This is a genomic window from Novosphingobium sp. BL-A-28-Hi1-0D (genome assembly GCF_055521755.1).
The window spans coordinates 1,613,837-1,668,675 of sequence record NZ_CM145502.1 but is presented as its reverse complement, the minus strand read 5'-3'; the positions used below and the strand labels follow the sequence as shown (position 1 = coordinate 1,668,675).

The 54,839-nt window shown below is 65.3% G+C and carries 55 protein-coding genes and 1 tRNA gene (2 of these 56 running past the window's edge); 22 read left to right on the top strand and 34 right to left on the bottom strand.

Annotated elements, in window-relative coordinates:
- The 9 genes from ACZ1JW_RS08280 to ACZ1JW_RS08240 all read right to left on the bottom strand — a co-directional run.
- Window positions 1-1,978, bottom strand: the 5' portion of a protein-coding gene (locus ACZ1JW_RS08280) for a glycosyltransferase family 4 protein (RefSeq protein ID WP_465142633.1). The gene continues 386 nt to the left of window position 1, outside the view; only the first 1,978 of its 2,364 coding nucleotides appear in the window; its start codon is at window positions 1,976-1,978; its stop codon lies off the left edge, out of view.
- A 210-nt stretch (window positions 1,979-2,188) separates the two neighbouring features.
- Window positions 2,189-2,932: a TonB family protein gene (locus ACZ1JW_RS08275; RefSeq protein ID WP_465142632.1), complete on the bottom strand. Its 744-nt coding sequence runs from the start codon at window positions 2,930-2,932 to the stop codon at window positions 2,189-2,191.
- Window positions 2,933-3,016: 84 nt separating this feature from the next.
- Complete coding sequence (gene fdhD / locus ACZ1JW_RS08270) at window positions 3,017-3,802, bottom strand: formate dehydrogenase accessory sulfurtransferase FdhD (RefSeq protein ID WP_465142631.1); 786 nt, start codon at window positions 3,800-3,802, stop codon at window positions 3,017-3,019.
- Complete coding sequence (locus ACZ1JW_RS08265) at window positions 3,792-4,016, bottom strand: formate dehydrogenase subunit delta (RefSeq protein WP_465142630.1); 225 nt, start codon at window positions 4,014-4,016, stop codon at window positions 3,792-3,794. The genes fdhD and ACZ1JW_RS08265 overlap by 11 nt, the downstream gene beginning before the upstream one ends.
- Window positions 4,013-6,871: a formate dehydrogenase subunit alpha gene (gene fdhF, locus ACZ1JW_RS08260; protein ID WP_465142629.1), complete on the bottom strand. Its 2,859-nt coding sequence runs from the start codon at window positions 6,869-6,871 to the stop codon at window positions 4,013-4,015. Before fdhF ends, ACZ1JW_RS08265 begins: the two co-directional genes overlap by 4 nt.
- Window positions 6,861-7,394, bottom strand: a complete 534-nt coding sequence (locus ACZ1JW_RS08255; RefSeq protein WP_465142628.1) for a molybdenum cofactor guanylyltransferase — start codon at window positions 7,392-7,394, stop codon at window positions 6,861-6,863. Before ACZ1JW_RS08255 ends, fdhF begins: the two co-directional genes overlap by 11 nt.
- A gap of 115 nt (window positions 7,395-7,509) precedes the next feature.
- Window positions 7,510-9,048 (bottom strand): NADH-ubiquinone oxidoreductase-F iron-sulfur binding region domain-containing protein, encoded by a 1,539-nt coding sequence (locus tag ACZ1JW_RS08250; RefSeq protein WP_465124018.1) that lies wholly within the window; start codon window positions 9,046-9,048, stop codon window positions 7,510-7,512.
- Window positions 9,045-9,458 carry an NAD(P)H-dependent oxidoreductase subunit E gene (locus ACZ1JW_RS08245; RefSeq protein ID WP_465142627.1) on the bottom strand — a complete coding sequence of 138 codons (414 nt, stop codon included), beginning with the start codon at window positions 9,456-9,458 and terminating at the stop codon, window positions 9,045-9,047. Before ACZ1JW_RS08245 ends, ACZ1JW_RS08250 begins: the two co-directional genes overlap by 4 nt.
- A gap of 72 nt (window positions 9,459-9,530) precedes the next feature.
- Window positions 9,531-10,418 carry a LysR family transcriptional regulator gene (locus ACZ1JW_RS08240; RefSeq protein WP_465142626.1) on the bottom strand — a complete coding sequence of 296 codons (888 nt, stop codon included), beginning with the start codon at window positions 10,416-10,418 and terminating at the stop codon, window positions 9,531-9,533.
- 238 nt (window positions 10,419-10,656) lie between these two features.
- On the opposite strand from ACZ1JW_RS08240, the gene bioB reads away from it, so the two are divergent.
- From bioB to bioD, 3 genes are read left to right on the top strand one after another with little or no spacing between them, the layout of a single operon-like run.
- Window positions 10,657-11,739 (top strand): biotin synthase BioB, encoded by a 1,083-nt coding sequence (gene bioB, locus ACZ1JW_RS08235; RefSeq protein WP_465142625.1) that lies wholly within the window; start codon window positions 10,657-10,659, stop codon window positions 11,737-11,739.
- Window positions 11,739-12,887 carry an 8-amino-7-oxononanoate synthase gene (locus tag ACZ1JW_RS08230; protein ID WP_465142624.1) on the top strand — a complete coding sequence of 383 codons (1,149 nt, stop codon included), beginning with the start codon at window positions 11,739-11,741 and terminating at the stop codon, window positions 12,885-12,887. Before bioB ends, ACZ1JW_RS08230 begins: the two co-directional genes overlap by 1 nt.
- Window positions 12,884-13,504, top strand: a complete 621-nt coding sequence (bioD, locus tag ACZ1JW_RS08225) for a dethiobiotin synthase (RefSeq protein WP_465142623.1) — start codon at window positions 12,884-12,886, stop codon at window positions 13,502-13,504. The genes ACZ1JW_RS08230 and bioD overlap by 4 nt, the downstream gene beginning before the upstream one ends.
- 100 nt (window positions 13,505-13,604) lie before the next feature.
- Here bioD and ACZ1JW_RS08220 read toward each other — a convergent pair whose 3' ends face one another.
- From ACZ1JW_RS08220 to ACZ1JW_RS08200, 5 genes are read right to left on the bottom strand one after another with little or no spacing between them, the layout of a single operon-like run.
- Window positions 13,605-14,384 (bottom strand): cyclase family protein, encoded by a 780-nt coding sequence (locus tag ACZ1JW_RS08220; RefSeq protein ID WP_465142622.1) that lies wholly within the window; start codon window positions 14,382-14,384, stop codon window positions 13,605-13,607.
- Between the two features lie 23 nt (window positions 14,385-14,407).
- Entirely contained in the window at window positions 14,408-14,866 is a 459-nt protein-coding gene (locus ACZ1JW_RS08215) for a hypothetical protein (RefSeq protein WP_465142621.1), read from the bottom strand.
- Window positions 14,867-16,024: an alpha/beta hydrolase family protein gene (locus ACZ1JW_RS08210; protein WP_465142620.1), complete on the bottom strand. Its 1,158-nt coding sequence runs from the start codon at window positions 16,022-16,024 to the stop codon at window positions 14,867-14,869.
- A gap of 3 nt (window positions 16,025-16,027) precedes the next feature.
- A complete protein-coding gene (locus ACZ1JW_RS08205; RefSeq protein WP_465142619.1) occupies window positions 16,028-16,930 on the bottom strand; it encodes a VOC family protein in 903 nt (300 codons plus the stop codon).
- 42 nt (window positions 16,931-16,972) lie between these two features.
- On the bottom strand, window positions 16,973-18,088 hold the full coding sequence (locus tag ACZ1JW_RS08200) for an FAD-dependent oxidoreductase (protein ID WP_465124028.1): 1,116 nt from the start codon (window positions 18,086-18,088) through the stop codon (window positions 16,973-16,975).
- A 241-nt stretch (window positions 18,089-18,329) separates the two neighbouring features.
- Between ACZ1JW_RS08200 and ACZ1JW_RS08195 the strand changes: the two genes are divergently transcribed.
- Both ACZ1JW_RS08195 and ACZ1JW_RS08190 read left to right on the top strand, forming a co-directional pair.
- On the top strand, window positions 18,330-19,532 hold the full coding sequence (locus ACZ1JW_RS08195) for an MFS transporter (protein ID WP_465124029.1): 1,203 nt from the start codon (window positions 18,330-18,332) through the stop codon (window positions 19,530-19,532).
- Window positions 19,532-19,960, top strand: a complete 429-nt coding sequence (locus ACZ1JW_RS08190; protein ID WP_465142618.1) for a nuclear transport factor 2 family protein — start codon at window positions 19,532-19,534, stop codon at window positions 19,958-19,960. The genes ACZ1JW_RS08195 and ACZ1JW_RS08190 overlap by 1 nt, the downstream gene beginning before the upstream one ends.
- Here ACZ1JW_RS08190 and ACZ1JW_RS08185 read toward each other — a convergent pair.
- The gene (locus tag ACZ1JW_RS08185; protein WP_465142617.1) at window positions 19,957-20,964 is read right to left on the bottom strand and encodes a Rieske 2Fe-2S domain-containing protein; all 1,008 of its coding nucleotides are present in this window, start codon (window positions 20,962-20,964) and stop codon (window positions 19,957-19,959) included. The two genes, ACZ1JW_RS08190 and ACZ1JW_RS08185, sit on opposite strands and share 4 nt — an antisense overlap.
- 65 nt (window positions 20,965-21,029) lie before the next feature.
- On the opposite strand from ACZ1JW_RS08185, the gene ACZ1JW_RS08180 reads away from it, so the two are divergent.
- Window positions 21,030-21,650, top strand: coding sequence for a TetR/AcrR family transcriptional regulator (locus ACZ1JW_RS08180; RefSeq protein ID WP_465142616.1), 621 nt, complete (start codon window positions 21,030-21,032; stop codon window positions 21,648-21,650).
- 3 nt (window positions 21,651-21,653) lie between these two features.
- On the opposite strand, the gene ACZ1JW_RS08175 is transcribed toward ACZ1JW_RS08180, so the two are convergent.
- Window positions 21,654-22,118, bottom strand: a complete 465-nt coding sequence (locus ACZ1JW_RS08175; protein ID WP_465142615.1) for an Lrp/AsnC family transcriptional regulator — start codon at window positions 22,116-22,118, stop codon at window positions 21,654-21,656.
- Between the two features lie 108 nt (window positions 22,119-22,226).
- Here ACZ1JW_RS08175 and putA point away from each other — a divergent pair, with 108 nt between their 5' ends.
- Together putA and ACZ1JW_RS08165 are read left to right on the top strand one after the other, a co-directional pair.
- A complete protein-coding gene (gene putA, locus ACZ1JW_RS08170) occupies window positions 22,227-25,670 on the top strand; it encodes a bifunctional proline dehydrogenase/L-glutamate gamma-semialdehyde dehydrogenase PutA (protein ID WP_465142614.1) in 3,444 nt (1,147 codons plus the stop codon).
- Window positions 25,671-25,749: 79 nt separating this feature from the next.
- Window positions 25,750-26,655 (top strand): SDR family oxidoreductase, encoded by a 906-nt coding sequence (locus ACZ1JW_RS08165; protein ID WP_465142613.1) that lies wholly within the window; start codon window positions 25,750-25,752, stop codon window positions 26,653-26,655.
- 155 nt (window positions 26,656-26,810) lie between these two features.
- Here the strand turns inward: ACZ1JW_RS08165 and ACZ1JW_RS08160 are convergent.
- Window positions 26,811-26,897: transfer RNA gene (locus ACZ1JW_RS08160), tRNA-Leu, on the bottom strand.
- A 131-nt stretch (window positions 26,898-27,028) separates the two neighbouring features.
- The gene (locus ACZ1JW_RS08155) at window positions 27,029-27,865 is read right to left on the bottom strand and encodes an MJ0042-type zinc finger domain-containing protein (RefSeq protein WP_465142612.1); all 837 of its coding nucleotides are present in this window, start codon (window positions 27,863-27,865) and stop codon (window positions 27,029-27,031) included.
- Window positions 27,866-28,012: 147 nt separating this feature from the next.
- Here ACZ1JW_RS08155 and ftsE point away from each other — a divergent pair, with 147 nt between their 5' ends.
- The 5 genes from ftsE to ACZ1JW_RS08130 are packed head-to-tail and all read left to right on the top strand — an operon-like array spanning window position 28,013 to window position 32,226.
- Window positions 28,013-28,762 carry a cell division ATP-binding protein FtsE gene (gene ftsE, locus ACZ1JW_RS08150; protein WP_465142611.1) on the top strand — a complete coding sequence of 250 codons (750 nt, stop codon included), beginning with the start codon at window positions 28,013-28,015 and terminating at the stop codon, window positions 28,760-28,762.
- Window positions 28,759-29,694 carry a cell division protein FtsX gene (locus tag ACZ1JW_RS08145; protein ID WP_465142610.1) on the top strand — a complete coding sequence of 312 codons (936 nt, stop codon included), beginning with the start codon at window positions 28,759-28,761 and terminating at the stop codon, window positions 29,692-29,694. The genes ftsE and ACZ1JW_RS08145 overlap by 4 nt, the downstream gene beginning before the upstream one ends.
- Window positions 29,691-30,251, top strand: coding sequence for a YdcF family protein (locus ACZ1JW_RS08140; protein WP_465124039.1), 561 nt, complete (start codon window positions 29,691-29,693; stop codon window positions 30,249-30,251). Before ACZ1JW_RS08145 ends, ACZ1JW_RS08140 begins: the two co-directional genes overlap by 4 nt.
- Before the next feature lie 2 nt (window positions 30,252-30,253).
- Window positions 30,254-30,946: a lysophospholipid acyltransferase family protein gene (locus ACZ1JW_RS08135; RefSeq protein WP_465124040.1), complete on the top strand. Its 693-nt coding sequence runs from the start codon at window positions 30,254-30,256 to the stop codon at window positions 30,944-30,946.
- Window positions 30,943-32,226 (top strand): NRAMP family divalent metal transporter, encoded by a 1,284-nt coding sequence (locus ACZ1JW_RS08130; protein ID WP_465142609.1) that lies wholly within the window; start codon window positions 30,943-30,945, stop codon window positions 32,224-32,226. Before ACZ1JW_RS08135 ends, ACZ1JW_RS08130 begins: the two co-directional genes overlap by 4 nt.
- On the opposite strand, the gene ACZ1JW_RS08125 is transcribed toward ACZ1JW_RS08130, so the two are convergent.
- Window positions 32,209-33,150 (bottom strand): prephenate/arogenate dehydrogenase family protein, encoded by a 942-nt coding sequence (locus tag ACZ1JW_RS08125; RefSeq protein WP_465142608.1) that lies wholly within the window; start codon window positions 33,148-33,150, stop codon window positions 32,209-32,211. The genes ACZ1JW_RS08130 and ACZ1JW_RS08125 overlap by 18 nt on opposite strands.
- Complete coding sequence (locus ACZ1JW_RS08120; protein WP_465142607.1) at window positions 33,147-34,262, bottom strand: pyridoxal phosphate-dependent aminotransferase; 1,116 nt, start codon at window positions 34,260-34,262, stop codon at window positions 33,147-33,149. Before ACZ1JW_RS08120 ends, ACZ1JW_RS08125 begins: the two co-directional genes overlap by 4 nt.
- Before the next feature lie 426 nt (window positions 34,263-34,688).
- Between ACZ1JW_RS08120 and ACZ1JW_RS08115 the strand changes: the two genes are divergently transcribed.
- The 5 genes from ACZ1JW_RS08115 to ACZ1JW_RS08095 all read left to right on the top strand — a co-directional run bounded on the left by ACZ1JW_RS08115 (window position 34,689) and on the right by ACZ1JW_RS08095 (window position 38,413).
- Window positions 34,689-34,967 (top strand): type II toxin-antitoxin system RelE/ParE family toxin, encoded by a 279-nt coding sequence (locus ACZ1JW_RS08115; protein ID WP_465142606.1) that lies wholly within the window; start codon window positions 34,689-34,691, stop codon window positions 34,965-34,967.
- A gap of 4 nt (window positions 34,968-34,971) precedes the next feature.
- Window positions 34,972-35,262 carry a HigA family addiction module antitoxin gene (locus ACZ1JW_RS08110; RefSeq protein WP_082013466.1) on the top strand — a complete coding sequence of 97 codons (291 nt, stop codon included), beginning with the start codon at window positions 34,972-34,974 and terminating at the stop codon, window positions 35,260-35,262.
- Between the two features lie 367 nt (window positions 35,263-35,629).
- Window positions 35,630-36,421 (top strand): exodeoxyribonuclease III, encoded by a 792-nt coding sequence (locus ACZ1JW_RS08105; RefSeq protein ID WP_465142605.1) that lies wholly within the window; start codon window positions 35,630-35,632, stop codon window positions 36,419-36,421.
- A complete protein-coding gene (ribA, locus tag ACZ1JW_RS08100) occupies window positions 36,418-37,482 on the top strand; it encodes a GTP cyclohydrolase II (RefSeq protein WP_465142604.1) in 1,065 nt (354 codons plus the stop codon). Before ACZ1JW_RS08105 ends, ribA begins: the two co-directional genes overlap by 4 nt.
- Before the next feature lie 52 nt (window positions 37,483-37,534).
- Entirely contained in the window at window positions 37,535-38,413 is an 879-nt protein-coding gene (locus ACZ1JW_RS08095; RefSeq protein WP_465142603.1) for an AraC family transcriptional regulator, read from the top strand.
- A 4-nt stretch (window positions 38,414-38,417) separates the two neighbouring features.
- Here the strand turns inward: ACZ1JW_RS08095 and ACZ1JW_RS08090 are convergent, their stop codons facing one another.
- The 6 genes from ACZ1JW_RS08090 to ACZ1JW_RS08065 all read right to left on the bottom strand — a co-directional run bounded on the left by ACZ1JW_RS08090 (window position 38,418) and on the right by ACZ1JW_RS08065 (window position 41,705).
- Complete coding sequence (locus tag ACZ1JW_RS08090; protein WP_465142602.1) at window positions 38,418-38,720, bottom strand: hypothetical protein; 303 nt, start codon at window positions 38,718-38,720, stop codon at window positions 38,418-38,420.
- Between the two features lie 52 nt (window positions 38,721-38,772).
- Window positions 38,773-39,117, bottom strand: coding sequence for a hypothetical protein (locus ACZ1JW_RS08085; RefSeq protein WP_465142601.1), 345 nt, complete (start codon window positions 39,115-39,117; stop codon window positions 38,773-38,775).
- Window positions 39,118-39,178: 61 nt separating this feature from the next.
- Window positions 39,179-40,174 (bottom strand): right-handed parallel beta-helix repeat-containing protein, encoded by a 996-nt coding sequence (locus ACZ1JW_RS08080; RefSeq protein ID WP_465142600.1) that lies wholly within the window; start codon window positions 40,172-40,174, stop codon window positions 39,179-39,181.
- Window positions 40,175-40,272: 98 nt separating this feature from the next.
- Window positions 40,273-40,575 (bottom strand): hypothetical protein, encoded by a 303-nt coding sequence (locus ACZ1JW_RS08075; RefSeq protein ID WP_465124051.1) that lies wholly within the window; start codon window positions 40,573-40,575, stop codon window positions 40,273-40,275.
- Complete coding sequence (locus ACZ1JW_RS08070) at window positions 40,568-40,786, bottom strand: type II toxin-antitoxin system antitoxin (RefSeq protein WP_465142599.1); 219 nt, start codon at window positions 40,784-40,786, stop codon at window positions 40,568-40,570. The genes ACZ1JW_RS08075 and ACZ1JW_RS08070 overlap by 8 nt, the downstream gene beginning before the upstream one ends.
- Before the next feature lie 10 nt (window positions 40,787-40,796).
- On the bottom strand, window positions 40,797-41,705 hold the full coding sequence (locus ACZ1JW_RS08065; protein WP_465124053.1) for an SPFH domain-containing protein: 909 nt from the start codon (window positions 41,703-41,705) through the stop codon (window positions 40,797-40,799).
- A gap of 452 nt (window positions 41,706-42,157) precedes the next feature.
- Between ACZ1JW_RS08065 and ACZ1JW_RS08060 the strand changes: the two genes are divergently transcribed.
- Both ACZ1JW_RS08060 and ACZ1JW_RS08055 read left to right on the top strand, forming a co-directional pair.
- Window positions 42,158-42,331, top strand: coding sequence for a DUF465 domain-containing protein (locus ACZ1JW_RS08060; protein WP_465142598.1), 174 nt, complete (start codon window positions 42,158-42,160; stop codon window positions 42,329-42,331).
- Between the two features lie 62 nt (window positions 42,332-42,393).
- A complete protein-coding gene (locus ACZ1JW_RS08055; RefSeq protein WP_465142597.1) occupies window positions 42,394-43,383 on the top strand; it encodes a TerC family protein in 990 nt (329 codons plus the stop codon).
- Between the two features lie 157 nt (window positions 43,384-43,540).
- Here ACZ1JW_RS08055 and ACZ1JW_RS08050 read toward each other — a convergent pair whose 3' ends face one another.
- From ACZ1JW_RS08050 to ACZ1JW_RS08035, 4 genes are all read right to left on the bottom strand, one after another.
- Complete coding sequence (locus ACZ1JW_RS08050) at window positions 43,541-43,852, bottom strand: GIY-YIG nuclease family protein (protein WP_465142596.1); 312 nt, start codon at window positions 43,850-43,852, stop codon at window positions 43,541-43,543.
- Window positions 43,853-44,044: 192 nt separating this feature from the next.
- Window positions 44,045-45,844, bottom strand: a complete 1,800-nt coding sequence (recQ, locus tag ACZ1JW_RS08045; RefSeq protein ID WP_465142595.1) for a DNA helicase RecQ — start codon at window positions 45,842-45,844, stop codon at window positions 44,045-44,047.
- A gap of 27 nt (window positions 45,845-45,871) precedes the next feature.
- A complete protein-coding gene (locus tag ACZ1JW_RS08040; RefSeq protein ID WP_465142594.1) occupies window positions 45,872-46,342 on the bottom strand; it encodes a nuclear transport factor 2 family protein in 471 nt (156 codons plus the stop codon).
- 58 nt (window positions 46,343-46,400) lie between these two features.
- Complete coding sequence (locus ACZ1JW_RS08035) at window positions 46,401-47,585, bottom strand: cation:proton antiporter (protein WP_465142748.1); 1,185 nt, start codon at window positions 47,583-47,585, stop codon at window positions 46,401-46,403.
- A 312-nt stretch (window positions 47,586-47,897) separates the two neighbouring features.
- Between ACZ1JW_RS08035 and ACZ1JW_RS08030 the strand changes: the two genes are divergently transcribed.
- Complete coding sequence (locus ACZ1JW_RS08030) at window positions 47,898-48,170, top strand: hypothetical protein (RefSeq protein WP_465124058.1); 273 nt, start codon at window positions 47,898-47,900, stop codon at window positions 48,168-48,170.
- Between the two features lie 408 nt (window positions 48,171-48,578).
- Here ACZ1JW_RS08030 and metH read toward each other — a convergent pair whose 3' ends face one another.
- From metH to ACZ1JW_RS08010, 4 genes are all read right to left on the bottom strand, one after another.
- Window positions 48,579-51,227 carry a methionine synthase gene (gene metH / locus ACZ1JW_RS08025; protein WP_465142593.1) on the bottom strand — a complete coding sequence of 883 codons (2,649 nt, stop codon included), beginning with the start codon at window positions 51,225-51,227 and terminating at the stop codon, window positions 48,579-48,581.
- A 132-nt stretch (window positions 51,228-51,359) separates the two neighbouring features.
- Window positions 51,360-52,421 (bottom strand): homocysteine S-methyltransferase family protein, encoded by a 1,062-nt coding sequence (locus ACZ1JW_RS08020; protein ID WP_465142592.1) that lies wholly within the window; start codon window positions 52,419-52,421, stop codon window positions 51,360-51,362.
- Window positions 52,418-53,359 (bottom strand): methylenetetrahydrofolate reductase [NAD(P)H], encoded by a 942-nt coding sequence (gene metF / locus ACZ1JW_RS08015; protein WP_465142591.1) that lies wholly within the window; start codon window positions 53,357-53,359, stop codon window positions 52,418-52,420. Before metF ends, ACZ1JW_RS08020 begins: the two co-directional genes overlap by 4 nt.
- Window positions 53,356-54,363, bottom strand: coding sequence for an ArsR/SmtB family transcription factor (locus ACZ1JW_RS08010; protein ID WP_465142590.1), 1,008 nt, complete (start codon window positions 54,361-54,363; stop codon window positions 53,356-53,358). The genes metF and ACZ1JW_RS08010 overlap by 4 nt, the downstream gene beginning before the upstream one ends.
- Window positions 54,364-54,578: 215 nt before the next feature.
- Here ACZ1JW_RS08010 and ACZ1JW_RS08005 point away from each other — a divergent pair, with 215 nt between their 5' ends.
- On the top strand, window positions 54,579-54,839 hold the 5' portion of the coding sequence (locus ACZ1JW_RS08005; protein ID WP_465142589.1) for a hypothetical protein. 48 nt of this gene lie beyond the right edge of the window; the window shows 261 of its 309 coding nt (coding positions 1-261); it begins with the start codon at window positions 54,579-54,581; its stop codon lies off the right edge, out of view.

The window sequence follows — 54,839 nt, the reverse complement described above, 5'->3', positions numbered from 1 at the left end:
TGCCGAACGTTTCGGAACCGACCGCGCGGAAGTGGCCCTGCGCCGAAATCTGCTGGCGCGCGATGAAGCGCAGCGAGGACAAGCCGCTTTCGACCCAGTCCTCACGGTGCATCACCCGCCCGGCGCCAATCAGCGCCTGCGACAGGCGGGGATTGTCGTAACCGAGCACCGCTTCGAACCATGCCCAGTCGGGACGTCGTCCGGCGTCGAGCAGGTTGGCCAGCAGTTCGCCGCCATGTCGCAGGCTCTCGCGCGCGCCGACATGGCCGGGATTGGCGCGTAGGGCTTCGATGCAGCCGAGCATGACGAACGCAACCGTGCGCGGCGCTTCCATCGCAGCGACGGGGGCAAGCGCAATATCGAACCACTGCGCGGCCCAATGTCGCAGGCCTTCATCAGGCGCGTTGTTCATCGCGCCACCAAGGGCCCAGACGGTACGGCCGTTGCTGTCCCCTGAGCCAACCGGCTCGCACCACGTCCTGTCGAAATTCATGAAGTTCCGAAAAGCGCGACGGTCAGGGTTCCAGGCGTGCTGGATGAACGAGGCATAGACCGTGGCCCAGCGCTGCCGCTCGGCCAGCGGCACGGCATCGGCCACGCCCATCAGCATCAGCGCGCGGACGTTGTCATCAAGGCAATAGCCGTGGCGTCGGTCGGGCACGGTGCCGATCGCATGCTGGAAGATGCCGGTGCTGTCGCTCATCGCGGTGACGCCGAAGAATCCGGGGGTGGCAAGAAGTGGCGCACCACGCACAGGTCGCACGACGACACTTTCCACCAGCGCACGCGCGGCAGCGGCGAACCGCGGCCAGATCGTCTCGCGGCCCTTGGTCCACGCGCGATGCTGCACGGCGCGCAGCTCGTCCGGATCATCGAGCAGGCGGTTGACGGCTGCAGCGATGACATCGGCCTGGCGCGGCTCGACAAGCACGCCCACGCCATCGGCCAGAAGTTCGCGAGCGTGGACATAGGGCGTTGATACCACCGCCTTGCCCAGCGCCACGGCATAGCTCAGCGTGCCCGAGGTCGATTGCTGCATGTTCGGATATGGCGTGAGATAGATATCGCAGGCCTCGATCTGATCGAGCAGTTCGCCGAGGTCGAGAAAGCGGTTGTCCCACTGCACGTTGGCACGGACACCCAGGCTCTCGGCAAGCGCGGCAAGGCCTTCGCGGTAGCTCTCGCCCTCGGTGGCAACGAGATTAGGGTGCGTCGCGCCGACGATCCGATAGACCACATCGGGATGGTGCTCGACGATGGCGGGCAGCGCCTCGATCACCGTTTCGAGCCCCTTGCCGGGACCCAGCAGGCCGAAGGTCATCATCACGCGGCGGCCTTCAAGGCCCAGCTGCGCCTTGCGGTCCGACGTGTTACGCAGGGGGCGATCCGGCGCGCCATGTGCGATCACCGCGATGCGCTCGGCCGGAACGCGGTAGAGGGTCTGCAACAGCCCCATCGAGTGCTGCGACATGACCATCACCCGCGAAGCCCGGCGCAGAAGATGCTCGATGACCTCGCGCTGGCGGACTGACGGTTCGGCCAGCACGGTGTGGAGCGTGACGATCAGGGGAGCCGCCACGCGGTCGACCAGTTCGAGCACCATGTCGCCGGCCTCGCCGCCGAAAATGCCGTACTCATGCTGCAGCCAGACCGCGTCGACGCCATCCTCGTTCATGCGACGCGCGGCGGCGCGGTAGTCATCGGCGCAATCGGCGCGGATCACGCCGCGGGCACGGTCATAGGTCAGCGGCGAGCGGGGATCGTCGATCACGTGGAGATCGACCGACACTTCGCTGTGGTGCGCCGCCAGTTGCTCGTAGATGTCGGTGGTGAAAGTCGCGATGCCGCACTTGCGAGGCGCGAAGCCGCCAATCAGGGCAACCCGACAGGCGGGCGCGCCCTGCGTGCGGCGCAGGAAGGACAGGACGCCAGTAGCCGAGGTTTCGCCGGGTCCGGACGTGAAGTCGATGGTGGTCATGGCGTGCTGGTCTTCCGAATAGCTGAAGCAACCACGAAGGCGCGGAAACTTTACTCTCGATGAACCAACGCAGCGGGGGCGATCCGGTTGCATTGCGATGCAACAAGAATGTCGCCCGAATCGCGCAGCCTGCCGCAAATCCCTGTCATTCCATCATTATTGTGATTCGAGACCACTGCGCGCCCTGAATGCAGCGCAGCATAATCGGCGTCAAGGCGCGAACCAGCGCTGCTCCCAGCCGTAAGTCGAGGCTACCGGCCTTCCTTCTGCATCGGTCGCAGGACGGAAGCGGAAGCGCTCGCTGGCAAGGTGGCAAGTCACCGCGTCGGCCTCGGGGGCACCGCTGGCCCGCCACACGCGGCACCCCGTAACCCGCCCCTCGGCGCTGACCTCAAGCAGGATGACGACGCGCTTCCCGATGCGCTCCTGCTGGCTCTTCGTCGGGTAATCGCGGGTCGAACGGATATCGCCGGCGATTTTCTCAGCCTTGCGAGCGAGCCCCCCACCCGAGCCGTTGCCACTGGCTCCGCTCCCCGTCCCCATACCCTCGCCACCCCCGCCGGTGCCCTGACCCTGCGCCGCAGCGCCCGAGCGGACATCGTTGCCGGTGGAAGCGACAGGCGGCGCGGGTTCGGGACGCGAAGGAAGCCGGGCGCGGGCGACGACGGGCTTGGCCTTTGCCTTGCGGCCTTCCTCTCCCGATGCGCCTGCGGGTTCCGGCGTCGTGGGAGTGGGGCTGGGCTTGGGCTTTTCGAGAGGGACGTCGAAGGTGCGCGTGGTGAAAGGATCGGCCTCGGTCCCGGTCATCGCGGGCACTCCGCCGAAGCCATGGATGACGCCCCACAGCACAAGCAGATGCAGGCACAGCGCAAGCGTTGCAGGCAGCGCCCGGTCACGCCCGTTCTTGCGCCGGACGGCAAAGGGTTGCGAATCCGGCGAAGCGATGTGTCCCATAGCCCCCGAAAACCTCCGACCCCGACCTTCGATCCCGGGTCGCTCGCATGTTAGACGGTTTGTCCGGCAGCGGAAGGGCAAGGTTCAGGATTCGAGCAGACTGTCCTTCCGGGCCAGACTGACCAGTCTGAGGCCATGGGCCGCAGCCTGTTCCACGGCAAGGGTCGAGGCGGCCGAGATCGTCACGAGCAACGGCACACCCGCGATCACCGCCTTCTGCACCAGCTCGAAACTGCAGCGTGCAGTCAGCAGGATGAAGTGTGCCGAAACGTTGAGGCCAGCACGAGCAGCCGCGCCCAGCAGCTTGTCGAGCGCGTTGTGGCGGCCGACGTCCTCGCGCACCAGCACGATCGTGCCATCCGGCGTGCAGAGCGCGGCGGCATGGGCAGCGCCCGTTGCCCGCCCGAGCACCTGAAGCTCGCGCAGGGCCGCTGTCGCGCGGAACATCGCATCCGGACCGACCTCGATGCGCGAGGTGACCGGCGACAGCGGTCGCATGACCTGTTCGAGGCTTTCGATGCCGCACAACCCGCAACTGCCCTCGGCCAGACGCAGGCGGGCGCGTTCGAGCAGAGGACTGGCACCCGATGCGGCAAGTTGCACGCGCAGCATCCACCCGCCGGCTTCGACCGGTGCGGCCTGTGCGGAAAGGAACTCGGCAGGCGCGGCGATGAGCTGTTCCGACAGGCAGAAGCCCAGCGCATAGTCTTCAAGGTCGGTGGGCGTGGCCATCATCACCGCGTAGCCAAGGCCATTGATCTCGACGGCGACAGGCACCTCGTCGATTACCTGACGCGTGATCGTCCGCGAGGCGCTGCCATCGGCGAAGTGCTCACAAAAGCCGACCTCGCGCGCGCCTTCAACCGGCATCAGCCACCCGCGCCGCCTGCACCCGCTGCATGGCCTCGGCCGCCACCGGATCGAGCCCGGCGCCACCCTCGGCCACAAGCATGTCTATCATGCGCGGGGTCCAGAACGCGGTGATGTGATCGGCAACAGCAGCAACGGGCTTGTCATCATGCACCAGATTGCGCGCGATCTGGTTGGCCATGTAGGCCAGCTTTTCGACCGTATGCGCGCTCATTCGGCAGGCTCCATCGCGCCTTCGTGGCCCATGATGCGGCGCGAGAGCGTGGCTTGCGCCTCGTAGTCCTCCTGCCACTCGGTGGGGCCGTTGGAGGGCGTGATCTGCACCGCCGTGACCTTGTATTCGGGGCAGTTGGTGGCCCAGTCCGAATAGTCGGTTGTGACGACATTGGCCTGCGTCGCGGGGTGGTGGAAGGTGGTGTAGACCACGCCCGGTGCCACGCGATCAGTGACGAGCGCGCGCAGGGTGGTTTCCCCCGAACGGCTGGCCAGCTTGACCCAGTCACCCGATTTCAGGCCGCGGTTCTCGGCATCGGTCGGGTGGATTTCGAGCAGGTCTTCCTCGTGCCAAACGACGTTTGCGGTGCGCCGCGTCTGCGCGCCGACGTTGTATTGGCTGAGGATGCGCCCCGTCGTCAGCAGCAGCGGGAAGCGCGGGCCGGTGCGCTCGTCGGTCGGCACGTAGTCCGTTACCACGAACTTGCCCTTGCCGCGCACGAAGCCGTCGATGTGCATGATCGGCGAACCATCGGGGGCCTTGTCGTTGACCGGCCACTGCAGCGAACCTTCTGCATCCAGCCGCTTGTAGTTCACGCCCGAGAACGTCGGCGTCAGCCGCGCGATCTCGTCCATGATCTCGCTCGGGTGGGTGTAGTTCCAGTCAAGGCCGATGGCGCTCGCCAGTTCCTGCGTGACCTGCCAGTCCTCGTAGCCGTTGAGCGGCTCCATCACCTTGCGCACCGGCTGGATGCGGCGTTCGGCGTTGGTGAAGGTGCCGTTCTTTTCGAGGAAGGTCGATCCCGGCAGGAACACGTGCGCGTAGTTCGCGGTCTCGTTGAGGAACAGGTCGTGGACGATCACGCATTCCATCGCGGCAAGGCCCGCCGCCACGTGTTTGGTATCGGGGTCGGACTGCAGGATGTCCTCGCCCTGGATGTAGATCGCCTTGAACTGCCCGTCGGTTGCGGCATCGAGCATGTTGGGAATGCGCAGGCCCGGTTCGGGATCGATCTTCACGCCCCATTCGGCCTCGAACAGGTCCCGCGTCGCCGCATCCGAGACATGGCGGTAGCCGGAAAGCTCGTGCGGAAAAGAACCCATGTCGCAGGCACCCTGCACGTTGTTCTGCCCGCGCAAGGGATTCACGCCCACGCCGCGTCGGCCGATGTTGCCGGTCGCCATGGCAAGGTTGGCGATGGCCATGACGGTAGAGGAGCCCTGGCTGTGCTCGGTCACGCCAAGACCGTAGTAGATCGCCCCATTGCCGCCCGTGGCATACAGGCGCGCAGCTCCGCGAATGGCTTCGGGATCGACGCCGATTACGGGCGAGAGAAATTCGGGACTGTTGCGCTCTGCCGAGACGAATTCAGCCCAGTGCTGGTATTCATCCCAGTCGCACCGCTCGCGGATGAAAGCTTCGTTGGCGAGGCCTTCGGTCACGATCACGTGCGCAATCGCGGTAAGGATCGCGACATTGGTGCCGGGGCGCAGCGGCAGGTGGTAGTCCGCCTCGATATGCGGTGAGCGGACCAGATCGGTGCGGCGCGGATCGATCACGATCAGCCTGGCACCCTGCCGCAAGCGCCGCTTCATGCGGCTGGCAAAGACGGGATGCCCGTCAGTGGGGTTGGCGCCGATCACGAGGATGACGTCGCTGTCCTCGACGCTGTCGAAGTCCTGCGTGCCCGCCGAGGTGCCGAACGTGGTCTTGAGGCCATAACCGGTGGGCGAGTGACACACCCGCGCGCAGGTATCGACGTTGTTGGTGCCGAACCCGGCGCGAATCAGCTTCTGGACGAGGAAGGTCTCCTCGTTGGTGCAGCGGCTGGAGGTGATGCCGCCCAGCGCATTGCGCCCAAAGGTATCGCGGATGCGGTTGATCTCGCGCGCCGCGTAAGTCAGCGCCTCTTCCCACGAAACCTCGCGCCAAGGCTGGTCGATGGACTCGCGGATCATCGGCGAGAGGATGCGCTCCTGATGCTGGGCATAGCCCCAGGCGAAGCGGCCCTTGACGCAGGAGTGGCCGCGGTTGGCCTTGCCGTCCTTCCACGGCACCATGCGTACGAGTTGCTCGCCGCGCATCTCGGCGCGGAAGGTGCAGCCGACGCCGCAATAGGCGCATGTGGTGACCACCGCGCGCTCGGGCTTGCCGATTTCCTTGACCGCCTTTTCCTGCAAGGTCGCGGTCGGGCAGGCCTGCACGCAGGCACCGCACGAAACGCATTCGGAGGACAGAAAATTGTCGGAGGCGAGGCCCGCAGAAACCTTGCTCTCGAACCCGCGCCCCTCGATGGTCAGCGCCAGCGTGCCCTGCACTTCGTCGCAGGCGCGCACGCAGCGCGAGCAGACGATGCATTTAGAAGGATCGAAATCGAAGTAGGGGTTCGAGATGTCCGGTCTTTCGCCCAGATGGTTCTCGCCCTCATAGCCATAGCGCACGTCGCGCAGGCCCACGGCGGCAGCCTGATCCTGCAACTCGCAATCGTTGTTGGCGCTGCAGGTCAGGCAATCGAGTGGGTGGTCGGAGATGTAGAGTTCCATCACCCCCTTGCGCAGCTTCTGCAGGCGCGGGGTCTGGGTGCGGACTTTCATGCCTTCCGACACCGGCGTGGTGCACGATGCGGGCGTCCCGCGCATTCCATCGATCTCGACAAGGCACAAGCGGCACGAGCCGAACTGCTTGAGGTTGTCGGTTGCACAAAGCTTCGGGATCGAACCGCCGGTCAGCGCAGCGGCGCGCATCACCGTGGTGCCAGCGGGCACGGTAACCTCGCGCCCGTCGATCTGGCAGGTCACTTCTGTGTCGCTGCGGACTTCCGGGGTGCCGAAATCGGCCTGGCGTTCATAACCCATGGGATCGCTCCTCGGCGGTCATCAGGTCCGCCGGTGTATTGATATTAGCAGGATTTTCGGAAAAGCGCACCGCCCGCGCCCCGATGCTTGTTGCGAAGGCGCGCATGGAATGACGACCATCGCTGGTCAGCAGGGCATCGAGCGTGGCCGAGGCGCTGGCTGGCCACAGCCCGATTACAGGCTGGCTTTCGCAATAGGCAGGTGCCGGGGCCAACTGCGCCACCAGATCGTCGGCCAGTCCCACGCTGTCGACCGAGCAGGTCAGCACATCGTCATACCCCGCATCGCAGGCATGATGGAGGGCGGCGGCAATTCCGCCCAGCGGCCCCATATCCGCGCGCGGCCAGTCGGGCAGCGTCAGCGCAGGCGCATCTTCACGTCCGACGACGATCACCGCATCGCACTGCGCCTCCAGTGCCTCGACCGCCAGCGCCAGCAGCGTACGCCCACCCAGCTCCGCCAGCGCCTTGTCGCTGCCGAAACGCGTGGACCGGCCACCGGCGAGGACTGCGCCGAGGATCATGGCGCAACCGTTGCGTTGGCATGCTTCGACAAGCTCAGCATGAGCGGGGTAGAAGTGACAGCCTTGCCCAAGCTCCGCTCATCCTGAGCCTGTCGAAGGATGCCCGCGCGCCCCATCACTCCGCCGCTTCCTTCGTCCCATCCGCGCCGAAATCCTCGGGGAAGTTGCGCAGCGCCGACAGCACCGGATAGGGCGTGAAGCCGCCCAGAGCGCAGAGCGAGCCGAACTTCATCGTCTCGCACAGGTCTTCGAGCAGAGTGATTTCGTCGGCCAACGAACGCTCGACCTTTTGAGCGTTGTGCATCTGCGGCAGCGCCTCGACCTTGTCGGGTGCGCGCCCGGAGCGCGCGCGGATGCGGTCGATCAGCTCGACGCCCCGGGTGGAGCCGATGCGACAGGGCGTGCACTTGCCACAGGATTCGGCGGCGCAGAATTCCATGGCGAAACGGGCCTGTTTGCTCATGTCTGCCGTATCATCGAACACGGTGATCCCTGCATGGCCGATCAGGCCATCGGCCTCGGCAAAGGATTCGTAATCGAACGGCAGGTGGAAGTCGGCAGGCGAATGATAGGCCCCAAGCGGCCCGCCCACCTGCACCGCGCGCACCGGACGGCCCGAAGCCGTGCCGCCGCCCACGGTCATCACCAGCTCGCCCAGCGTCACGCCAAAGCCCACTTCGAACAACCCGCCGTGCTTCACGTTGCCCGCGATCTGGATCGGCATCGTGCCCTTGGACCGGCCGAAGCCCACCGCCGCATAGGCCGCAGCGCCATTGGCCATGATCCACGGCACCGCTGCCAGCGTCAGCACGTTGTTGACCACGGTCGGCTTGCCGAACAGGCCTTCCAATGCAGGCAATGGCGGCTTGGCACGCACTTCGCCGCGCTTGCCTTCAAGGCTGTTGAGCAGCGAGGTTTCCTCGCCGCAGACATAGGCGCCCGCGCCCACGCGTACTTCCAGTTCGAACGGCGCCACCAGATGCGCCGAGGCCCGCACCGCCGCCTGCATCTTGGCAATCGCGTGCGGATACTCGCTGCGGATATAGACGTAGCCCTTCTGCGCGCCGACGGCATGGGCGGCAATCGCCATGCCTTCGACCAGCATGAAGGGATCGCCCTCCATCACCATGCGGTCGGCAAAAGTCGCGCTGTCACCCTCGTCGGCGTTGCAGACCACGTACTTGCGGTCTGCCTGGGCCTTGGCGACGGTCGTCCACTTGATCCCCGCCGGGAAACCTGCCCCGCCGCGCCCGCGCAGGCCGGACTCGGTCACTTGCGCAATGGTAGCCTCCGGCCCGATCTCGCGCGCCCTGGCGAGGCCCTGCCAGCCGCCATTCGCGGCATAGTCCTCAAGGCTCAAGGGCCGCGTCTTGCCAGCGCGCATGAAGGTAAAGCGCTGCTGCTTGGCAATGAAGGGATGATCCTCGATCCGCCCGATGGCCTTTGCCGACGTGCCCGCGAGTACAGCGTCGACATCTTCAGGCTCAAGTGGCCCGAAGCCCAAACCATCAATCTCGGCCAGCGGCTCCAGCCACTGCATGCCCCATGAAGACACGCGTTCGACCGTGCATCCCGACGCCACGAAAGCCGCCGCCACATCGTCCGCGCCGCAGGCAAGGGCAAGCGCGTCATCGCTGATCCGTACCAAGGTCATGCCAGCGCCTCCACCAGTGCGCCAAGCTTTGCCGCATCGAGCCGCGCGTGGACCTTGCTGCCGACCATCGCGTTCGGCCCGACCGAGCAAAGCCCGAGGCAATAGACTGTCTCGACCATCACCCGCAGATTATCCGGCAGACCCGCCGCAAGCGCTTCCACACCGCGCGCCTGGCAAGCCTCGGCTCGGCAAAGCTTCAGCACGGGCCGCGCATCCGGCTCGGCATGAAAGTCATGATAGAAGCTGACGACGCCATGCACTTCGGCACGGCTGAGGTTCAGCGCCTGCGCAATAGCGCGCATCGCCTCTTCCGAAACGTAGCCATACTCGGCCTGCACATCGTGCAGGATCGGCAGGAGCGGTCCTTCGGCCGATGCGTGGGCGGCGATGATCTGTTGCAGTCGTTCCATTGCCTTGAATGCCTTGATCCGATGGAAGCGAAGGTCAAATCAAAAGTTCCGAAGCTTGATAGATAAAACCTATCACTCTTCAGCCAGACTTCGTGCAATCTCGACGGCCGCGCCCGCCATCGGGCTCAATGACACGCGATTGACGACGACAAGGCCGATCCGCCGCGTCTCTCCGGGATCGTCGAGCGGGCTGAACCGGGCCCAGTCGAGGCCAGCCAGCAAGGTAGCATAAGTGTCGGGAACGATGGTGCAGAAACCGCCGGAGCGGACCAGCTCGAACAAGGTCACATAGCTGTCAGCCACCGCGCGCGGAGTGATCGCGATGCCCGCTGCAGCCATCCGTCCGTCAAGGATACGCCTGAACTGCATGCCCTGGTGCAGAAGGCACAGCGGCTGCCGCGCCGCTTCCTGCCAGCTTGTCGGCGCGGCTGCATCAATTCCGGAACCGGCGCGCGAGACGAAGAGGTAGCGTTCGGCATGAAGGCCCACAGAGAGCACGTTGCCGGGCGGTTCGTGGTCGAGATAGGTAAGCCCGGCATCGCATTCGAAGGCGTTGAGCGAACGCTCGATCTCGCGCGACGTTGCCGAGCGTACCGACAGCGTCACGCCCGGATGTCGCGACAGGAGAGCTTCGCCAAAAAGGCCCACAAGGGGCAGCGCAGCCGGGATGGCAGCAAGCGAGAACTCGCCCGTCAGCACGGCCGAGCTCGCCGCGACCGAGCTGGACATGCTGGCCACCGCGCCAAGGATCTGCTCTGCCCAGGGCAACATTGCCTGGCCATGACTGGTCAACCCGAGAAACCTGCGATCGCGCTCAACTAACCGGTGGCCCACCTCCTGCTCGAGCGCCGACAGTCCGGCAGAAAGCGTCGGTTGCGAAACGCCGCACTCTGCCGCCGCGTTGGCGAAGTGGCGCAAGCGGGCGATGGCAACGAAGTACCGCAACTGGCGTAGATGCATGCTGTCACCGACGGTATAATAGGGCCGCTCTATCAACCCCGCTCATGAACAAGTGTCAATCGGACAGTCGCGCACCCATACTCGGCAGCCTAACCCAGATGCAGGGCCGGCTGCAGTCGCAGCGTCTCACCTGGTGAAATGCAAAATATCGCTTTGCAGCTTTGCTAATTCACTTGAGCATGTTGCACTGAAATGGGCTAAGGGCGCCCGAGATCAAGACTCCGAAGGGATTCCAGCCGTGCACGACACTCTCACCCGCCAGCGCGAAACGACTGCTTCAGCCAGCGCCGTCCGCACCGACTGGACACGGGAAGAGATCGCCGCGCTGTTCGATCTGCCGTTCACCGAACTGGTGTTCCGCGCAGCTGAGGTTCATCGCCAGCACCACCGCGCTGGCGAAGTGCAGCTGTGCACGCTGCTCTCGATCAAGACTGGCGGCTGCCCCGAGGACTGCGGCTACTGCTCGCAGTCGGTCAAGGCCGACAGCGGCGTCGAGGCGACCAAGCTGATGGAAGTGCAGAAGGTGCTGCAGTCCGCCGCCCAGGCGAAAGACAACGGCTCGAAGCGCTTCTGCATGGGCGCGGCGTGGCGCAACCCCAAAGACCGCGACATGCCCGCGATCATCGCCATGGTGAAGGGCGTACGCGAGATGGGCATGGAAACCTGCATGACGCTGGGCATGCTCACGCCTTCGCAGGCCGCGCAGCTCGCCGAAGCGGGTCTCGACTATTACAACCACAACATCGACACCTCGCCCGAACGCTACGAGGACCTCATCACCACCCGCACTTTCGCCGACCGTCTCCAGACGCTGGAGAACGTGCGCAATGCCGGGATCAACGTCTGCTCGGGCGGCATCGTCGGGCTGGGCGAGACGCGCGCCGACCGTGTCGGCTTCGTCCATGCCCTCGCCACGCTCGAACAACATCCCGAAAGCGTGCCGGTCAACGCGCTGGTGCCGATCAAAGGCACCGTGCTGGGCGACATGCTCGCCGACACCCCGCTCGCCAAGATCGACGACATCGAGTTCGTCCGCACCGTCGCGGTTGCGCGCATCACCATGCCGCTGTCGATGGTCCGTCTTTCCGCAGGCCGCGAATCGATGTCCGAAGCTACGCAGGCGCTGTGCTTCATGGCAGGCGCCAACTCGATCTTCACCGGCGACAAGCTGCTCACCGCCGCCAATGCAGGCGACGATGCCGACGCTGCCATGTTCGCCCGCCTCGGCCTCAAGCCGATGGAAGGCGAAGAGCCGATGCGTGCCCAGAAGGCCGAAAATCTGAAGGCAGTCGGAGGCTGTTCGGGAGGCTGCGCGGCTTGATGGCTGGGAGCACCACACGCACCGGCTCGCTCTGGTCGGCGCACACCGCCGATCTTGCCGCATTGGGGGAAAAGGCGCGCCTGCGCAGTCTCGCACCTCGCCGCGGCATCGACTTCGCCTCGAACGACTACCTTGCGCTGTCGTCCTCGCCCCGGCTTGCGGCGGCGGTGCAGGAGGCCATTGCGCGCGGGGTTCCGCTCGGCTCGGGCGGATCGCGCCTGCTGCGCGGCAACGATCCCGAGCATGAACTGCTGGAAGAGGAAGCTGCCCGCTTCTTCGGCACGGAATCCGCACTGTTCTTCTCGGCAGGCTATGCCGCCAACGTCGCTCTGCTTTCCACGCTCCCCCAGCGCGGGGACCTGATCGTCCACGACGAACTCGTCCACGCCTCGATGCACGAAGGCCTGCGCCTGACCCGTGCCACGGCGGTCAGCGCTACTCACAACGACGCGCAAAGCTTCGATGACGCCGCGCGCGAATGGCGGGCCAAGGGCAATACCGGCCGCATCTGGCTCGCCTTCGAGACGCTTTATTCGATGGACGGCGACATGGCTCCCGTAGCCGAAATGGCCCGCGTCGCCGAGCGCCACGAAGCAATCATGATCATCGACGAGGCTCATTCCACTGGCGTGTTCGGCCCGGACGGACGCGGCCTCGCCGCCAGCCTCGATGGTCGCCCCGACACCATCGTCCTACGCACGTGCGGCAAGGCGATGGGCTGCGAGGGAGCGCTCGTGCTTGGCCCCAAGGTCGTGCGCGATTTCCTCGTCAATCGCGGCCGCCCGTTCATCTTCTCGACCGCGCCCTCGCCGCTGGTCTGCGCCGCCGTGCGCGAAGCGATCCGCATCATGGCCGACGAACCGCAACGCCGCGAAGCCTTGCGCGATCTCGTCGCCCATGCCGAGCAAGTGCTGGCTCCGCATGGCGCGCAGGCCACCGGCTCGCAGATCCTGCCGCTTATCCTGCACGAGGACGCGCGCACCATGGCGGTGGCCTCCGCATTGCAGGCCAAGGGCTTTGACGTGCGCGGCATCCGCCCGCCTACCGTGCCGCAAGGCACCAGCCGGTTGCGCATCTCGCTCACCCTTAACGCCACGCACGAGGATGTCGATGCCCTCGGCACAGCGCTGGCGGAGGCCCTGCAATGACCGCCTTTGTTGTTACCGGCACCGACACCGGCATCGGCAAGACGATCTTCTCGGCCGCGCTCACCGGCGCACTTCAGGCGCATTACTGGAAGCCGGTACAGGCGGGCCTCGACGATGGTGCGGACCGCGATCATGTTGCGCGTCTGGCTGGCGTCCCAGCAGGCAACGTACTGCCCGAAGCCTATCGCCTCAACACCCCCTGCTCCCCGCACCGCGCGGCGGAACTGGATGGCGTGGTGATCGATCTTGCGCAATTGTCGCTGCCGGATGTCCGCCCGCTCGTGATCGAGGGGGCTGGCGGCGCACTGGTCCCGGTCACGCGCAACACGACCTATGCCGATGTCTTCGCGTGGTGGAACCTGCCAGTGATCGTCGTTGCCCGCACTGCATTGGGCACGATCAACCATTCGCTGATGACGTTCGAGGCTTTGCGTTCGCGCGGCGTGCCGATCCACGGCGTGGCTTTCGTCGGCGATGCCAACGAGGACAGCGAAGCGACGATCAGTGCGATGGGCGAGGTCAGGCGCCTCGGGCGGCTGCCCATGCTTGAGCAGCTCGACGCCGAGAGCCTCGCCGCCGCCTTCGCGAAAAACTTTCGCAGCGAGGACTTCGCCTAGATTTCGTCATTCCCGCGCAGGCGGGAATCTAGCGACATACCAATTCGCGAAGCGACCGACTGCATCCCCGCCTGCGCGGGGATGACGAGGTTCTTACGGATCAATCCTCGAAAATCGCCACGGCACGGGTCCAGCCTGCCGATGCCCCCCGGATCTTGTGCGGGAAGCAGCTGACGGTGAAACCGTGCGGCGGCAGCACTTCAAGGTTGTGCAGCTTTTCGAGGTGACAATAGCCAATGTCGCGCCCCGCCTTGTGGCCTTCCCAGATCAGCGAGGTATCGCCGGTTTCCTTGACCTTCTCCGCAGTGTGCACGAACGGGGCGTCCCAGCTCCAGGCGTCGGTACCGGTGACGCGGATGCCGCGCGAGGTCAGGTACATCGTCGCTTCATAGCCCATGCCGCAGCCGATGCTGACATAGTTGGGATTGCCCACAGCCTTGCCCGCAGCCGTGTTCACCAGCACGATTTCCAGCGGCTTCAGCTCATGCCCGATGCGCTTCAACTCGTCCTCGACGTCCTGCGCGGTGACGACATAGCCATCCGGGAAATGCGTGAAATCGAGCTTCACGCCCGGCTGGAAGCACCACTCGAGCGGAACCTCGTCGATGGTCATGGAAGGCTCGCCACCGTTCATCGTCGGGTGGAAATGCCATGGTGCATCGAGGTGCGTGCCGTTGTGCGTGGTCAGGGTCACGTTCTCGACTGCGGCAAAGCCCGCACCGTCCGGGGTATCCTCCGGAGTCACGCCGGGAAAGAAGAAGCCCAGTTCCGGCATGGTTTCCCCATGCTTCTGGTATTCGATCTTCGGGCGCAGGAACGGCGGGTCGGTGATGACATCGTTCTCGAGATAGATCGAAAGGTCGACGAAACGGCGGCTCATCAGAAGTTCTCCCTTGCGCTTTCTCAGCGCTTGATCAGTTCGGCGCGCAGACCTGCGGGCGTGACCACGAGGGCCAGCGCCGCGCCGAACGCGAGCTTGGCAAGCAAGGCGGGCAGCCAGTCAAGCTGTATGGCCCCGCCCACCAAGAGGACAGCCCCCGCACCAGCCATTCCGCAAACCGCACCGAACACGCCACACAGGACAGCGCGTGGCAGGACTGCTGCCGGCAGGCGCGAAGCGCCCTGGATCACCGGGACCTTGCCTTGCCCCAGCGCCTTGCGCGCCATCAGACCTGGCACCAGCGTTGCCATCAGGCCGATCATGAAGCCTTGCGGGCCGAAGTCGAAGACATAGCCGCCCATGCCCCACACCGGCACTTTGCCACCGGTGCCGAACACCGCCACGAAGAAAGCAGCGCTCAAGGCGACGTTGATCGCAGTGCTGACGGCGGTTTCGCGGCGGATGTAGGCGGCAGGTTCCATTCAGGCAGTCGTACCGCCAAGGGTCTCGGCAAACCAGTCGGCAATCAGATCACGGCCATAGGCCATGTTGTCCGCGCCGACGTGCTCGACGCCACCCTCGCGCGCGGTGAAGATCACCTTCTCGCGACGCGGCGAATTGACGAGCTGGTCGTACAGGTCGTCGGCGTAGGACACGCTGATCTGGCGATCGTGCGCGCCATGGGTGACAAGGAACGGCACCTTGATGCGGTCCATGTGCCCGTTGAGGTTCATGTCGGTCGACTTCTCGAGGAACTCGTCCATGTCCTTGGCACCGAAGGCCCACATCACGTGCGCCCAATAGTGCGGCACGGGGTTCTCGCCCTCGCGCTTCATGCGCTTGTCCTGCACCTCGCGCCAGTTGTGGTTGGCACCCCACACAGCGCCGCTCGCAAAGCGCGGCTCATAGGCTACGGCGCGCGGCGCAAAGTGGCCGCCCAGCGAAATACCGGTCATGCCGATGCGCTTGGGATCGACGTCGGGCTGGCTCTCTAGCCAGTCCACCGCCTTGCTCGCCCAGCTTTCCGAATGGGGATCGACCGGCAGATCCTGCAGGCGCAGCGACTCGCCAGAGCCCGGCTGATCGACGCACAGCGTGGAAACGCCACGCCGCGCGAGCGCTTCGGGCAGGCGGCTCCAGTAGAGCAGCTCCTTGCAGCTATCGAGGCCGTTGCAATAGACCACCACCGGGTGCGGACCGGGGCCTTCGGCGCGGGTGTAGAGCGCAGGCATCGTGCCCTGCTCGAGCGGGATTTCCACCCGCTCGCGGTTGATCTTGCCCAGCGCAGTCGACCTGGCGAAGGCGTCGAGCGCCTTGGCGTAAGTCTCCTTGCGCCCCGGCGCGCCGTGGCCTTGCATGCGCTCGGCCACCAGCAGGTAGAGCGAGGCGCGCTCCAGCTTGTTCGAGGCGGAAAACGCACGGCCCTTTGCCTCGTCCTCGGCGGCGAGCTCGATCAGCTTGTCGCCATAGGACGCCCACTGCTTCATGAACATCGGCGTGCCGGCATCGCCGCCGTTGGCCGCGGCATCGATGATCGGCTGGCACATGTCGACGATCTCGCCGATCTGCCCGCCGCTTTCCATCGCGATCGAGACCGAGAGATTCCAGATGTAGTTCGGGAACGGTTCGTAAAGTGCCATGGATCAGGCCTCTACAGTCTGGAACAGGCCGGGATTGACATGCGGGTGCGGCAGCGTCTGCGGCCCGCCCACACCGATGCCCCACTGGTCCATGACCATCGGCGCAGGGGTATGCACCTTGTACTGGTGCGTGTCGAAATCGACCTCTTCGAGATCCGAGGTATACTCGGTCACGAAGCCGCCCGGCGTCACGAAGTAGCTGAAGGTGTTGTTGCCCGCAGTGTGACGGCCCGGACCCCAGCCGATGTCCACGCCCTTCACCTTCAGGCGGTGGGCGCCGCGCATCATGTCGTCGACCGAAAGCATGTCATAGGCGACATGGTTGAGGCAGGCAGGCCCCGGCAGGATGGCAATGCGATGGTGCGCCGAATTGCAGCGCAGGAAGCACATGAAATCGCCCAGCCAGTCCGAAACCTTGAAGCCGAGCACGTCACAGAAGAACTTCACCGCCTCTTGATGGTTGGGCGAGTGCAGCACGATGTGGCTGATCTTCACCGGCACGCCTTCCCAGCGCTCCAGTTCCCGCTTGGCGCCACGGGCAACGTCGCTCGACACTTCGAACAGGAGGCCATCGGGCGAGAAGAAGCGGAAGCCGTAGCCACCGCCCGGCGAGGTCAGTTCGGCAGGCTCGCTGGCGATCTGGCATCCCGCATCGGCAACCTTTGCGCGCAGTGCATCGACGTCGGCGCGGCTGTCGGCGGCAAGCGCGATCACGTCGATGCGGTTCTCGTCTGCGCGGCGGAGCTGGACCACATGATGCTCGTCATGCCCCTGCGCCTTGAACCAGGCGTGGTTCTGGTCCTCGCCGACCGGCTCAAGGCCCCAGACATCGGCGTAATAGGTCTTCTCGGCGTCGAATTCCTTCACGCCATACCCGACATAACGGATCTCGGTAACGCGGCTCATTGGGATCTTCCTTGAACTGGTAGATTTTGGATTGGGCAGAAATCAGATTGGCTGCGAGACGACGGCGAACATCTCCGCAGTGGCCTTGTGATTGTCGACAGCAGGCCCCACACCCAGCTGTCCGTGGCAAATGGCAAGGCTGCTCTCGACGATGTAGCGGCAGCGCTCGAAACGGCGGTCGCGATAGGCCTTGAGCGCGGTTTCCACGTCGTCGTGGCGCTCCAGTTCCTCGGCGATCACGATCGCATCCTCGATCGCCATACCAGCCCCCTGGCCCAGATGCGGCGTCGTGGCGTGCACGGCATCGCCGAGCAGGCCGACACGGCCCTTGCTCCAGTCACCCCGCACCAGCATCCCCTCGAGCGGCCGGTAGACCACGCCCTCGTCGTCAGTGATCTGCTCGCCCAGCGCTTGAATCTGCGGGCTGCACTTGGCGAGCTTGGCGCGCATCGCCGCCGCAATGCCTTCGGTCGGATAGCGCGGATTGCCGGGCTCGGGCGTTGTCACGTACATGTACATGACGTCAGCGCTCATCGGCACGAGGCCCACGCCGGTCGGGCCGTTGTAGACCTGCAGGGCATCGAGACCTTCTGCACGCGGGAAGTTGTAGCGCCACACCGCCTGGCCTGTGAACACCGGCTTTTCCGCATCTGGCAGGATCTGCTGGCGGGTCTGCGAATAGACCCCGTCCGCCCCGATCACCGCGTCGTAGCTTCCGGTCGAACCGTCGGAAAAGGTCACGTGGACCTTGGCGCCGTCGTCCTCGATCTTCTCGGCAACAAGGCCAAGACGCAGGTTTGTGCCAAGGTCCTTGGCGCTGTCGCCCAGCACCTTCTGCAACGCGCGACGGCTGATGCCGACGTTGGCCGGACGGCCTTCGACGAGGCGCGGGCTGGGAACGCGGGCGACCTTGGTGCCATCGGGCAGGAAGATCTCGACAGCATCGAACCCGCAAGCGGCATCCATGAAGCTGTCCAGCACGCCAAGCTGGTCCATCGCGCGCAGCACGTTCGACTGCTGTATGATGCCAACGCCATAGACCGACCAGTTCGGATCACGCTCGATCGCGGTGACCGAGTGCCCCTTGCGCGCGAGCGCAATCGCTGCCGAAAGCCCGCCGATTCCGGCCCCTATAATCAGGATATCCAAATTTTTCATCGCCCTAAACCAGCTCCGCAGCACCGGACGCCAGCCCCTCTCATTCTCGTGATTGGCATCTGCGGCCGATTTAGATTGCGCCGAACAATACACCAAGCAAGTAATTTTTATGCCGATCCATGCTTGAAATCTATGAAATGGCATCAAGTCCATTAGCTTGACTTGCCGGGCCGGGAGAGGATACCGTTTAAGAATAAAGGTTCTAGAATGCGGCATCACAAGAACGCCGCCGGGAGATTCGATGACCAGTCCTGCAGCGCGCCAACCGGGTGTTCCCCAAGGCCTCACCATAGTCCTTACCGGCTTCCTGCCGATCGTGGCCATCGTCTCGATGTTCCCTGCGGTCCCCCGCATGATCGCGCACTTCGCAGCCGATTCCTCGGCCCCCACCAAGGTGCCCGCGATGGTTTCGGCTCCCGGCCTGACAGTGGCGATCCTCGCGCTGTTCGCCGGCCTGATGGTCGACAAGTTCGGCCGTCGCCGCCTGCTGCTGTGGTCGACCGGCCTCTACGGCTTCGTGGGCATGGCCCCGATGTTCCTCGACAACCTCGATCAGATCTACGCCTCGCGCCTGCTCCTCGGCGTAGCCGAAGCCGCGATCCTGACGACCGCAAACACGCTAATCGGGGACTATTGGGACGAGAAGGGCCGCAGCAAGTGGCTCTCGCTTCAGGGCATCATCGGGCCGTTCTTCGGCAGCGCCGTGATCTTCACCTCCGGCTACCTCGCATCGATGAGCTGGAACTCGGTGTTCATGATCTACGGCATCGGCTTCCTGGCATTCTTCGCCATGCTCGCCTTCATCTATGAACCGGAGAACGATGATACCGCCCGCAAGATGCTCGGCATCGGCGCGGAGGCCAGCACTCCGTTCCCGTGGGCAGGCGTCCTGACCTTCGGCCTCGTCACCCTGTTCGGCGGCGCACTGTACTACGTCTTCATCATCAATGGCGGGATCGTCTGGCAGGAACTGGGCGTTTCCGACCCGTCCGAGATCGGCCGCCTGACCACAATCCCCAGCCTCTTCGTGATCGTCGGCGCGGTGATCTTCTGGCTTACCGGACGCTTCGGCCCACGCATCCAGCTGACCGTGTTCCTCACCCTGCTCGGCTCGGGACTGGCCGTGATCGGCATGGCCAGCGACTGGAAGGGCATGGTTGCAGGCATGGCCCTGCAGCAGACCGGCGCGGGCATGGCTGTGCCGACCCTCATCGCCTGGGCGCAGGGTTACCTGCCCTTCGAGCACCGCGGACGCGGCATGGGCGTGTGGACCTCGACCTTCTTCCTCGGCCAGTTCGTTTCGCCGCTGCTAGTCAGCATGGCCCGCACCTCGAGCGGTTCGATGCAGGGTGCATTCTTCATCGCCGGCCTGCTCGGCATCGGCATCGCGCTTGCCACCTGGTTCATCGTCGCGCCCAAGCAACCGCAGGCAGCGGCCGCCTGATGCGCCGCTTCGGCCTTGCAGTAATGGCACTGGCGCTGCTCGGAAACGGCCCGGCAGCGCCCGACAACCGCCGCATCATCGAGGACTTCGCGCGCCTGTTCTACCTCGAGCGCGACGTCAAACAGGCTTTCGAAACCTACGTCGCGCCGGATTACATCCAGCACAACCCCGGCGTGCCGGACGGACGCGATGCGGCCATCGCGCTGCTCCAGCCGATGTTCTCCGACCGGAACCGCAGCTTCGAGGTGCGCAAGATCATCGTCGACGGCGATCTCGCCGCAATCCACATCTTTGCGAAGCCAGACCCCTCCGCACGCGGTGCCGCAGTGGCAGACTTCTACCGCCTCAAGGACGGCAAGATCGTCGAGCACTGGGACGTGATCCAGCCGATCCCCGAAAAATCGGCCAACCCACATCCGATGTTCTAGGCTTCCGCCTCTGCCTTGAGCAACTGCATCATCCGCCTTCTCACCCGGATCGCGCCTGCGTCCGAAGGCAGGATGACCGGGCGAAGCTCCCAGAAATCGCCATCGCCCATCGCATGCTGCTGGGCGTGCAGCATCGGGTGATCCTCCTCAAGGAACGCCTTCTCGAGCAGCGCATGCGCCTCCGGCGTCGGCTCATGCGTGTAGAAGTAATGCGTCGATGTCTGAGTTGCAGGCGTCAGGATATGCGGGTCGCCCATCGGTGGCACGATCATGTCCTTGCGGTCCGTGCCCGATCGCGCCAGTCCGATAAACAGAGCGAGATTTGACGGCGCATTCCAGCGCATGTGCAGCCACTGGTCGATCGTCGCACCTTCCGGCAGCATCGGCACCGCCCATACGGGTGGCTCGGAGTCCGGCATTGTCCAGTTGTTCCAGATCGTCCCGCTGTCTTCCTGCACCACCTCGTGCTGCCCGCTGGCAAGCAGAGATCCGTTTGTCCCGAAGCTTTCACGGTGGATGAACTCGGCGTGGCTCAGGTCCATCAGGTTGTCAGTGACCAGCTCATAGCTCGCATCCATCGTGATCATGCCGCGATGAAGTGGTCTGTCGGAATCGAGGAAGCTGTAATCCGGGATCAGCGCCGGGTCGGCCTTGTCGGCGTCGCCCGGCCAGAACCAAACACCCGTGTGCTTCTCAACCACGGTCAGCACTTCCACTTTCGCGATTTCGAGCGGCTCGCCCGAAAAGGGATTGTGCGCGCAGTTGCCCGCAGCGTCGAAGGCCAGCCCGTGATAGCCGCAGCGCATGAGATCGCCGTCGCGAGTGCCCCGGCTCAACGGCACGAAGCGATGAGGGCAACGGTCAGCCATCATCACCATCTCGCCAACTGCCTTGCGCCAGATCACCCACGGCTTGTCGAGCAGGCGCCGCGCGAGGAATCCACCATCCGGCACCTCGTGCGACCAGCAGGCCATGTACCAGCCATTGCGCAGGAACGCTGTCATGGCCATTCTCCCTTGATGACGAGTCAAAAAAACCAGTTGGTTTCTTTATAACGATGGCGAGCGTTGTGAAAAGCCCTGTCAGCCGCAATCCCGAGGTCGTGCGCACGCGCATCCTCGATGCCGCGCAGGCCGAATTCATGGCCGAGGGCTTTGCCGGTGCGAGCACCAATCGCATTCTCGAGCGCTTCGGCGGCTCGAAACCAACGATGTTCCGACACTTCCCGACCAAGCGGGCGCTGTTCGAAGCCGTCGTAGCCCGCATCGCCGAACGCTGGCGCGATGCTATCGACATGCGCGATAGCGACAGCAGCGATCCGGCAAGCTGGCTCCACGCCTTCGCCACCCGCGCACTGACGTGGATTCTCACCGACGAGAGCATCTTCGTCGGCCGCATGGCCATTGCCGAAGGTCACCTCTTCCCCGAGGTTGGCGAGACCTACCGCGCGCTCGCGGTCGAACCGCTCAATGCGCTGCTCGAAGAACGCCTGCGCGACTGGACGCAGGCGGGGCTGCTCGCCTGCCAGGAGCCAGGACGCGATGCCCTCGCCTTCTTCGACCTCACGCTGGCCGGCATGGTCAGCCGCAAGCTCTACCGTGTCGACGAGGGCTTGGACTCCGCGTCCCTGTCGGACCACGCTCGCCGCTGCGTGGCGATCTATCTCGACGGACTGCGCATCAGGCTCTGAGACTCAAGCCCTGACCGACTGCTCCTTGACCGGCTCCATCACCACGAAAGTGCTGGTGTTGGTGACATGCGGCAGGGTCGAGATCTTCTCGCCCAGCACGATGCGAAAGCGGCGGATGTCGGCAGTGCGGACCTTCAGCAGGTAGTCGAAGTTGCCCGCGATCATGTGCGCTTCCTCGATCTCGGGAATGGCCATCACGCCGCGGTTGAAATCGGCCAAGGCCTGCTCGCGCGTGTCCGACAGCTTGACCTCGGTAAAGGCAACGTGATCGAGCCCCAGTCGCGCCATGTTCACCACCGCGCGAAATCCCCGGATCACCCCATCGTCGATCAGCCGCTTGAGCCGCGTCTGGCACGGCGTCTTCGACAGGCCGACCTTCTCGGCCAGTTCCGTCACCGGCATGCGCCCGTCGCGCGAGAGGATGTCGATGATCCGGCGATCGAACTGGTCAAGTTGCCTGTCTTCCATGCTTTCAAGCCTACATCAGGCGATGAGAATGCGCAATTGAAGGCGAATTACCTATTTCTGACCAATCGATAAGTCAGAATGCCCATTCGCCGAATGATATCATAGCTCATGAGTATGCCCCTCCCCTTCGCCCAGTTCGCCCCCCGCCTTGCAGAGCCTTCGGACCTGCGCCGCGCGATCACCGCCGCCACGCGTCGGCCCGAGCGCGAGTGTGTCGTCGACCTGCTCCCGGTCGCCACACTGCCCGAGCAAGCACGAAGTTCAGCCCAGGCCCTCGCCCGCACGCTGGTCGAAACGCTGCGCGCCAAGCCGCGCGGCAATGGGGTGGACCAGCTGGTGCAGGAATATGCCCTGTCCACGCAGGAAGGCGTCGCGCTGATGTGCCTGGCCGAAGCCCTGCTGCGCATCCCCGACAACGACACCCGCGATGACCTGATCCGCGACAAGATTTCCGGCGGCGACTGGCTCGCCCACTTGGGCAGCGACCGCTCGCTTTTCGTCAACGCCGCCACCTGGGGCCTCGTCGTCACCGGCAAGCTGACATCAAGCGTCGACGACACCGGCCTCGGCAGCGCCCTCACCCGGCTGCTTGCACGCGCGGGCGAGCCGGTGATCCGGCGCGGCGTGGACCTTGCCATGCGCATGATGGGGGAACAGTTCGTCACCGGCGAGACCATTGCCGAAGCCCTCAAGCGCGCCCGCCCGCTCGAGGAGCGCGGCTTCCGCTACAGCTACGACATGCTCGGCGAAGCAGCGATGACCGCCAAGGACGCCGCGCGCTATTACACCGATTACGAAAACGCGATTCACGCCATCGGCAAGGCCGCAGCGGGGCGCGGCGTCTATGAAGGCCCCGGCATCTCGATCAAGCTTTCCGCCCTGCACCCGCGCTATGCCCGCGCCCAGCAGGCCCGCGTGATCTCCGAACTCCTGCCCCGGGTGAAGGCCCTGGCCGTCCTCGCCCTGCGCTATGACATCGGTCTCAACATCGATGCCGAGGAGGCAGACCGGCTCGAACTCTCGCTCGACCTGCTCGAAGCGCTCGCCACCGATCCCGAACTGGCAGGCTGGAACGGCCTCGGCTTCGTCGTTCAGGCCTATGGCAAGCGCTGCCCCTTCGTGATCGACTGGATCGTCGACCTCGCCCGCCGCTCGGGCCGCCGGATCATGGTCCGCCTCGTCAAGGGCGCCTACTGGGATGCCGAAATCAAGCGCGCGCAAGTCGAGGGGCAATCGGGCTTCCCGGTCTATACCCGCAAGGTCCACACCGACATCGCCTACATCGCCTGCGCCCGCCGCCTCCTGTCCACGCGCGATGCCGTGTTCCCGCAGTTCGCCACGCACAACGCACATACACTGGCCACGATCCTCTCGATGGCAGGCAGCGATTTCCGCGTCGGCGACTACGAATTCCAGTGTCTCCACGGCATGGGCGAGCCGCTCTATGACGAGGTCGTCGGCCCGGACAAGCTGGACCGCCCCTGCCGCATCTATGCCCCCGTCGGCACGCACGAGACCCTGCTCGCCTACCTCGTCCGCCGCCTGCTGGAGAACGGCGCGAACTCTTCCTTCGTCAACCGCATCGCCAACCCCGACGTGCCGGTGGAGGACATCATCGCCGACCCGGTCGCCGAAGTTTCCGCCGCCGCCGATCCCGGCGCACCCCATCCGCTGATCGCGCTGCCCTCGGCGCTCTACCCCGACCGCCGCAACAGCACAGGGTTGGACCTTGCCGACGAGGCGACGCTTGAAGCGATCAGCGAACGCTTCCGCTCGGTCTCGCGCATCGTCCGCCATGCCGCCCCCACGGCAGAGCTTCCTACCACACAGGCCCGCCCAGTGCACAACCCCGCCGACCATCGCGACGTGGTCGGCACCGTGCGCGAAGCCCTGCCCGAAGCGGTAACCGAAGCCCATCGCCTCGCCGCCGCCTCGCGCTGGGGCGCAAGCCCACTCGCGGCTCGCGCCGTCGTGCTCGAACGCGCGGCTGACGCGATGCAGGCGCTGATGCCCGAACTCATCGCGCTGATCGTGCGAGAAGCTGGCAAGTCCGTCCCCAACGCCATTGCCGAAGTGCGCGAGGCCATCGATTTCCTGCGCTACTACGCCGGGCAAGGCGCATCGCTCGCCGGATCGCGCCCGCTTGGCACCGCCGTCTGCATCAGCCCGTGGAACTTCCCGCTGGCGATCTTCACCGGGCAAATCGCCGCCGCGCTGATGGCGGGCAATGCGGTCCTCGCCAAACCGGCCGAAGAGACCCCGCTCATCGCATGGGAAGCCGTGCGCATCCTCCACGAAGCAGGCGTGCCCGACGACTCCCTGATCCTCGTCCCCGGCGATGGTGCCATTGGCGCCGCGCTGATCGAGGCCCCCGGCACCAGCGCGGTCCTTTTCACCGGCTCCACCGAGGTCGGCCGCCTTATCCAGCGCCAGCTGGCCACGCGCCTCTCGCCCGAAGGTCGCCCGATCCCGCTGATTGCCGAGACCGGCGGCCAGAACGCGATGATCGTGGATAGCTCTGCGCTTGCCGAACAGGTCGTCGCCGATGTCATCGCTTCGGCCTTCGACAGCGCAGGCCAGCGCTGCTCGGCCCTGCGCGTGCTGTGCCTGCAGGAAGACATTGCCGACCATGTGCTCACGATGCTGCGCGGTGCGCTCACCGAACTCTCGGTCGGCCGCACCGACGTGCTCAGCGCCGACATCGGCCCGGTCATCACCGCCGAGGCACGCGAGGGCATCGAGGCCCACGTCGCACGCCTCTCCAGCGCAGGCTGCCCGGTCCATCGCCTGCCACTCGGCCCGGAAACGGCTAACGGCACCTTCGTCGCGCCAACGATCATCGAACTGTCAGACCCGGCGCTGCTCACCCGCGAAGTGTTCGGCCCGGTCCTCCATGTCATCCGCTTCGCCCGCGCCGACATGGATGCCCTCGTCGACCGCATCAACTCCTGGGGCTATGGCCTGACCTTCGGCCTCCACACCCGGCTCGACGAGACCGTCGCCCGCGTGACCGCGCGCGCCCACGCCGGGAACATCTACGTCAACCGCAATGTCATCGGCGCCGTTGTCGGCGTGCAGCCCTTCGGCGGACACGGCCTCTCCGGCACCGGCCCCAAGGCAGGCGGCCCGCTCTACCTGCGCCGCCTCGTCGCCACCGCTCCCGCCGCGCAAGCCATCGCGCTTGGCGAGCGCGAGCTGGCCGGCCCGGTCGGGGAACGCAATGTCCATGCCCTGCGCCCCGTCGGCAAGGTGCTGGTGGCCGCGCAGGATGCCACCCGCCTTTCAGCCCTCAAGGAAAGGGTCGAGCGCCTCGGCGGAACGCCCGTGGTCGCAGAGCCCGGCTGGCAAACCAAAGGCCCCTTCGCCCGCGCGCTGGTCGATGGCGACGCGCCCTTCACCCTGGCGATCCAGCAGGCTGTCGCCGCGCTCGATGGCGCAATCGTGCCGGTACTGTGCCCCGCCGATGGCGACGCCATGCTCGTCGGTGAAGTCTCGCTCTCGATCAACACCACGGCGGCGGGCGGCAATGCGAACCTGATGGCCATGGCCTGAACCGTCGTTCGTTTCACTTTCGCGCGGTTGCCGACAATCCCCACGATTGTTAGCCTGCCAAACGGAAGAGGAACACCATATGACCGATTTTCAAGGCAAGACCGCATTCATCACCGGCGGCGTCAACGGCATCGGCTTCGGCATTGCCCGCGCTTTCGCGCTCGCCGGGATGGACCTGATCCTCACCTATCGCATGGAGGCCGACCGCGAGGACGCCGCCCGCTGGCTGGCTGACAACGCCCTGCCGCCTGCCCGCTTCGTCCAGCTCGACGTCACCGACCGCGCCCGCTTTGCCGAGGTCGCAGCCGAAGTCGGCAAGGTCCACGTGCTGGTCAACAATGCCGGCGTCAGCGTGTTCGGCCCGACCGACGAGGCAAGCTATGCCGACTACGACTGGATCATGGGCGTCAACTTCGGCGGCGTGGTCAACGGCCTCGTCTCGTTCCTGCCGGGCATGAAAGCCCAGGGCGAGGGCGGCCATGTCGTCAACGTCGCCTCGATGGCCGCCTACCTCTCAGGCCCGCAGGCCGGCATCTACACCGCCAGCAAGTTCGCCGTGCGCGGCCTGACCGAAAGCTTGCGCTACAACCTCGCCCCGCATGGCATCGGCGTCTCGCTGATGTGCCCCGGCCTCACCCGCACCAACGCCTGGACCAGCGCGCTCAAGCGGCCTGAAAGCTTTGCCGATTCCGGCTTCGCCCCAGCCGACGTGACCGAACTCGAACAGTTCGGCACCGCCTTCGAACTCGGGATGGACCCGCTCGAGGTCGGCCAGAAGACCCTGCAGGGCATGATCGAGAACCGCGGCCTGATCCTCACCCACGGCGAGTTTGCCGAGGACTTCGAGGAAATCTACCGCACCTCGCTCGATGCCCTGCCCAAGGAAGACATCCCCGAAGGCCGCCTCCACATCGAACGCCTGCGCCGCGCCGCCAACAAGGCAGCGGCAGCAGGCCAGCAGATCGCCCTGTCGGACCTCACCTGACCGCACACGAAAAACGGGGCGCCAGCCTTCCAGCCAACGCCCCGCAAAGGATCATGCGTCTCATCCTGCCTGCTCAACGACGGGCAAGCGAAGAGGTTTCCGCCTAAAGCGAAAACCTGCGCCCGAAGGCGATGATCACACTGTTGGAAAGGTGATGGTGCGGTCGAGAAGACTCGAACTTCCACGGGCTTTCGCCCACAACGACCTCAACGTTGCGCGTCTACCAATTCCGCCACGACCGCAAAATCAAACGGGGTGCCCGACCTGTGATCGGCGCCCCGTGGTGGGGTAGGAGCGCGCCCCTAGCAAAGGAGTCTGGCGGGTGCAACAAGCTTCGCGAAGTTTTTCGCAATAGCGCCCGAACCGCTCCCGTTCAGTCGGGCTTCCAGCCGATTATCGCGAACTTGGCAGACTGTGGCACGTCGGTAACCGCCGCATTGATCGTCACGGTTTCACCGGGGGCGAGTTCTTCCTGCGGCGGGGGAACGTCCCAGGTCTTCACCACCTTGTCGTTCGAATCGCGCAACACGATCAGGATTTCAGGCAGCGGGCGGACCTCCTTGCCGGTGTTGGACACCGTGCCGCTCACCCCGAAGTACTTGGTGCCGTTGGGCAACTGCCTGCGGTCCTGCTTTTCCGGCGGGAACGACAGTTCAAGATCGGGGTGGTCGGCACCGAAGGCTTGCCCCGTGCCCGGCAGCCACTGCGGCAGGCCGAAGTAATACGCCGCCCCACCCAGCGCCGCCACGCTCAGCGCGAAGGCCACTGCCGCAATCGTCCACAGCTTGGCCGGATTGCGGCGCGGCCGGAATGGCGGCTGGTGATCGAACGGCGACTGGTCCTCTTCCACCGGAGCCGGAGCGAATGTCCGGCGGGCGGGATGCGGCAAGGGCGGAGGCGTCGGCGGCTCTGCCTCGCTCGCCTGCGATGCTCTACCGAACGGCAGATCAGGCTCGGCCGCTGCGACAGGCTGCGGTGCTGGCGCCGGCGCAGGAGTGGACACCGGCGGGGGTGCAGCAACAACTGCAGCATCGCCCGAAGCCGCAACGGCATCCAGAACCGCCACCGGCTCGGCCCGCTCAGGCAGTTCAGGGCCATTCTGGAACCACGAATGACGGCACCGCGCACACCGCACGGTCCTGCCGTCCACGCCGATTGCGGTGTCGGGCACGACATAGCGCGTCGAGCAGGCGGGGCACGCAATGATCATCCAGCGGGTTAAGCATGGTCGGCCCGCAAGAAACAATAGCCACACCCGAGACAAAACGCGTCCACGGCCTTTTTTCCACATGGATTGCCGCGTATAGCCCTTCAGGCGTAACGACGGCGCAGAACAAACGGGTACAGTCTCCACCTCATGAGCCAGCCAGACGACGCGGAGATTGTCCATTTCGACAACGTCGGCCTGCGCTATGGCACAGGCAAGGAAGTGCTGACCGACGTCAGCTTCACGTTGTATTCCGGGCGTTTCTACTTCCTCACCGGCGCATCGGGCGCAGGCAAGACGAGTATGCTCAAGCTGCTCTACCTCGCCCAGCGCCCCTCGCGCGGGCTGATACGCATGTTCGGCACCGACGCGATCACCCTGCCGCGCGAACGCCTCCCCGGCTTCCGCCGCCGCCTCGGCGTGGTGTTCCAGGACTTCCGCCTCGTCCCGCATCTGTCTGCGTTCGACAATGTCGCGCTGCCCTTGCGCGTCGCTGGTGTGCCGGAACGTGACATCATCAAGCCGGTCACCGACATGCTCGAATGGGTGGGCCTGGGCGATCGCAGCAACGCCCGCCCCGCCACGCTTTCGGGCGGTGAACAGCAGCGCGTCGCCATCGCGCGCGCCGTGATCGGCCGCCCCGACATGCTCGTGGCCGACGAGCCGACCGGCAACGTCGATCCCGAAATGGCGGTCAAGCTGCTGCGCCTTTTCGAGGCGCTGAACCGCCTCGGCACCACCGTGGTCGTCGCCACGCACGATGTCCACCTGATCCAGAAGGTGCCGGAATCGCTGATCATGCGGCTCGACAAGGGCCGCCTTTCGGACCCCACCGGCGCGCTGCGCTATCCGCCGCGCCGCATGGCCGTCCCGCCCCGCCCGGACGCGCTCGGCGCATGAGCGTGCTGCCTGCCATCACCAGCGCCCTTGGCGGCGACTGGCGCGAGCGGACCAGCGCGGAAAGCCGTCTGCTGCCTCAGGGCAAGTTTTCCGGCCCGATGCCGTGGGTCATCGCGATCATGATCGGGCTGACCGTCGTCGCCACCGCCAGCGGCCTTGCCCTGCGCAACACCGCACGCGCCGCCCGTGCCGACGTGGCCGGCGGCGTCACCGTCCAGATCGTCCACGGCGCCCCGCGTGAGCGTGACCGCCAAGCCGCCGCCGCCTTGGCTGCGCTGAAGTCCGCCCCCGGAGTCGCCGAAGCTCGCCTCGTGCCCCAGAAGGAACTCGACGCACTGGTCGAACCATGGCTCGGCACAACCGCCGGTGACGACGTCAACGCGCTCCCCGTTCCCGCCCTGATCGACGTACGCCTTACCGGCAGCGCCGACGCCAACCGGCTCGGCGCCTTGCGCCAAGCGTTGCGTGGCAAGGCTCCCGCCGCCCGGATCGATGCGCAGGCCAGCTGGCTCGCCCCGGTGTTCGAGGCGGTCCACGCGCTGCAATGGCTCGCAGGCGGCCTCATCGCCCTGCTCGCTTTCGCCACCATCGCCACCGTGCTGCTCGCCTCGCGCAATGCACTGGGCAACCATCGCAGCACCATCGAGATCGTCCACATGCTCGGCGGCACCGACGCGCAGATCGCGCGGATCTTCCAGCGCTCGATGGCGGTCGATGCGGCGGCGGGCGGCATCGGCGGGCTGCTGCTCGGCGTCGTCGTCACCAGCCTGCTCGGGCGCCAGTTCGCCGCGCTCGGCTCGGGGATGATGGCCGCAGGGGGCCTCGCGTGGAGCGACTGGCTGGCGATCTGCTGCATCCCGGTCGGCGGCGTCCTGCTTGCTGTGCTGACCGCACGGCTCACTGTGCTTAGCGCGCTGAGGCGGATGCTATGACCAAGCGAGGCATCTTCCGCCGCCTGTTCTCGCTGCTCGTCATCGCATGGGCGCTGGGCTTCATCTGGTTCGCGGTATTCCTGCCCCGCCCGGTGGTGGAACCGGTACGCACCGATGGCGTCGTGGCCCTCACCGGCGGTGGCGGCCGCATCCCCCACGCGCTTGGCGTGATCGAGAAGGGCCGCGCGCGCCGCCTGCTCGTCTCGGGCGTCGATCGCGAAGTCCGCCCGCGTGAATTCGCTGTGGAATACAAGGTGCCCGAACGCCTGATGACCTGTTGTGTCGTGCTCGGCTATGACGCAGTCGATACCCGCAGCAACGCAGTCGAGACCACGCGCTGGGTCAAGGAGAACAAGCTGCGCTCCGTCCGTCTGGTGACGACAGACTGGCACATGCGCCGCGCCGCCTTCGATCTTGCCGCAGAAGCGCCCACCAACCTGATCATCGTCGAGGACGCGGTGCCTTCCCGGCCCAGCTTCCGCATCCTGTTCATCGAATACAACAAGCTCGTCGCCCGGGTGATCGCCTGGAGCGTAGCGGGTCTGATCGGCTGGTAATCTTGCGCAATCTGCTTTCCATTCCCCGCAGCCTTGCCTTCTACATCGCGTTCTATGGCGGGTCGGTGCCCTACGTGCTCGCGGCGCTGGTGTTCATGCACCGGCAGCAGGGTGCATTCCGCGCCATCGTGCGCGGCTGGAGCGCGTGGCACCGCGCCTGCTGCCGTGCCCTGCTCGGCATCCGCGTGGAACTGCAAGACCCGGTGTTCAAGCCCGGCGTGCTCTATGCCGTCCGCCATGAATCCTTTTTCGAGGCGATAGACCTGCCGCGCCTGTTCCGCGTCCCCGTCGTCTTCGCCAAGGCCGAACTGCTGCGCATCCCCGGCTGGGGCAAGGCGGGCGAAAGCTTCGGCCTGATCGGAGTCGAGCGTGAGGCGGGGGCCAAGGCCCTGCGCAAGATGCTCAGCGAAGCCCGCCGCCGCATTGCCGAGAACCGACCGCTGATCATCTTCCCCGAAGGCACGCGCGTGCCCCACGGCCAGCGCCGCGATCTGCAGGCAGGCTTTGCCGGGATCTACAAGCTGCTCGGCCTGCCGGTCATTCCCGTCGCGGTTGACAGCGGCCCGCTCTATCACCGCAAATGGAAGCGCTCGGGCACCATCCGCTATCGCTTCGCCGAGGAAATCCCGCCCGGCCTGCCCCGCGAAGAAATCGAAGCCCGCGTCGAAGCGGCCATAAACGCGCTCAACGCATGACCGATCCGGTCGCGGGCACCCCCGTGCAGGGTGAGGAAGAAAAGCGCTCGCTGATGGAAGTGCTCGGCCCCGGCCTCGTCACCGGCGCGGCGGACGACGATCCCTCCGGCATCGGCACGTACAGCCAGGTCGGCGCGCAATTTGGCTATTCGCTGGCGTGGTCGATGATCCTCGCCCTGCCGCTGCTCGTCTCGATCCAGGCGATCTGCGCCCGCATCGGCGCGACGACCGGGCGCGGCATCGCCCACAACTTGCGCCGCCACTATCACCCCGCACTCCTGCGCACGATGGTCCTGCTGCTGCTGATCGCCAACGTGATCAATCTGGGCGCAGACCTCGGCGCGATGGGCGCGGTGCTCGCCCTGCTGATCCCCGGCCCGGAACACCTGTTCGTCCTCCTGTTCGGCGTGGCAAGTGTGCTCGCCGAAGTCTTCGTCTCCTACGAGCGCTACGCCCGCATCCTCAAGTGGACCACGCTCTCGCTGTTCTCCTACATCGCGGTAGTGCTCGTCGCCGATGTCGATTGGAGCGCCGCGCTGCATGGTCTGACCGTGCCCAGCTTCAAGCTTGACCGCGATCACACCATGGCGCTCGTCGCGATCTTCGGCACCACGATCAGCCCCTACCTGTTCTTCTGGCAGGCGGGGCAGGAAGTGGAAGAGCGCCACCGCCGCCACACCAAGCCGCTGTGCATCACCCCGCGCGAAGCTGGCCCGGAACTGCGCCGCATCCGCAACGACACGCTCACCGGCATGGGCTTCTCCAACGTCACAGCCCTATCTATCGTCATGGCAACGGCAGCCACGCTCCACGCCAATGGCCTGACCGGCGTGCAGTCGGCCGAGCAGGCCGCATCCGCCCTGCGCCCCATCGCCGGAGAGTTCGCCTTCGCCCTTTTCGCGCTCGGCATCATCGGCACTGGACTGCTGGCCGTGCCTGTCCTCGCAGGCTCTGCCGCCTATGCGGTGAGCGAAACATTCCGCTGGACCGAAGGTCTCGACCGCCGCCCGCGCGAAGCCAAGGCCTTCTACGGCGCCATCGCCCTCGCCACGCTCGGCGGAGTCGCGCTCAATTTCATCCACATCGATCCGATGCACGCGCTCTACTGGGCTGCCGTGGTCAACGGGTTGCTTGCGCCGCCGCTGATGGTCGTGACGATGATGATCGCGCGCAACCCGCGCATCATGGGCCGCCTCGTCATCCCCCGCCGCCTCGCCATCGGCGGTTGGCTCTCCACCGTCGTGATGTGGGCCGTCGCGCTGCTATTCCTGTTCGGCTGACTTTGTACCGTTGTGATCGCTGCGTCCGAAGTCGGGCCGCGCATCGTCCTGACCCATCTCGATGATGCCGCGGCGGATCGCGCGGGTGCGGGTGAAGTGGTCGAACAGCACGTCGCCATCGCCCTTGCGGATCGCCTTCTGCAGCTCGGTCAGGTCTTCGGTGAAGCGCTGGAGCATTTCCAGCACCGCGTCCTTGTTGGAAAGGAACACATCGCGCCACATCGTCGGGTCCGAGGCGGCGATGCGGGTGAAGTCACGGAAGCCGCCGGCCGAATACTTGATCACCTCGCTCTGCGTCACCTGCTCGAGGTCCGATGCAGTGCCGACGATGGTATAGGCGATCAGGTGCGGCAGGTGACTGGTGACGGCCAGCACCTTGTCATGGTGGGCCGCATCCATCGTCTCGACCCGCGCGCCCAGCGCTTCCCAGAACGCCACGAGCCGCGCGGTCATCGCCGCGTCGGCATCGGCAGGCGGCGTGACGATGCACCAGCGGTTGCGGAACAGCGAAGCAAAGCCCGCGTCCGGCCCGCTGCGCTCGGTCCCCGCCACGGGGTGTGCGGGAATGATGTGATGCCCCGGCAGCGCCTCGGCCAGCGCCGCCGCCACCGTCTCCTTGGACGACCCGACATCGCTGACCAGCGCGTCCTTGGAAAGCCCCGGTGCAATCGCACGCGCCGCCGCGCCCATCGCCCCCACCGGCACGCAGAACACGACAAGGTCCGAACCTTCAGCCGCCAGCGCCGCCTCATCGGCAATCCGGTGCGCCAGTCCCAGCGCCCGCGCCTGCTCGCGCACATCGGGGTCGGCATCATAACCGACCACGGTCACCCCCGGCAGATAAGCCTGCACCGCATGCCCGATCGACCCGCCGAGCAGCCCGAGCCCGACGATCGTGACCTGCGTGAACGCAGCCTCGCTCACTTCGCGGCCTCACACATCGCGCGGATGGCAGCGGCGATCTCGTCCATCTGCTCAGCCGTGCCGATGGTAATGCGCAAGCCCTGCGGCAGGCCCTGCCCTGGCAGCCAGCGCGTGATGTAGCCGTGGTCCATCAGGCCAAGGTACACATCTTCCGCGGTGACCTTGCCCTCGAACAGGATCAGCACGAAGTTGGCCTTGCTCGGCAAGGGCCGCACGCCATGGTTGCCCAGCGCTTCCAGCTTCTCGACGAACCGCGCGCGCTGTTCGGTGTTGTGGCGGCGCGATGCTTCGACGAAGGCCTGGTCCTGCACTGCCGCCAGCCCCGTCGCCTGCCCGCTCAGCGAAACGTTGAACGGCCCGCGAATGCGGTTGAGCATGTCGACAATCGCCGGGTGCCCCGTGCCCCAGCCGATCCGCTCACCGGCAAGACCGTAGATCTTCGAGAAGGTCCGCGTCACCAGCACGTTCTGCGCAGTCGCCGCCAGTTCCAGCGCGCCGTCGTCATCCTCGGGATCGAGGTATTCGGCATAAGCACCATCCAGCACCAGCAGCACGTCAGGCCTCAGCCCCGCATGCAGGCGCAGCACTTCCTCGCGCGGCAGCCAGCTTCCGGTCGGGTTGTTCGGATTGGCGAGAAACACCACCCGTGTCCGCTCGGTCACGCAGGCCAGCAACGCGTCGACATCGGTGCCGTAATCAGCATCTGGCGCCACCACCGGCACCGCCCCGCACCGCCGCGCAGCGATGTCATAGACCGAGAACCCGTAGCGCACGTAGAGCACCTCGTCCACCGGCCCGGCATAGGCCTGCGCCGCAAGGTTGAGCAGCTCGTCAGAGCCCGTCCCCATCACGATCCGCGCCGGATCGATGCCGTGGACCGCGCCAATCCCTGCACGCAATTCCTTGCTGTCAGGGTCCGGATAGACCGCCGGATGCCCCGCAGCCCCGCGTGCCGCCAGAGCCGCCGCGCTGCAGCCCAGCGGGTTCTCGTTGGCGGAGAGCTTGGTCAGCTTCTGCCCGTCCTTGCCGGTCGACTTGCCGGGGACATAGGCGTGAATGCCGAGGATCCAGTCCTTTGGCCGAGGAGCAGGGGATTGCGGTGCGTTTGGCATCCGCGCCCCTTAGTGTTTGCGCAGGCTCCCGGCAAGCGATGGCGCCACCCTCGCCTTACCCCCACGCCCGCGCATCAAGAGAGCAAATGCCCCCCAGCTCCGGGACGGCAACCTGCTGGCAAGCAAATCTGCCCATCGTCCCCAGCACTCACCTCGCCTGCGAACCGTTCGTCTCTTGCGACAAGCCGCGACAAACCTGCATGCACCGTTCATCGGGGGGCAAGCGAACCGGTCCTAAAACGGTCGTCGACGAGGCGGTCGAGGCGGGTTTCCCCCCTGTTGCCCGGTCTCCTGGAGACCTCCTCGCCAAGCGTGACGAACGCGAATGGAACCCTCGGACCAATGCCCCCGGTCCGAGGGTTTTGTTTTGTTCGCTTTGGAGGCATCCGGCCTTGTATCGCGCAACGATACACGATACATAACGCCATGATTATCGGATTCCGGCACAAAGGGCTTGAAGCCTTTTACAACACCGGCACGACGCGGGGCATTCAGGCTTCCCACGTGAAGAAGATCCGCAACATTCTCGGCCTGCTTGAGGTTGCCGCAACGCCGGAGGATATGAATTTGCCGTCCTTCAAGCTGCACCCGCTGAAGGGCGATCTGAAAGGTCACTGGTCGGTCTGGGTTAATGGCAACTGGCGGATCACCTTCCGCTTTGTCGGGACCGACGCCGAACTCCTCGATTATCAGGATTACCATTGAGGTCATGACGATGATGCACAACCCTCCCCATCCCGGCGAACTGCTTCGTGATGAAGTCATCGAAGCGCTGAATCTTTCCGTCACCGAAGCCGCCAGCCGCCTTGCGATGTCGCGCGTGGCGCTCTCGCGCGTACTCAATGGCAAGGCCGGGATCAGCCCTGATCTTGCCCTGCGGCTGGAGCAGGCAGGCGCGAGCACGGCGCGCGCGTGGCTGGCGATGCAGGCGAACTATGACTTGTGGCGGGCGCGACAGCATGAACAACCTATTGTGCGCCGGTTGCAGGAAGCTGCATGACGTTGCAATAACGCAAAGATCGCGTCAAAGTTCACGTATGATTTTTCGCAGACCAATAGTTCCTTCTCGAATACCAGAGCTGGCACTGTTTGGTGTTGCTGCGTCGGGCGTTCTCTTCGTCGCCGCATTTTCTGTTTGGGCAGCATCAAGGGAGTTAGTCGCTTGGCACGAGGTTCCAGCTCTGACAGTTTTGATGGGGCTGGGATCATTGCCCATGGTGGCTATGGGGCTGTGGCTTAGGCGCCAGCGATTGAAAAAGACGGCTGAACTGCAAGATTATGAGTGCATTCTCGCAGCCGCACATGATCCGCGCTAGCCCCAACATCCCATCTAGCAATCGCCCCCCCGCAACCCTAAAGCCAAGCGCATGATCTCGGTTGCCACATGGAACATCAATTCGGTCCGCTTGCGCGCCGATCAGGTCGAACGCTTTCTCACGCAGGAGGCGCCCGATGTGTTGTGCCTGCAGGAGATCAAGACGCCGGAAAACCTGTTCCCGCACGAGGTGTTCGAGAAGCTCGGCTACACCCACCGCGCGGTGCATGGGCAGAAGGGCTACCACGGCGTCGCCACCGTCAGCCGCATTCCGTTTCGCGATTTCAGCAAGCATGACTGGCAGGACAATGGCGAAGCGCGGCACATCGGCGTCGAACTGCTCGGCCCCGGCAATGGCCTGATCATAGAGAACGTCTATATCCCCGCAGGCGGTGACGTGGCCGACCGCGAGGTGAACCCCAAGTTCGGCCAGAAGCTCGATTTCCTCGAGCGCATGACCCGCTGGGCCGAAAAGATCGAGCGCCCGACCTTGATTACCGGCGATTTCAACATCGCCCCGCTGGAATGCGACGTTTACGACCACAAGGCGCTGCTCAAGGTCGTCAGCCACACGCCCATCGAGGTCGAGACGCTGCAGCGCTTTGCCGATGCGCATGGCTGGGTCGATCTTGGCCGCAAGCACATCCCCGCGCCGGAACGCAACTATTCGTGGTGGTCCTACCGCTCCTACTGGCGCGCCAAGGATCAGGGGCGCCGGCTCGACCATATGTGGGCCTCGCCCGAAGCTGCCGCGCAGACGCGCGCGCACCGCTTCGTCGAGGAAACGCGCAAGTGGGAGCAGCCTTCGGACCACATCCCGCTGATCACCGAGCTGGATCTGTGAGCGAAAGCCGGAATGTAGCAAAAGCGCTCGATGCGCTGCGCCACGGCTGGGCGATCCGCGTGACCGGCGAGCAGGGCGCGCTAGACCTGCTGCCCGCCGAAACCGCCTTTGCCCAGCCCGGCATCTACGCCGCGCGGCTGCTCATTTCTGCCGCCCGCGCCGCCACACTGAAACTTGCCAATCAGCGCGACGCCGCCGTTCCGGAAGCGCCGGTGTTGATCCACGGGGCAGAGCCGTTCAACCTTTCGGCGGCCCGCAATCTGGCCGACCCGGCGCAGGATCTGGGCTCGCCCTTGCGTGGGCCGTTCAAGGCCGACCCCATTGAAGCGCACGATGCGGCCGTCGCTGCAATGGAACTGGCGCGGCTTGCCGGAATCCTGCCCGCCTTCCTGATCTCGACCGGTATCGAGAATGCCGCCGAGGTTTCGACCGAAGATCTCGCGGCGTTCAAGGATCCGCTCAACCTCACCATCCAGGCCCGCGCCCGCCTCCCCGTCCACGCCTGCGAACACGCTGAAATCGTAGCCTTCCGCTCGCGCGATGACTTGCGCGAGCATGTTGCGCTGATCATCGGCACGCAGACCAGCGAGCGCGAACCGGTGGTGCGGCTGCACAGCGAATGCCTGACCGGAGACATCCTCGGCAGCCTCAAATGCGATTGCGGCCCGCAGCTCGATGCAGCGCTGGCCCGCATGGCCGAGGAAGCCAATGCGGGCGGCTGGGGCGTGCTGCTCTACCTGCGGCAGGAAGGGCGCGGCATCGGCTTGATCAACAAGCTGCGCGCCTATGAACTGCAGGACCAGGGATTCGACACGGTCGACGCCAACGAGCGCCTCGGCCTGCCGAGCGAAGCGCGTGACTTCCCGGTTGCCGCACGGATGCTTGACCTGCTGGGCGTCCGCTCGCTTCGCCTGCTGACCAACAATCCGCAGAAAGTGGCGACATTGCAGGCACTTGGGGTGGAGGTGACGGAGCGCGTGGCGCACCAGCTCCCCGCCAACCCCCACAACCAGCGCTATCTCGACACCAAGCGGGACCGGACCGGCCACCTGTTGCGATAAGCGCATTCCCGGTCGGGCAATGCCGCGAACCATGGGGCAATGACCAGGCACCATGAGCAACCAGCACCTGACCCGTTACCTCGCCCGGATGCGCCGCGTTCTCGATCATATCGACGCTGAGGGGCAGGAGCCGCTTGGCATAGAAGCTCTGGCGGCCGTCGCCGCGTTTTCGCCGTTCCATTTCCAGCGCCAGTTCTCCTCGCTGCTGGGCATGAGCGTCGGTGAATACCAGCGGCAGGCGCGGTTGCGGCGAGCCGCGATGCGGCTTGCACATCGTCCGCAGGACAGCGTGACCGCGATCGCGCTCGATGCTGGCTACGGCAGCAACGAGGCATTTGCCCGAGCCTTCCGCAGCCTCCTCGGCCAATCCCCAAGTGCCTTCAGGGCCAGACCTGACTGGCAGGCGCTGGACGTGCTCGTGGACCGTCTCAACCGTCTCAGGAGTCGACACATGCCCGAACAGTTTCAGCCTTCCGACGTGGAAATCGTGGACTTCCCGCAAACCCGGTTACTCACCCTCGAACACCGTGGAGTGCCTGCCCTGCTCGGCGCTACGATCCAGCGCTTCATCGCCTTTCGCCGCGCGCATCACCTGCACCCTGACAGCTCTGCCACGTTCAACCTGTTCCCGGTCGATCCCGTCACCACGCCCGCCGAGGGGTTCCACATGTTGCTTGGTGTAGCCACGCCGCGGCAGATCGAGGCAGAGGGCTTCGGAAGCTGGACGATACCTGCGATGCGTGCCGCGCGGATCGTCCAGACGGGAAGCCCGGATAACCTCGGTCCGGGGTTCGATTTCCTTTACGGCCAATGGCTTCCGGCGAGCGGTGAGGAAATGCGCGACCATCCACCGTTCGTGCGGCGCGTCAGCTTCTACCCTGATGTGCCGCTCCATGAAGCGGTGACGGAACTCTACCTGCCGCTCGCCTGATCCGTCAGACCGCGCGCCAGACGATCAGCAGCACCGCCGCAGCCACTATCACTGCAAAAGCAAGGGCATAGCCCATGTCCTTGAGCGTGAACCTGTCGACGTGTTCCGAGCGAAAACGGCGGTAGCCGCGCTCGGCGGCGGGGTTGCTGGCGGCGAGAGCGACGTCGAGTGCGCTGGCTTCCGAGCGGAACCAGTTTACCAGAAGCTGGCGCTCTTCGGGGTTGACATCCGGGTAGGCGGAGAGGAGCGCCTCGACGTGGGCGCGGCGGGCGTCGACTGCCGAGGCAATCGTGGAAGTGTTTGACATTGCTGCATTCCTGACATGCGTTTGGACTGCGCCAGATGGCGCGGACGGCAGGTCAGGAAATCGGGGGTGCTCTTGGGGCTGGCTGCCACAGGAGCGGCGGTTGCGCAGGGGGCGCGGTTTGCGGGGGCCAGATGTGGTCCGCCCCGGCGAGTTCGAGCGGTGCGGGTTCGGCCAGTACGATGACCGGTGGCGGCGGTGCCATCGGCACGACAGCACGTTGAATTTGCACGCGATTCGCAGGGGCAACGGCCATCTCCGCCGTCGCCGCGCTGAACGCAGAGCCGTGCCGCACGGTCACCGGGGACTCGAACGGGGCAACTGCGTGGGTCAGGACAGTCAGGGCGAGAAGGATTGCCCACAGCCGTCCACCCAGCTTCAGGAGGGCCGAACTCTGCATCTCCAACTCACCCTAGACTCTCGGAGGCAGAGGGGCAACTCTACCCCAACTCGGCACAACTCTAGCGGGACTCGAAGCGGCTGAGACCCGACCCGAGAGCGTTCGCGCCGAGCGCCAGCTTGTCGCCCGACCAATCCGCGACGAAGGCCGACGAGCGGCTGATCCCCGGCGCAAACCGCGCGTCGTTTCCAACAATCGCCAGCCCCGTCGAAGGATGCGTCTTGCCCTCTGCCGCGATGGCGATGAAGGCGCTGTAGTTTTCCTTGTCGGGGCCTTGGACGAAGACGTTGTCGGCAATGCGGCCGGTGGCTCCGGCGGGCAGGTCGATCATGTAGTTCGTTGTTTTTCCAGCCGCATCGTCAAAGCTGGACTGGGTAACTTCGACGCGTCCGGCGCGGCTCTTCACATAGTGCCCGCCGCGCCCGGCCTCGAAGCGGCTGCGGCGGATGGTGACGCTGCCATAATCGCCGAAATAGACCGAATGGGCGCAGGACAGGCCTCGATCACACCGGCCGAGGCGCGAAAAGGTCGACTTTTCAATGAGGACTGCGCCGGTGGGATCATCGGCTGAAAGGATGCCCTGCTCGCTATCGCGGAACCAGGACTGGCGCACGGTGAGGTTGCCATGCTCCAGCCGGATGCCCGAACCATTGGCATCGGGCACGCGAATGTTCTGGAAAATCAATCCCTCGACCGTGGTGGAGCGCCCCCGTGCGACGATGGCGGCCTTGCCCTCGCAGGCCGCGCCGTCGAACACCGTCTGCCCGGGCACTTGCGCGACGAATCCGACATCGCCGGCCTGCTGCACTGCGCAATCGCGATAGACGCCGGGTTCGATGCGGATGGTGCCGGTACCTTCACCGATGGCGTTCACCGCCTGCTGCAGCGCCTGATAGCTGCGCCCGGTCTCGACCACCGTGTAGGGCGAGCGTTGGCCCTGGGCGAGCAGCGCGGTGACGGGAATCGTGGCAACCACCGCGATCCCGAGGAGGAGGACGGCAAGGCGCTGGCCACGGTGGCGGCGCTCTCTGGAGGCGAACGGGTTCATCATGCGCATATCGGTTCCCCGGCGTTTTCACGGACCGGGGTAGCGCGGAATGATTGACAGGCCCTTGCGTTCCCATTGGAACGTGGGGCCTGTCCCAAGTTACAGGCTCAGTCCTTGCTGCCCCAGCGCCACTTCCAGCCGCCGCGCGTGCGCTTGGCCGAGACCGAGAAGACGACGGCAGTGGCGACGATGAACAGGGCGAAGCCGAGCGTGCGCAGGCGCCCGTCGCCGCTGTCGTCGAGCCACTTGATCAGCGGCAGCAGCGCGACATAGCCGATTATCAGCGCCCAGCCCTGCCAGCGGATCGGCAGGCCGGAACCCAGGCCGAATCGCTTCGGCGCAAACCATGCGCCGTCGTCTGCAGGTGTCTCGGGCTTTGGCGGCCGGGTAGTGTAGCGGGCATCAACCATCGCTGTTCTCCGTTTCGATCTTCGGCGGCCGTCCGCGCTTCACGGGCTCTGCGGCGGCGAACTTTACGCCACGCCGTGCCAGGGCCTCGCGCAGCAGGACTTCGATCTGGGCGTTGGCGGAGCGCAAGTCGGCCGAGGCCGTGCGCTCGATCGCGGCGAAGAGCGCCGGATCGATGCGCAGGGGGAAAGCTTTCTTGGGGCTCGGCGCCATGACGTGGGGCTTACTGGTAGAGCGTGCCGGCGTTGACCACCGGCTGGGCATCACGCTCACCACACAGGACGACCATGAGGTTGGAGACCATGGCGGCGCGGCGCTCGTCATCCAGTTCGACCACGTTCTTTTCCGAAAGCTGGTTCAGTGCCATCTCGACCATTGAAACCGCGCCTTCGACCAGCTTCTTGCGCGCCGAAATGACAGCTTCGGCCTGCTGGCGGCGCAGCATGGCACCGGCGATTTCAGGCGCGTAAGCAAGGTGGGTAAGGCCGCATTCGTCGACGGTGATGCCGGCGAGGACCAGCCGTGCGTTGAGTTCGGTGCGCAGTTCGTCGTTGATCTGATCGTGATGGCTGCGCAGCGTGACTTCGTGGTGCTCGATATCGTCATAAGGGTAGCGCGAGCCGATCGAGCGCACCGCGCTTTCGATCTGGACGAAGACGAAGGCCTTGTAGTCATCGACGTCGAACAGGGCCTGCGCGGTATCGGCCACGCGCCAGACCACGTTGCAGGCGATCTCGATCGGATTGCCGCGCAGGTCGTTGACCTTGAGCTTTTCCGACACGACGTTGTTGGCGCGAACCGAGATCTTGGTCTTGGTCATCCACGGCCAGACCCAGCGCAGCCCGTGGTTGCGATCGGTGCCGCGATAGGAGCCGAACAGGTTGATCGCGGCGGCCTGATTGGGCTGGATCATGTAGAAGCCCGAGGCGATGAACACGATGGCAATCGGCAGCGCGGCGATGGTGGCAATGAAGCCGGGCACTTCGGCCTCTGACGGGTTGCCGCTGGCAAAGCCGATAACGCGCATGGCGGTGAGGCCGACAAGCACGATCATGAGAATAAGCATGAAATAGCCGCTGATCGACCATGCCCCGGTTTCGGTGCTGGCGGAGTGCGTTTTCGACTCGGACATCGTCCATTCCCCTTAAATCTGATATCACTTTAATATCAGATGTGGTTGCCGCTGCAAGCGGTTTTGGAGTGCGAGCGGAAGTGCTGTTCCGCTTGCCCACCCCCGTCCCCTCCCGCCTGCGGGAGGGGGGAAGAAGTGACAGGTGCATCCCCCTCCCGCAGGCGGGAGGGGGCTTCTGTTTTCCCCCTCCCGCAAGCGGGAAGGGCTGGGGGAGGGCTGGTTTACACAACACTCTTGCATTCCGGACCGAATCGCTCCACATTATTGGAGCGGACCGGGCCCCTCTGGCGCGGCGTTCTGGCCAATAATGGCAGTTCGCTTCGTGATGTCGGACCGCATCGGGTAATGCCGATGCTTGCGGGTCCGGGTCTTCTCCCCCCTCCTTCCGGACTCAGGCCCACAGGCGTCGGCATTCCCGATCGTTGCAACTGCTTCGACAAGGGAGCTTTGAAATGTCCGATCGTTATTTCCGCCTGATGGAACGCCACCAGAAGCTGGACGAGGCGCTGCGCATTGCTCGCGATCCGCTCGATGTGCTGCGGCTGCGCAGCCTCAAGAGTGCCGTGAAGGCGCGGCTTGCCGCGCTGTTCCTGCGCCGTCCCGAAGCCCGTCTGGCAACAGTCTGAAATAGAGGAACGCCCGCCGCGCCTTACGCATTTTGGGCGCGGCGGGGACTGGAGTTTGATCAATGGAATTCCTCTTTGCAGACTGGCTGGGCACGCCCGCGTGGTTCTGGCTGGCCTTCCTTGGCCTCGTCGTGGTGCTGACCGCGTTTGACCTTGGCGTCCTCCACAAGGAGGACAAGGCCATGGGCATCCGCGAATCGCTGAAGCTGACCGCCTTTTACATCACCATCGCGCTGCTGTTCGGCGTCTGGGTCTGGGCCGAGAAGGGCGCGGATCTGGGGACGAAGTACTACACCGGGTTTTTCATCGAAAAGGCGCTGTCGATCGACAACGTCTTCGTGATCAGCCTGATCTTCACCTTCTTCGCGATTCCCGCCAAGTACCAGTACCGTGCCCTGCTCTGGGGCATCGTCGCGGTGATTTTCCTGCGTGGCGGGATGATCGCAGGCGGCGCGGCGCTGGTCGAACGGGCCTACTGGGTGCTCTACATCTTCGCCGCGTTCCTCGTGTTCACCGGCGTGAAGATGTTCTTCACGAGCGACCACGATCCCGACATTGGCAACAACCCCGCCGTGCGCTGGATCAGCCGCCACATGCGCGTGACAAAGGAACTGCACGACCAGCACTTCTTCGTGAAGGTGCCGGACGAGAAGACCGGCAAGATGGTCAACGCCGCGACGCCGCTGTTTCTTGCGCTGGTGGTCATCAACCTCGCCGACCTCGTCTTCGCGGTGGATTCGGTGCCGGCGATCTTTGCGATCACGACCGATACCTTCGTGGTCTATACCTCGAACATCATGGCGATCCTGGGCCTTCGCGCGCTCTACTTTGCGCTCGCAGCGATGATCGACCGCTTCGCCTACCTCAAGTATGCGCTGGCCGCGGTGCTGGTGTTCATCGGCTCGAAGATCTTCGTTTCCGACTTCCTGCTGGGCGGCGACAAGTTCCCGCCGGTGCTGAGCCTTGGCGTGACCTTGGCGCTGATCGCGGGCGGGGTGGCGTTCTCGCTTTGGAAGACGCGGGGGGAGGCGGTAACGGGGCCGGTGGGATGATGTTGGTGGGTCTGGGGTGGTTTTGTGCCGCTCTGGATCCCCCCCTGCGCGGGGATGACGAAAGTGGGGGTATGGGATGACGAAGGTAGGGCGCGCGCTCCTTTAAATTCGTCATTCCCGCGCAGGCGGGAATCCAGCGACAGACATCATCCGAAGGTCAATCAAGTGGCGGAAAGCTGAAGTCCTCGGCGAGATCAAGCCAGCGTGGATTGCTCTCCTCGATCAGGCGTAGCTTCCACGCCCGCTCCCACTTCTTGAGGCGTTTCTCTCGGGTGATGGCGTGCTCCATCGTGGCATGCTGCTCGAACCAGACGAGGCGTTTGACGCCGTGGTCTTTGGTGAAGCCTTCGAACGTGCCATCGCGATGCTGATAGATGCGGGTGAGGAGGTTTGACGTGACGCCGACATACAGGGTGCCGTTGCGTTTTGAGGCGAGGATGTAGGTTGTTGGCGAGAAATCGCGCTGCATCTCAACGCGGCTACTGCATTCCTGCAGACGCTGGAATGGCGAGTGGTTCCAGTTTGGAACCACCTCCCTCCTTTCGTCACTCCCGCGAAGGCGGGAGGCAAGTCGGGCGTGGCGATTGATTGCTCTGGATCCCCGCCTGCGCGGGGATGACGAAAGTGGGGGGCGGGGATGACGAAGTTTAGCGACGGGTGCCTACCACTGCCGGATAACCTCCAGAAACCGGTCCCCGTAAGCATCGAGTTTGCGGGTGCCGACGCCGCCGATCTGGCCGAGTTCGGTGAGGCTGGCGGGGCGCGAGGCGGCCATTTCGCGCAGGACGGAATCGTGGAAGATGACGTAGGGCGGGACGCCAGCCTCGCGTGCGAGATCGCGGCGCAGGGTGCGCAGGGCGTCGAACAGCGGATCGCCGACGGGGTTGAGCGCGCCCCCTGCCCCGCCCTTGCGGCGGGTGGAGCGGCCTTCCTTTTTCGGCACCAGGACGAGCGGGACTTCCGCTTCGCCCTTGAGAATGGCGCGGGCATCGCCGCCAAGGGCCAGGCCGCCGTGTTCGGTCGCGACCAGCGCCCCCCTTGCCTGCAAAGCGCGGGCGAGCGGACGCAAAAGCGGGGCTTCGTCTGCGGTGACGATGCCGAAGACCGAGAGTTGATCGTGGCCGCGCTGGGTCACGCGCTCGTCAGCGACGCCGGTCAGCACTTTCTCGACATAGCCGAAGCCGAAGGACTGGCCGGTTCGATAGACCGCCGAGAGCAGCTTGCGCGCGACTTCTGTGGCATTGGTGACGCGCGGGGCTTCGAGGCAGTTATCGCAATTGCCGCAGGACGGCGGCGGGTTTTCGCCGAAGTGGCGCAGCAGCAGGGCGCGGCGGCAGTGCGGGGTTTCGACCAGAGAGGCCAGCGCATCGATGCGGGTGCGCTCGCCCGCGCGGCGATGTTCCTCGACTTCGGCAAGGCGCTGGCGGGCGCGCATGAAGTCTTCGGCGCCCCAGAGCATGACCGCGACCGAAGGATCGCCGTCGCGCCCGGCGCGGCCGGTTTCCTGATAGTAGCTCTCGATCGATTTGGGGCAGGCGGCATGGGCGACGAAGCGGACGTCGGGCTTGTCGATGCCCATGCCGAACGCGACGGTGGCGACCATGACCATGTCTTCCGAGGCGACGAAGGCCGACTGGTTGGCGGCGCGCACCTGTGGATCGAGCCCGGCGTGATAGGGCAGGACCGGGCGGCCGCTCGCGCCCAGTTGCTGGCTGAGCTTTTCCACCTGCGCGCGAGTGGGGGCATAGACGATGCCGGGGCCGGGGTTTTCCGCGATCACGGTCATCAACTGGCGCAGAGGATTGTCGCGCGGGACGATGGCGTAGCGGATGTTTGGCCGGTCGAACCCCGCAACGATCAGGCCTTCTTCCGGGATGCCGAGCTGGGCGAGGATGTCGGCGCGAGTGTGGCGGTCTGCCGTGGCGGTGAGCGCGAGGCGGGGGACGTCCGGAAAGGCGTCCATCAGCGGGCGCAGCAGGCGGTAGTCGGGGCGGAAATCGTGGCCCCACTCGGAGACGCAATGCGCTTCGTCGATGGCGAACATGGCGACCCGGCCCTGGCTCAACATTTCGAGGAAATGCGGCTGGCTGGCGCGTTCGGGGGCGACGTAGAGCAGATCGAGGTCGCCCGAGAGGAAACGGTCGATGGTCTGGCCGCGATCCATGTCGGCGCTGGTCAGCGTGGCGGCGCGGATGCCGTTGGCGGTGGCGCTGCGCAGCTGGTCGTGCATCAGCGCGATCAGCGGCGAGACGACGACGCAGGTGCCCGGCAGCATGACGGCGGGCAACTGATAGGTCAGCGACTTGCCCGCGCCGGTGGGCATGACCGCTAGGGTGGAGCGGCCTTCGAGAACGCGCGCCACCACGTCCTGCTGCACGCCGCGAAAGGCGTTGAAGCCGAACACGGCGTGGAGACGGTCGAGGATCTCGGATTCCGGGAATGCGGTCTGGGTAAGGCTCACCGGCCCGCTATGGCAGATCGGGCGCGGTCATTCCACGCCGGATGCGCCGACAATGACATGAAGCCGGCTGATGCGGCTGGTGACGATCTTCCAGCCGTCGGCCTCCTTGCGGTAGGTTTCGTGGTAGTGGCCCATGCCGTGGAGGAAGGGCTTGCCTTCGGCGTCCCAGATCTGGTCCTCCATCGCGATCACGCCGCGCGCTTCGGTTTCCGTGAGCAGTTCGATTTCGTGGCAGTGGCCGTGGTGGACGGTGCGCAAGGCGTCGACGGCGGCTTCGACGAAGGCGGCGATCTGGTCGCCGCCCGAATGGGTCCAGTTCTCCGCGTCCTCGGCCGGTTCGATGGAGAGCGAGCAGGAGGCATCAAACACGGCATCGTCGGCAAAGACCTGGCGCAGGCCGGCGTAGTCCTTGGTGTCCATGCAGCGGAAGTAACGGGCTTTGAGCTGCTTGATCTCCTCGATGGCGATCAGGCGGGCGATGGGGTCGATTGCAGACATGCAGGGCCTCTCAGGTGTTTTGCTGCAGGAGAGGCGAGTTCGACTGCCCGCGCCACTCTTACTTGTGCGAGAGCGCCTTCAGCTTGGGCGTTACCATCGGCACGGTCAGCATCGTGCTCATCACCGCCATGAGCAGAAGTGCGGTGAAGGTTTCGTTGGTGACGATGCCTTTGTCGAGCAGGACGTTGACAAAGATGATCATGATCAGCGCCTTGGTCTGAAGCATCCAGCCGATGATCGAAGCCTCGCCCCTGGCCCAGCCGAGCAGGCGCCCGGCAATGCGCACGCCTGCAAGCTTGCCCGCCACCGAGGCGACGAGGAACAGGAAGGCTGCGCCGAATACGGCGAGACCGCCGACGTCCCACTTGGTGCGCAGGCCCGTCGAGAGGAAGAACACGGGCATGACGGCGAGCAGGAGGAACTGGCGGAAGCCGTCCAGCCGCTCGCGCGTGAACCAGTGCGCATCGAGCACGGCTCCGGCAAGGAATGCACCCACCATGAAATGCAGGCCGCACCAGTCCGCCGCGAAGCCGACCATGGCGAGCCAGATCAGCGAGACGTACCAACGGTCATTCTCGGACAGGCGGCGGAACAGGGCGCGGACGGCCCACGAAGCGACGGCGAAGCCGATGAGGAAAATGCCCTGCCGCTCCACCCGGTGCCAGTCGACGAGGATCAGCGCGAGGACGCCCCAAATGGCGATGTCATCCAGGCTAGCGTAGCGCAGCAGGCGCTGGCCAAGGGGTTCACGGAATATGCCAAGCTTTTCCATCAACAGCACGAGGATCGGCAGCGCAGTGACGGCGCAAGCCATGCCGATGCCGAGAACCGCCTGCGGGTAGGAGCCATTCGGTCCGATCCAGCCCGGCGTGCGCAGAAGCAGGGCAGCGGCGAGCGCGCCGGTCAGCAGCGGGGTGAGCAAGGCTCCGGCCGCGGTGATCGCCGTTTCGCGACGGTTCGCCCAGGCGTCGGTGATGTCGAGTTCAAGACCCGCCACGAACACGAACATCATCACCGCCCACCACGCGATGCCGTTCAATGAGCCGATGACCTGCGGGTTGAACACGAAGGCGTAGTATTCGGGGAAGGCCGCGCCGAGCACGCCGGGGCCGAGCAGGATGCCGCCGATGATCTGCACCACCACCAGCGGGGCCCAGTAATCGGTGCGGAGCAGCCGCCATGCCAGATAGGGCACGGCGAGGATGATCGTCAGCGCGATCAGGAAAATCTCGGTCGTGCCCATGGCGGGCGCTGCTGGCGTCATTGGAATATCCCCCGAAGTGCCGTCGTCTATGCAAGTGTGCGACGGCTTGCCCAATCGATCCGAAAGGCCATATCCCTGTTCAGGGAGACGGCCAATGCCCTTTGGCCGTTGCAAGGCCTTGTTGCAGATGGGGAATTCGAATTCATGGTCCGCCTGCGCGGAAAGAGTGGGTTACCGCTTAACCATCACGCGGCTCAGGCAAGATGCGCGGCGCGCGGTTAAGCGCGGATTCGGACGCGGCTGACAGCTTTTCCTGATGGCGGGAGGGTCCGCCGGGACAGGAGATCTGCGATGGGCTTCGAGATGCGCGACAGCTTCGTCCGCCGCGAGGAATGCAAGGCGGCGTGGGTAAGCGAAGTGGAATTCGCCGAGATGGCGCGGGTGCTCAAGGCCCTGGCGGCGGAGCTCGGGCAGGATACCGATGTGGCATTGGGCGAACTGGCCGCGCATGGACTGGGCGCAGCGCTGGGCGCGCTGGCCGGGCCGGCCGAGGTTTCGGGCGTGGAGGCCGATTACCTCAGGCGGCGGGCGCAGTCGCGGGTGGAGGCGAGCAGGCTGCAGTGACACCACGTCACCCAGGCGAAGGCCGGGCCCATTACCTCTGATCGGCTGCCGACCTCGTGCATGTGAACCGGCGGTAGTGCTGCGCTGGGTGGTTATGGGTCCCGGCCTTCGCCGGGACGACGGAGTTTGGATGATGAAACATGGCGTGCCCCCTTCCCGCAGGCGGACGGGGTGATGCAGGGAGGTCGATTTGTTCAGGTTGCGGGTGATGTCGCGGGCGGAGGCGAGCAGACTGCAGTGACGCCAAGTCGCCATACAACGTCACCCCGGCGCAGGCCGGGGTCCATTACCTCTGATCGGCTGCCAACGTCGCGCTAGTGAACAGGCGGTTGTGCTGGACTGAGTGGTTATGGGTCCCGGCCTTCGCCGGGATGACGGATGATTGGTGGGGGGCTTGGTAGTGTGTCCTCAATCCAGATTGGGCCGCAGCCAGCGTTCCATGACCGGCAGCTCGAAGCCGCGCCTTGTCGCATAGTCTTCGAGCTGGTCACGTCCGATCGTCGCCACGCCGAAGTACTGGCTTTCGGGGTGGGCGAAGTAGAAGCCCGAGACTGCCGATGTGGGCAGCATGGCCTGCGATTCGGTGAGCGTGATGCCGGCGGTGTTGGTGGCATCGAGAAGGTCGAACAGGATCGGCTTGAGCGTATGGTCCGGGCAGGCCGGATAGCCGGGTGCGGGGCGGATGCCGCGGTACTGTTCGCGGATCAGCGCCTCGTTGGTCAGCTGTTCGCCCGGAGCATAGGCCCAGAGCGTGGTGCGGACGTACTGGTGCAGGCGCTCGGCAAAGGCTTCGGCGAAGCGATCTGCCAGAGCCTTTAGCAGGATGTCAGAATAGTCGTCGTTGTCCGCCTGGAAGCGCGCGAGGTGCTGGTCGATTCCGTGGATGCCGACAGCGAAGCCGCCGATCCAGTCGCCCGCCGGATCGATGAAGTCGGCAAGGCAGAAGTTGGCGCGACCCCGGCTCTTGATGAACTGCTGCCGCAGGAACGGCAGGCGCACCGACAGCTCGTCATCGTTCGGGTGCAGGATCACGTCATCGCCATGACGCGCACAGGGCCAGAACTGGGCGACGCCCTTGGCCGTCAGCCACTTCTCCGAAATGATCTTGTCCAGCATCGCGCGGGCATCGGCGTAGAGACTGCGCGCGGATTCACCGATGATCTCGTCTTCGAGAATGCCGGGCCATGTCCCTGCCAGCTCCCATGAACGGAAGAACGGCGTCCAGTCGAAGCACTCGACCAGATCGGCCAGATCCCAGTCCTCGAACACGTGGCGTCCGGGCTGCTCGGGTGGCGGGGCCTTTTCCGACATGTCCGGCTCGTAGGCATTGAGGCGCGCATCCTCGAGGCTGAGCAGCTTGGACGCGCCCTTGCCCGCACGAGCGTCGCGCACATGCTGGTAGTCTGCTGCCGTCGCCTTGATGAACGGATCGGCCTGTGTGTCGGACAGGAGTTGCGAGGCAACGCCGACCGCGCGGCTGGCGTCGAGCACGTGGACGACCGGTCCGTCGTAGGCCGGATCGATGCGCAGCGCGGTGTGGACCTTGCTGGTGGTGGCGCCGCCGATCAGCAGCGGAATGCTCATGCCTGCGCGCTGCATTTCCTCGGCAACGGTGACCATCTCGTCCAGCGAGGGCGTGATCAGGCCGGACAGGCCGATCATGTCGACCTGTTCTTTCTGCGCCACGTCGAGGATCGTAGCCCAGGGAACCATCACACCAAGGTCGAGCACCTCATAGCCGTTGCACTGCAGGACCACGCCGACGATGTTCTTGCCGATATCGTGAACGTCGCCCTTGACCGTGGCCATGATGATCCGGCCCTTGGCCTTGGCGCCTTCTTCCTTTTCCGCCTCGATATAGGGGATCAGGTGGGCGACGGCCTTCTTCATCACGCGGGCGGACTTGACCACCTGCGGCAGGAACATCTTGCCCGAGCCGAACAGGTCGCCGACCGTGTTCATGCCTTCCATCAGCGGGCCTTCGATCACCTCGATCGGACGGCCCCCGCGCGCGGCAATGGCGGCGCGGGCTTCTTCGGTATCCTCGACGACATAGGCGTCGATGCCCTTGACCAGCGCGTGTTCGAGACGGCGCACAACGTCCCAGCCGCGCCATTCCTCGGCGGCTTTTTCGGCGACGGTATCCTTGCCCTTGTAGCTCTCGGCCAGCTCGATCAGGCGCTCGGTCGCGGTCTTGCCGTCATCGGCGGCAGGCTTGCGGTTGAGCACCACGTCCTCACAGGCCTCGCGAAGGACGGGGTCGATCTGGTCGTAGATGTCCAGCTGCCCAGCGTTGACGATGGCCATGTCCATGCCGGCGGGAATAGCGTGGTAGAGGAACACCGAGTGCATCGCACGGCGCACGATCTCGTTGCCGCGGAAGGAGAACGAGAGGTTGGACAACCCGCCCGAGATGTGGACGTGCGGGCAGCGCGCCCGGATCTCGCGCGTGGCCTCGATGAAATCGAGCCCGTAGTTGTCATGCTCCTCGATGCCGGTGGCGACGGCAAAGACGTTGGGGTCGAAGATGATGTCTTCGGGCGGGAAGCCGATGCCGGTGAGCAGCTTGTAGGCGCGCTCGCAGATTTCGACCTTGCGCTCCTTGGTGTCGGCCTGGCCCTTCTCGTCAAAGGCCATGACGACGATGGCGGCGCCGTAGTCCATGCATTTGCGGGCATGGGTCAGGAAGGCGTCCTCGCCCTCCTTCATGCTGATCGAGTTGACGATCGGCTTTCCCGAGACGCACTTGAGGCCCGCTTCGATGACCTCCCACTTCGAGCTGTCGATCATCACCGGCACGCGGGCGATATCGGGCTCGGCGGCGATCAGCTTGAGGAACGTGGTCATCGCCTCGACCGCGTCGAGCAGGCCCTCGTCCATGTTGACGTCGATCACCTGCGCGCCGTTCTCGACCTGCTGGCGCGCGACTTCGACGGCCTTGGCGTAGTCGCCCGCAAGGATCAGCTTCTTGAACGCGGCAGAGCCAGTGACATTCGTGCGCTCGCCGACGTTGACGAAGCGGGAGCCGGAGGGGGCAGAGGCAGTCGAGGTGTTCATTTTCTACTCCCCCCTCCCGCCGCGAGAATCTTGGGCCGGGAGGGGTCGGGGGTGGGTTCTGTTCTTCTTCGAGGTGAGCGTTGTGGCGCTGCCCACCCCTAACCCCTCCCGCTTGCGGGAGGGGGACTTGGTTCAGGCAGCCATGATGAACGGCTCGAGCCCGGCCAGCCGCGTCGCGACTTCCGGCACGGCCATCTTGCGTGGGGGCAGCGCCTTTACGGCCTGTGCCATCGCGCCAATGTGCGCAGGCGTAGAGCCGCAGCAGCCGCCGAGCACGTTGACCTGACCGTGGTCGGCCCATTCCTTGACGAGGCCTGCAGTGGTCTGCGGCATCTCGTCATATTCGCCCAGTTCGTTGGGCAGGCCTGCGTTGGGATAGACCATGATCAGCGTGTCGGCGATCTCGGACAGCGCTTTCACATGCGGGCGTAGCTGGGTCGCGCCGAACGAGCAGTTGAGGCCCACGGTCAGCGGCTTGGCGTGGCGGATCGCGTACCAGAACGCCTCGACCGTGTGGCCCGAGAGGTTGCGGCCCGACAGATCGGTCAGCGTCATCGACATCATGATCGGGATCTCGCGGCCGAGTTGCTTCTCGACCTGACGCACCGACATGACGCCCGCCTTGGCATTGAGCGTGTCGAACACGGTCTCGATCAGGATGAAGTCCGCGCCGCCTTCGACGAGGGCTTGGACCTGCTCGGCATAGACATCGACCAGATGGTCCCAGTCGATCTCGCGGAAGCCGGGGTCGTTGACGTCAGGGCTTAGCGAGAGGGTCTTGTTGGTGGGGCCGATGGCACCGGCGACGAAGCGGGGGCGGCCATCCTTGGCGGTGAATTCGTCAGCCACGCGGCGGGCGAGCTTGGCCGATTCCACGTTGATTTCGCGCACGAGGTGTTCGGCGGCGTAGTCGGCCTGGCTGATGCGGTTGGCGCTGAAGGTGTTGGTTTCGGCGATGTCGGCCCCGGCCTCGAAGTAGGCGCGGTGGATTGATTCAGGGACTTCGGGCTTGGTCAGCGCGAGGAGGTCGTTGTTGCCCTTCTGGTCCTTGGCCAGGCCCAGCGTTCCGGCGTAATCGGCTTCGGACAGCTTGAAGTTCTGGATCTCGGTGCCGAACGCGCCGTCGGTGATGAGGATGCGCTGCGCGGCCTGTTCAAGGAAGGCGGTGCGGGCTGTTGAGGGGATCAGGGTCACGCGGCTTTCTCAAGCGCCGGAGCCTTGGGGCGAAGGCCAAGCAGGTGGCAGATCGCGTAGGACAGTTCGGCGCGGTTGAGGGTGTAGAAGTGGAAATCGCGCACGCCGCCCGCGTAGAGGCGGCGACAGAACTCGGCGGCGATGGTGGCGGCGACGAGCTGGCGCGAGGCAGGGTGGGTATCGAGGCCTTCGAACAGGCCGTCCATCCACGCCGGGATCGCAGCACCGCAGGCCGCGGCGAACTTGCGCGTCTGGGCAACGTTGGAGACGGGCAGGATGCCGGGCAGGACCGGCGCGTCGATGCCAGCAGCGGCCAGCTTGTCGCGGAAGCGGAAGAAGGTTTCGGGTTCGAAGAAGAACTGGCTGATGGCGCGGGTGGCCCCGGCATCGAGCTTGCGCTTGAGGTTGTCGATGTCGGCCTGTTGGCTCGGCGAATCCGGGTGGCTTTCGGGGTAGGCTGCGACCGAGATTTCGAACGGCGCGATCTGCTTCAGGCCCGCGACCAATTCGGCCGCATTGGCGTAGCCATCGGGGTGGGGGGTGAAGGGCACGCCCGGAGCGCCCATGTCACCGCGCAGGGCGACGATGTGGCGCACGCCTGCTTCCCAGTAGCTTTCGGCCACTTCGCGAATTTCAGACTTGGTGGCATCGACGCAGGTCAGGTGAGCGGCGGCAGGAAGCTTGGCCTCCTTGATGATCCGCGTGACGGTGCCATGGGTGCGATCGCGGGTGGAGCCTCCTGCGCCGTAGGTCACCGAAACGAACTTCGGCTGGAGCGGCCCGAGCGTTTCGACGACGTCCCACAGTTGAGCCATGAGCGCGTCGGTCTTGGGCGGGAAGAATTCGAACGACACGTTGATGTCGCCCGGAAGCCCGGCGAAGAGCGGGGTGTCGAGCGCGGTGCGGGCTTCGCGTAACTGATCGTAGCTGGCGTTCATTGGGCTTTCCGGCTTTGCCGTGGTTCGAGTTGCGCCACGCTGTCTTCCCGGCGGACACCGGTCCACAGCTTGACGACGAGTTCGTGGCCCGCGAGCGCGCGGGTTTCGTGGGGGCTGAAGCCTGCACCGCGCAGCATCGCCTCGATCTGGGCGTCGGAGAAGCCGAGGCGAGCGTGGGCGTGGCTTTGGCGCAGGTCTTCACGATCGTGCGCGGCGAAATCGACGATGGCGATGCGGCCACCGGGTGCGGTGACGCGGGCAGCGCCTGCGAGCACGGCCTCCGGAGCCTGGGCATAGTGCAGGACCTGGTGGAACAGCACCGTATCGAACGAGCGCGCCGCAAAGGGGATCTGTGCGAAATCGCCCTGCACCAGCTCAACACTGTCGGCGCGCAAGTGCTGGAGCCGGGCGCGGGCAATGCGCAGCATGTCGGGGCTCTTGTCGAAGGCAACGACGCGCGCGGCGTGGGGGGCGAGCAGTTCGGCTATGCGCCCGGTGCCGGTGCCGACATCGAGCATCCGGCCAAGCCCTGCGTCGCCAGCAAGGCCCAGCAGCATCTCGGTCAGCGCGGACTCGACCGGACCATCCTCGATATGGAGCGAGCGCAGTTCGTCCCATTCCTCGGCGTGGCGTGAGAACCATTCGAGCGCGTGCGATTCGCGCGAGGAGCGGATCGCGTCGAGATGCTGGCGGTCCTCGGCACAGCGGCGGCCGAAGGCGGTGTCTTCCTGTTCGGCAACGGCCAGCAGCCGTGCAATCGCTGCGGCAAGCGCATTGTCCGAACCTTCCGAAACCGAACTGCGAAGGAAGACCCACGCGCCTTCCTTGCGCCGCTCTGCGAGACCGGAATCGCACAGGATCTTGATGTGGCGCGATACACGCGGCTGGCTTTGCCCCAGCACTTGCGCAACTTCGCCCACCGCCAGCTCCATGCTGGCGAGGAGGCGCAGGATGCGCAGGCGCGTCGGGTCGTCAAGCGCGCGAATGGCGTCGTGAATGGCCATGCGGAAAGGCATATAAAGAAACCTTTATACGTGTCAACGGATATAAGGAAGTCGTTATATCAATTGTTACGGTTCATCGAAAACCTGGCAAGGATGCATTTGCCTTAGCCTGTGCCCACCGATAGAACATCCCCGCAATGCTCCACGCGCCGCCCGCCCCTGGCGACATCGGCAGGCGCGGTGGAGTTCAAGATCAGCCCAAGAGAGGGAATTCGATGAAGAAGTACGCAAGCCTCGCGATCGTCGCCGCCGCAGCGCTGGCCCTTTCGGCCTGCGGCAAGTCCGACGATGCTTCGGAAGCGGCGGCGGAAGACACCGTCGAAATGCCGGCGGACGAACTTCCGGCGATGGAACCTTCGGCAGCCGCCGCGCCGATGGCGCCTGCAGCCGATGCCTCCTCGGCCGCTGATGCCGAGGCGAACGCGGTGCGCGATGCGGCCAACAATGCTGCAGCCGTGGCTGCCGCAGCACAGGCC

Bases quoted from the DNA above. Each gene is read 5' to 3' on its own strand.
- ACZ1JW_RS08065 (WP_465124053.1), bottom strand. From the start codon at position 41,705: ATGTCCGAGTCGAAAACGCACTCCGCCAGCACCGAAACCGGGGCATGG.
- ACZ1JW_RS08070 (WP_465142599.1), bottom strand. From the start codon at position 40,786: ATGGCGCCGAGCCCCAAGAAAGCTTTCCCCCTGCGCATCGATCCGGCG.
- ACZ1JW_RS08130 (WP_465142609.1), top strand. From the start codon at position 30,943: ATGACCGATCCGGTCGCGGGCACCCCCGTGCAGGGTGAGGAAGAAAAG.
- ACZ1JW_RS08240 (WP_465142626.1), bottom strand. From the start codon at position 10,418: ATGCATCTACGCCAGTTGCGGTACTTCGTTGCCATCGCCCGCTTGCGC.
- bioD (WP_465142623.1), top strand. From the start codon at position 12,884: ATGACCGCCTTTGTTGTTACCGGCACCGACACCGGCATCGGCAAGACG.
- ACZ1JW_RS08140 (WP_465124039.1), top strand. From the start codon at position 29,691: ATGACCAAGCGAGGCATCTTCCGCCGCCTGTTCTCGCTGCTCGTCATC.
- ACZ1JW_RS08145 (WP_465142610.1), top strand. From the start codon at position 28,759: ATGAGCGTGCTGCCTGCCATCACCAGCGCCCTTGGCGGCGACTGGCGC.
- ACZ1JW_RS08030 (WP_465124058.1), top strand. From the start codon at position 47,898: ATGGGCTTCGAGATGCGCGACAGCTTCGTCCGCCGCGAGGAATGCAAG.
- ACZ1JW_RS08190 (WP_465142618.1), top strand. From the start codon at position 19,532: ATGCGCCGCTTCGGCCTTGCAGTAATGGCACTGGCGCTGCTCGGAAAC.
- ACZ1JW_RS08200 (WP_465124028.1), bottom strand. From the start codon at position 18,088: ATGAAAAATTTGGATATCCTGATTATAGGGGCCGGAATCGGCGGGCTT.
- fdhD (WP_465142631.1), bottom strand. From the start codon at position 3,802: ATGCCGGTTGAAGGCGCGCGCGAGGTCGGCTTTTGTGAGCACTTCGCC.
- putA (WP_465142614.1), top strand. From the start codon at position 22,227: ATGAGTATGCCCCTCCCCTTCGCCCAGTTCGCCCCCCGCCTTGCAGAG.
- ACZ1JW_RS08220 (WP_465142622.1), bottom strand. From the start codon at position 14,384: ATGAGCCGCCGTTTCGTCGACCTTTCGATCTATCTCGAGAACGATGTC.
- ACZ1JW_RS08265 (WP_465142630.1), bottom strand. From the start codon at position 4,016: ATGAGCGCGCATACGGTCGAAAAGCTGGCCTACATGGCCAACCAGATC.
- ACZ1JW_RS08275 (WP_465142632.1), bottom strand. From the start codon at position 2,932: ATGGGACACATCGCTTCGCCGGATTCGCAACCCTTTGCCGTCCGGCGC.
- ACZ1JW_RS08095 (WP_465142603.1), top strand. From the start codon at position 37,535: ATGAGCAACCAGCACCTGACCCGTTACCTCGCCCGGATGCGCCGCGTT.
- ACZ1JW_RS08250 (WP_465124018.1), bottom strand. From the start codon at position 9,048: ATGACCTTGGTACGGATCAGCGATGACGCGCTTGCCCTTGCCTGCGGC.
- ACZ1JW_RS08210 (WP_465142620.1), bottom strand. From the start codon at position 16,024: ATGGCACTTTACGAACCGTTCCCGAACTACATCTGGAATCTCTCGGTC.
- ACZ1JW_RS08215 (WP_465142621.1), bottom strand. From the start codon at position 14,866: ATGGAACCTGCCGCCTACATCCGCCGCGAAACCGCCGTCAGCACTGCG.
- ACZ1JW_RS08105 (WP_465142605.1), top strand. From the start codon at position 35,630: ATGATCTCGGTTGCCACATGGAACATCAATTCGGTCCGCTTGCGCGCC.
- ACZ1JW_RS08195 (WP_465124029.1), top strand. From the start codon at position 18,330: ATGACCAGTCCTGCAGCGCGCCAACCGGGTGTTCCCCAAGGCCTCACC.
- metF (WP_465142591.1), bottom strand. From the start codon at position 53,359: ATGAACGCCAGCTACGATCAGTTACGCGAAGCCCGCACCGCGCTCGAC.
- ACZ1JW_RS08010 (WP_465142590.1), bottom strand. From the start codon at position 54,363: ATGGCCATTCACGACGCCATTCGCGCGCTTGACGACCCGACGCGCCTG.
- ACZ1JW_RS08185 (WP_465142617.1), bottom strand. From the start codon at position 20,964: ATGACAGCGTTCCTGCGCAATGGCTGGTACATGGCCTGCTGGTCGCAC.
- ACZ1JW_RS08245 (WP_465142627.1), bottom strand. From the start codon at position 9,458: ATGGAACGACTGCAACAGATCATCGCCGCCCACGCATCGGCCGAAGGA.
- ACZ1JW_RS08035 (WP_465142748.1), bottom strand. From the start codon at position 47,585: ATGGGCACGACCGAGATTTTCCTGATCGCGCTGACGATCATCCTCGCC.
- ACZ1JW_RS08205 (WP_465142619.1), bottom strand. From the start codon at position 16,930: ATGAGCCGCGTTACCGAGATCCGTTATGTCGGGTATGGCGTGAAGGAA.
- ACZ1JW_RS08175 (WP_465142615.1), bottom strand. From the start codon at position 22,118: ATGGAAGACAGGCAACTTGACCAGTTCGATCGCCGGATCATCGACATC.
- ACZ1JW_RS08255 (WP_465142628.1), bottom strand. From the start codon at position 7,394: ATGATCCTCGGCGCAGTCCTCGCCGGTGGCCGGTCCACGCGTTTCGGC.
- ACZ1JW_RS08120 (WP_465142607.1), bottom strand. From the start codon at position 34,262: ATGCCAAACGCACCGCAATCCCCTGCTCCTCGGCCAAAGGACTGGATC.
- ACZ1JW_RS08165 (WP_465142613.1), top strand. From the start codon at position 25,750: ATGACCGATTTTCAAGGCAAGACCGCATTCATCACCGGCGGCGTCAAC.
- ACZ1JW_RS08080 (WP_465142600.1), bottom strand. From the start codon at position 40,174: ATGCGCATGATGAACCCGTTCGCCTCCAGAGAGCGCCGCCACCGTGGC.
- ACZ1JW_RS08055 (WP_465142597.1), top strand. From the start codon at position 42,394: ATGGAATTCCTCTTTGCAGACTGGCTGGGCACGCCCGCGTGGTTCTGG.
- ftsE (WP_465142611.1), top strand. From the start codon at position 28,013: ATGAGCCAGCCAGACGACGCGGAGATTGTCCATTTCGACAACGTCGGC.
- ACZ1JW_RS08060 (WP_465142598.1), top strand. From the start codon at position 42,158: ATGTCCGATCGTTATTTCCGCCTGATGGAACGCCACCAGAAGCTGGAC.
- ACZ1JW_RS08040 (WP_465142594.1), bottom strand. From the start codon at position 46,342: ATGTCTGCAATCGACCCCATCGCCCGCCTGATCGCCATCGAGGAGATC.
- ACZ1JW_RS08075 (WP_465124051.1), bottom strand. From the start codon at position 40,575: ATGGTTGATGCCCGCTACACTACCCGGCCGCCAAAGCCCGAGACACCT.
- ACZ1JW_RS08110 (WP_082013466.1), top strand. From the start codon at position 34,972: ATGACGATGATGCACAACCCTCCCCATCCCGGCGAACTGCTTCGTGAT.
- ACZ1JW_RS08050 (WP_465142596.1), bottom strand. From the start codon at position 43,852: ATGCAGCGCGATTTCTCGCCAACAACCTACATCCTCGCCTCAAAACGC.
- metH (WP_465142593.1), bottom strand. From the start codon at position 51,227: ATGAACACCTCGACTGCCTCTGCCCCCTCCGGCTCCCGCTTCGTCAAC.
- ACZ1JW_RS08155 (WP_465142612.1), bottom strand. From the start codon at position 27,865: ATGATCATTGCGTGCCCCGCCTGCTCGACGCGCTATGTCGTGCCCGAC.
- ACZ1JW_RS08090 (WP_465142602.1), bottom strand. From the start codon at position 38,720: ATGTCAAACACTTCCACGATTGCCTCGGCAGTCGACGCCCGCCGCGCC.
- ACZ1JW_RS08230 (WP_465142624.1), top strand. From the start codon at position 11,739: ATGGCTGGGAGCACCACACGCACCGGCTCGCTCTGGTCGGCGCACACC.
- ACZ1JW_RS08085 (WP_465142601.1), bottom strand. From the start codon at position 39,117: ATGCAGAGTTCGGCCCTCCTGAAGCTGGGTGGACGGCTGTGGGCAATC.
- ACZ1JW_RS08115 (WP_465142606.1), top strand. From the start codon at position 34,689: ATGATTATCGGATTCCGGCACAAAGGGCTTGAAGCCTTTTACAACACC.
- fdhF (WP_465142629.1), bottom strand. From the start codon at position 6,871: ATGGGTTATGAACGCCAGGCCGATTTCGGCACCCCGGAAGTCCGCAGC.